The organism is Stenotrophomonas pavanii (assembly GCF_900101175.1).
Lineage (GTDB): Bacteria > Pseudomonadota > Gammaproteobacteria > Xanthomonadales > Xanthomonadaceae > Stenotrophomonas > Stenotrophomonas pavanii.
In genome coordinates, this window is the sequence record NZ_FNFQ01000003.1 from 165846 (window position 1) to 223516 (window position 57671).

General features: G+C 65.7%; 46 protein-coding genes and 1 pseudogene (2 of these 47 cut by a window edge). 21 read left to right on the forward strand and 26 right to left on the reverse strand.

Features of this window, described 5'->3' with window-relative positions; genetic code table 11:
• The 4 genes from BLS66_RS07005 to msrB all read right to left on the reverse strand — a co-directional run.
• Window positions 1–1110, reverse strand: partial view of an aminotransferase-like domain-containing protein gene (locus BLS66_RS07005; RefSeq protein WP_049465057.1) — the 5' portion only. It extends 339 nt beyond the left edge of the window; 1110 of the gene's 1449 nt are visible here — the first part of the coding sequence; the start codon lies at window positions 1108–1110; its stop codon lies beyond the left edge, outside the window.
• Between the two features lie 210 nt (window positions 1111–1320).
• Window positions 1321–2058, reverse strand: coding sequence for a peptide-methionine (S)-S-oxide reductase MsrA (gene msrA / locus BLS66_RS07010; protein WP_049465073.1), 738 nt, complete (start codon window positions 2056–2058; stop codon window positions 1321–1323).
• A gap of 14 nt (window positions 2059–2072) precedes the next feature.
• On the reverse strand, window positions 2073–3842 hold the full coding sequence (locus BLS66_RS07015) for a cytochrome c biogenesis protein DipZ (protein ID WP_074725510.1): 1770 nt from the start codon (window positions 3840–3842) through the stop codon (window positions 2073–2075).
• Between the two features lie 2 nt (window positions 3843–3844).
• A complete protein-coding gene (gene msrB, locus BLS66_RS07020) occupies window positions 3845–4417 on the reverse strand; it encodes a peptide-methionine (R)-S-oxide reductase MsrB (protein WP_074725511.1) in 573 nt (190 codons plus the stop codon).
• A 144-nt stretch (window positions 4418–4561) separates the two neighbouring features.
• Between msrB and BLS66_RS07025 the strand changes: the two genes are divergently transcribed.
• A complete protein-coding gene (locus BLS66_RS07025) occupies window positions 4562–5281 on the forward strand; it encodes a response regulator transcription factor (protein ID WP_053462082.1) in 720 nt (239 codons plus the stop codon).
• The gene (locus BLS66_RS07030; protein ID WP_074725512.1) at window positions 5278–6747 is read left to right on the forward strand and encodes a sensor histidine kinase; all 1470 of its coding nucleotides are present in this window, start codon (window positions 5278–5280) and stop codon (window positions 6745–6747) included. Before BLS66_RS07025 ends, BLS66_RS07030 begins: the two co-directional genes overlap by 4 nt.
• Here the strand turns inward: BLS66_RS07030 and BLS66_RS07035 are convergent.
• Window positions 6744–8090, reverse strand: a complete 1347-nt coding sequence (locus BLS66_RS07035) for an ATP-binding protein (protein WP_074725513.1) — start codon at window positions 8088–8090, stop codon at window positions 6744–6746. The two genes, BLS66_RS07030 and BLS66_RS07035, sit on opposite strands and share 4 nt — an antisense overlap.
• Window positions 8087–8776, reverse strand: a complete 690-nt coding sequence (locus BLS66_RS07040) for a winged helix-turn-helix domain-containing protein (protein WP_010484092.1) — start codon at window positions 8774–8776, stop codon at window positions 8087–8089. The genes BLS66_RS07035 and BLS66_RS07040 overlap by 4 nt, the downstream gene beginning before the upstream one ends.
• 349 nt (window positions 8777–9125) lie before the next feature.
• On the opposite strand from BLS66_RS07040, the gene asnB reads away from it, so the two are divergent.
• Window positions 9126–11027: an asparagine synthase (glutamine-hydrolyzing) gene (asnB, locus tag BLS66_RS07045; RefSeq protein ID WP_074725514.1), complete on the forward strand. Its 1902-nt coding sequence runs from the start codon at window positions 9126–9128 to the stop codon at window positions 11025–11027.
• Between the two features lie 434 nt (window positions 11028–11461).
• On the opposite strand, the gene BLS66_RS07050 is transcribed toward asnB, so the two are convergent.
• Together BLS66_RS07050 and queD are read right to left on the reverse strand one after the other, a co-directional pair.
• Window positions 11462–11809: a phasin family protein gene (locus BLS66_RS07050; protein ID WP_049466358.1), complete on the reverse strand. Its 348-nt coding sequence runs from the start codon at window positions 11807–11809 to the stop codon at window positions 11462–11464.
• A 117-nt stretch (window positions 11810–11926) separates the two neighbouring features.
• Complete coding sequence (gene queD, locus BLS66_RS07055) at window positions 11927–12289, reverse strand: 6-carboxytetrahydropterin synthase QueD (protein WP_057494087.1); 363 nt, start codon at window positions 12287–12289, stop codon at window positions 11927–11929.
• Between the two features lie 191 nt (window positions 12290–12480).
• Here queD and BLS66_RS07060 point away from each other — a divergent pair, with 191 nt between their 5' ends.
• Both BLS66_RS07060 and BLS66_RS07065 read left to right on the forward strand, forming a co-directional pair.
• Window positions 12481–15120, forward strand: coding sequence for a TonB-dependent receptor plug domain-containing protein (locus tag BLS66_RS07060; protein WP_057494088.1), 2640 nt, complete (start codon window positions 12481–12483; stop codon window positions 15118–15120).
• A gap of 72 nt (window positions 15121–15192) precedes the next feature.
• The gene (locus BLS66_RS07065; RefSeq protein WP_074725515.1) at window positions 15193–17787 is read left to right on the forward strand and encodes a M14 family zinc carboxypeptidase; all 2595 of its coding nucleotides are present in this window, start codon (window positions 15193–15195) and stop codon (window positions 17785–17787) included.
• A 197-nt stretch (window positions 17788–17984) separates the two neighbouring features.
• Here BLS66_RS07065 and BLS66_RS07070 read toward each other — a convergent pair whose 3' ends face one another.
• Complete coding sequence (locus tag BLS66_RS07070; protein ID WP_057494090.1) at window positions 17985–19403, reverse strand: DEAD/DEAH box helicase; 1419 nt, start codon at window positions 19401–19403, stop codon at window positions 17985–17987.
• 901 nt (window positions 19404–20304) lie between these two features.
• Between BLS66_RS07070 and BLS66_RS07075 the strand changes: the two genes are divergently transcribed.
• Together BLS66_RS07075 and maiA are read left to right on the forward strand one after the other, a co-directional pair.
• Window positions 20305–21294 carry a fumarylacetoacetate hydrolase family protein gene (locus BLS66_RS07075; RefSeq protein ID WP_057494091.1) on the forward strand — a complete coding sequence of 330 codons (990 nt, stop codon included), beginning with the start codon at window positions 20305–20307 and terminating at the stop codon, window positions 21292–21294.
• Between the two features lie 14 nt (window positions 21295–21308).
• The gene (maiA, locus tag BLS66_RS07080) at window positions 21309–21977 is read left to right on the forward strand and encodes a maleylacetoacetate isomerase (protein ID WP_074725516.1); all 669 of its coding nucleotides are present in this window, start codon (window positions 21309–21311) and stop codon (window positions 21975–21977) included.
• Window positions 21978–22021: 44 nt separating this feature from the next.
• Here the strand turns inward: maiA and BLS66_RS07085 are convergent, their stop codons facing one another.
• The 3 genes from BLS66_RS07085 to BLS66_RS07095 all read right to left on the reverse strand — a co-directional run bounded on the left by BLS66_RS07085 (window position 22022) and on the right by BLS66_RS07095 (window position 26004).
• Complete coding sequence (locus BLS66_RS07085) at window positions 22022–23482, reverse strand: UdgX family uracil-DNA binding protein (protein ID WP_074725517.1); 1461 nt, start codon at window positions 23480–23482, stop codon at window positions 22022–22024.
• Window positions 23463–24746: a putative DNA modification/repair radical SAM protein gene (locus tag BLS66_RS07090; RefSeq protein ID WP_074725518.1), complete on the reverse strand. Its 1284-nt coding sequence runs from the start codon at window positions 24744–24746 to the stop codon at window positions 23463–23465. The genes BLS66_RS07085 and BLS66_RS07090 overlap by 20 nt, the downstream gene beginning before the upstream one ends.
• A 130-nt stretch (window positions 24747–24876) precedes the next feature.
• A complete protein-coding gene (locus BLS66_RS07095; RefSeq protein WP_049416904.1) occupies window positions 24877–26004 on the reverse strand; it encodes a PilT/PilU family type 4a pilus ATPase in 1128 nt (375 codons plus the stop codon).
• Window positions 26005–26125: 121 nt separating this feature from the next.
• On the opposite strand from BLS66_RS07095, the gene BLS66_RS07100 reads away from it, so the two are divergent.
• The 13 genes and pseudogenes from BLS66_RS07100 to BLS66_RS07155 all read left to right on the forward strand — a co-directional run bounded on the left by BLS66_RS07100 (window position 26126) and on the right by BLS66_RS07155 (window position 40712).
• Window positions 26126–26491: a DUF4398 domain-containing protein gene (locus BLS66_RS07100; protein ID WP_074725519.1), complete on the forward strand. Its 366-nt coding sequence runs from the start codon at window positions 26126–26128 to the stop codon at window positions 26489–26491.
• A complete protein-coding gene (locus BLS66_RS07105) occupies window positions 26488–27372 on the forward strand; it encodes an OmpA family protein (RefSeq protein WP_083348140.1) in 885 nt (294 codons plus the stop codon). The genes BLS66_RS07100 and BLS66_RS07105 overlap by 4 nt, the downstream gene beginning before the upstream one ends.
• 324 nt (window positions 27373–27696) lie before the next feature.
• Window positions 27697–27933 (forward strand): HP1242/YdcH family protein, encoded by a 237-nt coding sequence (locus BLS66_RS07110; protein WP_005407964.1) that lies wholly within the window; start codon window positions 27697–27699, stop codon window positions 27931–27933.
• 300 nt (window positions 27934–28233) lie between these two features.
• Window positions 28234–29604, forward strand: coding sequence for a pyridoxal-phosphate dependent enzyme (locus BLS66_RS07115; RefSeq protein ID WP_049416902.1), 1371 nt, complete (start codon window positions 28234–28236; stop codon window positions 29602–29604).
• 123 nt (window positions 29605–29727) lie between these two features.
• Window positions 29728–30912: a cystathionine gamma-synthase gene (locus BLS66_RS07120; RefSeq protein WP_074725520.1), complete on the forward strand. Its 1185-nt coding sequence runs from the start codon at window positions 29728–29730 to the stop codon at window positions 30910–30912.
• 3 nt (window positions 30913–30915) lie between these two features.
• The gene (locus tag BLS66_RS07125) at window positions 30916–31698 is read left to right on the forward strand and encodes an ABC transporter permease (protein WP_074725521.1); all 783 of its coding nucleotides are present in this window, start codon (window positions 30916–30918) and stop codon (window positions 31696–31698) included.
• Complete coding sequence (locus BLS66_RS07130) at window positions 31695–32927, forward strand: ABC transporter ATP-binding protein (protein WP_074725522.1); 1233 nt, start codon at window positions 31695–31697, stop codon at window positions 32925–32927. The genes BLS66_RS07125 and BLS66_RS07130 overlap by 4 nt, the downstream gene beginning before the upstream one ends.
• Window positions 32908–33177, forward strand: a pseudogene (locus tag BLS66_RS21055) (class I SAM-dependent methyltransferase); the annotation flags it as partial. The gene BLS66_RS07130 and the pseudogene BLS66_RS21055, both read left to right, overlap by 20 nt.
• A gap of 45 nt (window positions 33178–33222) precedes the next feature.
• Window positions 33223–34218: a wsae gene (locus BLS66_RS07135; RefSeq protein ID WP_244152971.1), complete on the forward strand. Its 996-nt coding sequence runs from the start codon at window positions 33223–33225 to the stop codon at window positions 34216–34218.
• A 319-nt stretch (window positions 34219–34537) separates the two neighbouring features.
• Window positions 34538–36106, forward strand: coding sequence for a glycosyltransferase family 2 protein (locus tag BLS66_RS07140; RefSeq protein WP_341860462.1), 1569 nt, complete (start codon window positions 34538–34540; stop codon window positions 36104–36106).
• On the forward strand, window positions 36103–37356 hold the full coding sequence (locus tag BLS66_RS07145) for a rhamnosyltransferase WsaF family glycosyltransferase (RefSeq protein WP_143025134.1): 1254 nt from the start codon (window positions 36103–36105) through the stop codon (window positions 37354–37356). Before BLS66_RS07140 ends, BLS66_RS07145 begins: the two co-directional genes overlap by 4 nt.
• Complete coding sequence (locus BLS66_RS07150) at window positions 37346–39676, forward strand: hypothetical protein (protein ID WP_208596516.1); 2331 nt, start codon at window positions 37346–37348, stop codon at window positions 39674–39676. Before BLS66_RS07145 ends, BLS66_RS07150 begins: the two co-directional genes overlap by 11 nt.
• A 34-nt stretch (window positions 39677–39710) precedes the next feature.
• Window positions 39711–40712 carry a glycosyltransferase family 2 protein gene (locus BLS66_RS07155; protein ID WP_074725524.1) on the forward strand — a complete coding sequence of 334 codons (1002 nt, stop codon included), beginning with the start codon at window positions 39711–39713 and terminating at the stop codon, window positions 40710–40712.
• Window positions 40713–40756: 44 nt separating this feature from the next.
• On the opposite strand, the gene BLS66_RS07160 is transcribed toward BLS66_RS07155, so the two are convergent.
• The 10 genes from BLS66_RS07160 to BLS66_RS07205 all read right to left on the reverse strand — a co-directional run bounded on the left by BLS66_RS07160 (window position 40757) and on the right by BLS66_RS07205 (window position 52260).
• Window positions 40757–42412, reverse strand: a complete 1656-nt coding sequence (locus tag BLS66_RS07160) for a hypothetical protein (RefSeq protein WP_074725525.1) — start codon at window positions 42410–42412, stop codon at window positions 40757–40759.
• 77 nt (window positions 42413–42489) lie between these two features.
• A complete protein-coding gene (locus tag BLS66_RS07165; RefSeq protein ID WP_074725526.1) occupies window positions 42490–42885 on the reverse strand; it encodes a GtrA family protein in 396 nt (131 codons plus the stop codon).
• Between the two features lie 46 nt (window positions 42886–42931).
• The gene (locus BLS66_RS07170; RefSeq protein WP_074725527.1) at window positions 42932–44647 is read right to left on the reverse strand and encodes a hypothetical protein; all 1716 of its coding nucleotides are present in this window, start codon (window positions 44645–44647) and stop codon (window positions 42932–42934) included.
• A gap of 185 nt (window positions 44648–44832) precedes the next feature.
• Window positions 44833–46125 (reverse strand): NAD(P)/FAD-dependent oxidoreductase, encoded by a 1293-nt coding sequence (locus BLS66_RS07175; RefSeq protein ID WP_074725528.1) that lies wholly within the window; start codon window positions 46123–46125, stop codon window positions 44833–44835.
• Window positions 46126–46154: 29 nt separating this feature from the next.
• Window positions 46155–47099 carry an NAD-dependent epimerase/dehydratase family protein gene (locus tag BLS66_RS07180; RefSeq protein ID WP_074725529.1) on the reverse strand — a complete coding sequence of 315 codons (945 nt, stop codon included), beginning with the start codon at window positions 47097–47099 and terminating at the stop codon, window positions 46155–46157.
• Window positions 47100–47128: 29 nt separating this feature from the next.
• Entirely contained in the window at window positions 47129–47800 is a 672-nt protein-coding gene (locus tag BLS66_RS07185) for a class I SAM-dependent methyltransferase (RefSeq protein ID WP_074725530.1), read from the reverse strand.
• A gap of 27 nt (window positions 47801–47827) precedes the next feature.
• A complete protein-coding gene (locus BLS66_RS07190) occupies window positions 47828–48559 on the reverse strand; it encodes an SDR family oxidoreductase (protein WP_074725531.1) in 732 nt (243 codons plus the stop codon).
• A gap of 2 nt (window positions 48560–48561) precedes the next feature.
• A complete protein-coding gene (locus BLS66_RS07195; RefSeq protein WP_074725532.1) occupies window positions 48562–49875 on the reverse strand; it encodes an FAD-binding oxidoreductase in 1314 nt (437 codons plus the stop codon).
• Complete coding sequence (locus BLS66_RS07200; RefSeq protein WP_074725639.1) at window positions 49872–51269, reverse strand: UbiA family prenyltransferase; 1398 nt, start codon at window positions 51267–51269, stop codon at window positions 49872–49874. Before BLS66_RS07200 ends, BLS66_RS07195 begins: the two co-directional genes overlap by 4 nt.
• Window positions 51270–51327: 58 nt before the next feature.
• Window positions 51328–52260 carry a lysylphosphatidylglycerol synthase transmembrane domain-containing protein gene (locus tag BLS66_RS07205; protein WP_244152963.1) on the reverse strand — a complete coding sequence of 311 codons (933 nt, stop codon included), beginning with the start codon at window positions 52258–52260 and terminating at the stop codon, window positions 51328–51330.
• Window positions 52261–52600: 340 nt separating this feature from the next.
• Between BLS66_RS07205 and BLS66_RS07210 the strand changes: the two genes are divergently transcribed.
• Entirely contained in the window at window positions 52601–53464 is an 864-nt protein-coding gene (locus BLS66_RS07210) for a phytanoyl-CoA dioxygenase family protein (protein ID WP_244152964.1), read from the forward strand.
• Between the two features lie 41 nt (window positions 53465–53505).
• Here BLS66_RS07210 and BLS66_RS07215 read toward each other — a convergent pair whose 3' ends face one another.
• From BLS66_RS07215 to BLS66_RS07230, 4 genes are all read right to left on the reverse strand, one after another.
• Window positions 53506–55077: an LTA synthase family protein gene (locus BLS66_RS07215; protein WP_244152965.1), complete on the reverse strand. Its 1572-nt coding sequence runs from the start codon at window positions 55075–55077 to the stop codon at window positions 53506–53508.
• Window positions 55078–55656: 579 nt separating this feature from the next.
• On the reverse strand, window positions 55657–56046 hold the full coding sequence (locus BLS66_RS07220) for a GtrA family protein (protein WP_074725533.1): 390 nt from the start codon (window positions 56044–56046) through the stop codon (window positions 55657–55659).
• A 58-nt stretch (window positions 56047–56104) separates the two neighbouring features.
• Window positions 56105–57043, reverse strand: a complete 939-nt coding sequence (locus BLS66_RS07225) for an electron transfer flavoprotein subunit alpha/FixB family protein (protein ID WP_074725534.1) — start codon at window positions 57041–57043, stop codon at window positions 56105–56107.
• Window positions 57043–57671 carry the 3' portion of an electron transfer flavoprotein subunit beta/FixA family protein gene (locus BLS66_RS07230; protein ID WP_014035896.1) on the reverse strand. 118 nt of this gene lie beyond the right edge of the window, so 629 of the gene's 747 nt are visible here — the last part of the coding sequence; the start codon falls outside the window, past its right edge — the gene reads right to left on this strand; it ends in the stop codon at window positions 57043–57045. The genes BLS66_RS07225 and BLS66_RS07230 overlap by 1 nt, the downstream gene beginning before the upstream one ends.

The following is a 57671-nucleotide window of genomic DNA, read 5'->3' on the forward strand; positions in this document are numbered from 1 at the left end:
GCTGCCCGCCTCCAGATACGCCGCGACCGCATCGCCGAGCAGTTGTGGCTCGCCGCCGGTGGACTGGAATTTCAGCAGCGCGATGCGTTCGGCGAAGCGGCCGCCATCCAGCCAGCCGATGCGGTAATCCGGCGCCAGCGTCTTGGAAAAGCCTCCCACGACCATCACCCAGCCGTCGCGATCGAAGGCTTTCAGCAACGGGGCCGGTGGCTCGCAGAACTGCAGCTCGGCATACACCGCATCCTCTATCAGCGGCAGCTGGCGTGCATTGACCAGCTCGGCCAGGCGCTGCTTGGCGGCGGTCGGCATGGTACAGCCCAGCGGATTGTGCACGGTGGGCATCACCACCAGTGCGGCCAGCGGCGTGTGCTCCAGCATCGCCTCCAGCGCATCGACCTCCAGGCCGTGCTGCGGATGGGTGGGCAGCTCGATGGCCTGCAGGCCGAGGTTGGCCAGCAACGGGTACAGGTTGAAGTAGGAGGGCGCCTCGATGCCCACCGCGTCGCCCGGTTCGGTCACCGCGCGCAGGGCCAGCTGCAGGGCCTCCATCGCACCATGGGTCAACAGCAGGCGCTCGCTGTGGGTATGCAGCCCCATGCGCGGGCCACGCCGCACGATCTGCGCCAGCAGGCGTGGCGAGCCGTTCGGGCGTGCGTAGGTCTCCACCGTCTGCTGGCCATGGCGCAGCACCTGCGCGGTGTGACGGGCCAGCTGCGCGCCCGGGTAGAACTGCCGACCGCGCGGGCCGGCGAAGGCCAGGTCGACCACGCCCGGGCGGCGCTGTGCCTCCAGCACCCGCGCCATGAGTACCTGCTGCAGCGGTGCGGTCGGGGCCGAGGGCACATCGCGCAGTGACCGTTCCGGTACCGACAACCGCGGCGCCACCTCGAAGCCGGCCTTGGGCCGCGGAATCACCAGGCCGGCATCTTCCAGCTGGCGGTAGGCGGCAATCACGGTGTTCAGGCTGAGCCTGCGCTGCGAGGCCATCTGCCGCAGCGAGGGCAGGCGGCTGCCGACCGGAAGACGCCCGCCATGGATGGCCTCGGCCAGTTCATCGGACAGCCGCTGGTAGCGGGGAGGAATCATCGTGGCCTGGTCATCTGTATCCATCGAAGTTCCCGCCATCTGGTGCTGTACCCGTGATGATGGCGAGCCTAGCATGTCGTCGTCGGCCGGGCCTGATCGGGGCGTGGCCGGTATTTTCCAAGCGCACGGCTGGATGGCCGTGCGTCTTTTTTTGGATAGTGCCGGCCGCTGGCCGGCAATCCCTGGATCCGGAAAAGTGCGGTTGGCGGCCAGCGGCCGGCGCTACCCAGGTCGCTACCGCATCGGCACCAGCACCGCCTCGCGCCGGTACAGCGCCGGGAACTGCTTGGCCAGGGCCGCCAGCTTCGGTGCGTCGTAGTAGCGGATGTAGGCCGCCTGCGGGTAGTTGGTCATGTAGTTCTGGTGGTAACTCTCGGCCGGGTAGAAGCGCTGGCCGCTGACCAGCTGGGTGACGATCGGTGCGCGGTAGCTGCCGGCCTGGCCGAGCTGGGTGATGTAGGCGCGGCTGGCGGCCTGCTGGCGGGCGTCATCGCTGAAGATCGCCGAGCGGTACTGGCTGCCGTGGTCGGGCCCTTGGCGGTTGAGCTGGGTCGGGTCGTGCGCGACCGAGAAGAACACCTGCATCAGCTGCCCGTAGCTGACCTGGCGCGGGTCGTAGTCGATCTTCACTGCTTCGGCATGGCCGGTCTGGCCACCGCTGACGTGCTCATAACGCGCATTGGCCGCACTGCCACCGATATAGCCGGAGACCGCGTTGCTCACGCCCTTGACGTGCTGGAACACGCCCTGCACGCCCCAGAAGCAACCGCCGGCGAACACCACGCTGGCGTGGGTCGCGTCATCGCGGAACGCCGCATCACCGGTGGGGGCCGGCAGTGCCTGGATCTGCGCGCTGGCTTCGACCGGTGCCGCAGCCGCGCCGTGGTCGACCAGCAGCACGCCGGCAATCAAGGCCGTGGCCACCAGGCCGGCCACACCGGCGGCGATGCCCTGTTCAAAGGAGAGTTTCATCATGTCCTCCCGGTTCAACCGAAGGTGAAGGCATAGGCCTGCACGCCCGCATCGAGGAACTCGATCTCGAAGCGGTGCGGGCCGACCGTGCCGCGCTGGCGCACCAGCTGGTACAGGCGGTGCTCGTCGACCACGCCACTGCCATCGGCACCGACATCACTGCCGGCGTCGGCGGCGGGCAGCGGCTTGCCATCCAGCCAGACGCGGAAGCGCACCGGCGTTCCTTCCTGGCCCGGTGCCAGCACCAGGTGCAGGTCGCGGGCATGGAACTGGAAGGCGATGCGGCCGCCGGCCTGCTGCAGTTGTGCGGCCTCGTCGGTGATGGTCCAGCGCCCGGACAGTCCCCACTGGTTCAACGCCAGGCTGGCCGGCAGCGTGTAGTCGAACGCGGCGTCGCTGCGCTGCCCGCCGGGCGAGGCGAACTGCTCGGCACGGGCGTGGCCCAGGTAGGTTTCCGGCGAACGCAGGTTGCTCATGTCGGCCTGCGCGGCCACGCCCTTCAGCTCGGCGGCAGCGGGATCGGCGGGCGGCGGCAGGTTCGTCTGCCCGGCGTCGGCCAGCAGGCGACGGATCATCTGTTCCGAGCGCGCGTAGTTGCCTTCACCGAACTGGTGGCCGCGGATGTTGCCCTGTGCGTCGACGAAGTACTGCGCCGGCCAGTAGCGGTTGTTGAACGCGCGCCAGATCGTGTACTGGTTGTCCAGCGCCACCGGGTACTCGACCTTCAGCTGCTGCACCGCCTTCATCACGTTGCGCGGGTCACGCTCGAAGGCGAACTCCGGCGTGTGCACGCCGATCACCACCAGGCCGTGGTCGCGGTAGCGGCGCTCCCATTCGTGCACGAACGGCATCGCGCGCAGGCAGTTGATGCAGGAGTAGGTCCAGAAATCGATCAGCACGACCTTGCCGCGCAGCTGCTGGGCTGCCAGCGGGGGGCTGTTGAGCCAGCCGGTGGCACCGTCCAGCGCGGGCAAGGTGCCTTCCAACGGCAGCGGTGCATCGGCCGCGGCGTTGGCACCGGCCATCATCATCATCGGCGGTGCCGACGGCTGCGCGCCGGGTACCGCATCCAGCAGGCCCTGCTCGATGCGGGCGGTGCTGACCGTGGAAAGACGGGTCAGCAGGCCGGTATCCCAGCCCAGGCCGATCGCCACCACCGCCAGCAGGGCGGCCACGCCCAGCCCCTTGCGCAGCACATCGCCGAGGCCAAGCCGCGCCTGCAGCGCACGGAACACGCGGCCGCCGACCCACACCGCCAGCGCCAGCGCAGTGATCGCGCCCAGCGCATACGCCAGCAGCAGGGTGCTGGTCCCCACGCTGGCGCCATGCAGGGCGGCACCGGTCAGCACCAGGCCAAGGATCGGCCCCGCGCAGGGCGCCCACAGCAGGCCGGTGGCGATGCCGATCAGCAGCGATGTCCACGCACCGCTCCGTCCCGCCGCGTCGGCGGCATCGGCACGCGCGCTCAGGCGGGCGCCCACGCGCTGGAACGGTGCCAGCAGGTGGTCGGCCAGTCGCGGCCACAGCAGCGCCAGCGCGAACAGCGCCATCAGCAGCAGGGCGATCCAGCGTCCGACCTGGTTGGCCTGCGCCACCCACTGGCTGCCCACCGCGGCCAGGCTGGCAACCACGGTGAAGGTGAGCGCCATGCCCAGCAGCAGCGGCAGCGTGCTGCGCAGGAACGGTCGGTCGGCACGCGCGAACACGAACGGCAGCACCGGCAGGATGCACGGGCTGAGCAGGGTCAGCGCGCCCCCCAGGTAGGCAAGCAGCAACAGCAGCATGGTCAGGCTCCGGAAACAGGAGAAGAACCGACCGGCACCCGCCAGCCGTCGGCGGTGCCATCCGTGGCGCCGGGAACGAACACCATCGCCGCACCGTTCATGCAGTAGCGCAGCCCGGTCGGGCGCGGGCCGTCGTTGAACACGTGGCCGAGGTGGCCACCGCAGCGGCGGCAGTGCACCTCCACCCTCAGCATCCCGAAGGTCACGTCGCGGTCTTCGCCGATGGCGTTGTGCAGCGGTGCCCAGAAGCTGGGCCAGCCGGTGCCGCTCTCGAATTTGGTGGACGAGGAGAACAGCGGCAGCGCGCAGCCGGCGCAGGCGAAGGTGCCCTGCCGGTGCTCCTTGTTGAGCGGGCTGCTGTAGGGGCGCTCGGTCGCCTGCTGGCGCAGCACCGCGTACTGCGCCGGGGTCAGGCGCTGGCGCCACTCGGCATCGCTGTGCATGACCTCGAACTGTCGCGACGGGCGCGCTTCGGCGGCGGCCGGGGCGGCGCGGCTGCAGGCCCCCAGGCCGAGCAGGCCGGCGGCGGTGGCAACACCGCCCAGGCCCAGCAGATGGCGGCGGGACAGGGACATGGCGGACTCCGGGAAGGGGCGACGGGGCCATGCTGCGCCCGCCCGGGTCAACGAATCCTCACGCAGGATTCAATTTTTCGTGAGGTATCGGCGGCCGTCCCGCGCCACAATGCAGCCAGCCTCCCCGCTGGCCCCGAGTTGCCGATGTCGACCAAACGCGTGCTGATTGTTGAAGACGATGCCCACATCGCCGACCTGCTGCGCATGCACCTGGGCGATGAAGGCTACGAGGTCGCCCATGCCGCCAGCGGCGACGCCGGCCTGCGCCTGCTGGAGCAGGACGGCCCATGGGACGCACTGGTGCTGGACGTGATGCTGCCCGGCGTGGATGGCCTGCAGGTCTGCCAGCGTGCACGCGCGATGGCGCGTTACGTGCCGATCATCATCATCAGCGCGCGGGGCAGCGAAACGCAGCGCATCGTCGGCCTGGAGCTGGGCGCGGATGATTATCTGGCCAAGCCGTTCTCGATGCCGGAGCTGGTGGCGCGGGTGCGTGCGCTGTTGCGCCGCGCCGAGGCGATGGCACAGAGCGCGCGCATCGATGCCGGTGCGATCGAGCTGGGCGGGTTGCAGCTGGATCCGGTCGCGCGCACCGCCTCGGTGGATGGCAACACGCTGGAGCTGACCCCGCGCGAATTCGACCTGCTGCTGTTCTTCGCCCGTCACCCGGACCAGGTGTTCGCGCGCATGGAGCTGCTCAACCAGGTCTGGGGCTACCAGCACGACGGCTACGAGCACACGGTCAACACCCATATCAATCGCCTGCGCAGCAAGATCGAGCCCGACCCGGCCAACCCGCGGCGGTTGCTGACGGTGTGGGGTCGTGGCTACAAGCTGGTCGACCCGGCCGGGGCGGCCGCATGATCAAGCCGAACCTGTGGCAGAAGCTGGCGGTGGTGACCGCTGCGCTGATGCTGGCGTGCTGCATGGCGCTGCTGGCGCTGCAGATGCGGGCCAACACCCGCCACGAGCAGGAAGTCGTGCAGCGGCTGTCGCTGGGCCTGGCCGAACATATCGCGCAGCGCAGCGAGCTGATGGATACCAGCGGCATGCGCGATGCCGCGGTGCGCGCGCTGTTCGGCCAGCTGATGGCGGTCAACCCCAGCGTCGAGGTCTACCTGCTGGACGACCAGGGCCGCATCCTTGGCCACGATGCGCCCAGTGGGCACCTGGTGCGCACCCGGGTGGACGTGGCGCCGCTGCGCCGCTTGCTGGCGGGAGCACCGTTGCCGATCCTCGGCGATGACCCGCGCAGCGCCGATGGCCGCAAGGTGTTCAGTGCTGCACCGTTGATCGTTCAGGGCCGCCAGGCCGGTTATGTGTACGTGGTGCTGGTGGGCGAGCACCGGCAGATGCTGGCCGACGACCTCGCCGCCGGCAGCCAGTGGAACACCACGCTGTGGTCGGTGGCACTGGTTGGTGGCCTTGGCCTGCTGGCCGGGCTGGTGGCGTTCTACTGGGTGACACGCCCGCTGCGGCGGCTGACCCGGCGCATCCAGGCCTTCGACATCGATGCACCCACGCCACTGCCGCCCGCGGAGCCGCTGCGCCCGGGTGAGAGCGATGAACTGGTGATCCTCGAACATGCGCATGCGCAGATGGCGCAGCGGCTGGGCGAGCAGTGGCAGCAGCTGCGCCAGCAGGACCTGCAGCGCCGCGAGCTGGTGGCCAACATCTCGCACGACCTGCGCACGCCGTTGTCATCGCTGCACGGCTACCTGGAAACGCTGGCATTGAAGGATGCCACGCTGTCGCCGGACGAGCGGCGCCGTTATCTCGGCATCGCCCTGGCACAGAGTGCCAAGGTCGGCCGGCTGGCGCGTGCGCTGTTCGAGCTGGCGCGGCTGGAGCATGGCGAAGTGCGGCTGGAGTGGGAGGTGTTCGCACTGCCGGAGCTGCTGCAGGACGTGCTGCAGAAGTTCGAACTGGCGGCGCAGGCGCGTGGCCAGCAACTGCACGCGGCATTCCCGCCCGGCCTGCCGCCGGTGCGCGCCGACCTTGGCCTGGTCGAGCGGGTGCTGACCAACCTGCTCGACAACGCGCTGCGGCATGCACCCGAGGGCGGGCAGATCGAGGTGCGCCTGCGCGCAACCGATGACAGCGTGGAGGTGAGCGTGGCCGATGACGGTCCCGGGGTGGCCCCGGCACTGCGCACGCAGCTGTTCCAGGCACCGGCCGCGCTGGGTGCCCGGCGCGGCGAGAACGGCGGATTGGGCCTGTTGATCGTGCAGCGCATCGTGCAGCTGCATGGCCGGCGCATCGAACTGCGTGACAGTGCGCGCGGCGCGCTGTTCGTGTTTGCCTTGCCGCGGGCGGAACCGGCGGCCTAGCAGGCCGCTTCGCCCTCTGCGCTGCCGCCGCTCTCCAATGGCAGGTGCAGGCGGATGCAGGCCCCACCCAGCTCCGAATCGGTCACCTCGACGTGGCCACCGTGCTTGTCGGCCACCACCTGCACCAGTGCCAGGCCCAGGCCGAACCCGGGACTGCCCGGGTCCAGCCGCACGTAGGGTTGCAGCACCTGGCCGCGGAGCTCCGGTGCGATGCCGGGGCCGTCGTCCTCCACCTGTACGCACAGCCAGCCGTCGTTGACGGTGCTGGCAATGCGGATCTGCCGCCGCGCGTACCGCAGGGCATTGCCGAGCAGGTTGCGCAGCGCCAGTTCCAGCATGTGCCGGTTGACGTTGACCAGACCCACCGGCGACAGCGCCTGCTGCACCGGCATCGGCAACGGTGCGAACTGGGCGACCACGCCACGCACCAGTGCCGCCAGCTGCAGGCGCTGCCGGGTCAGCTGATGGCAGCGGCCCAGTGCGGCGTACTCGACGCCTGCATCGGTCAGGTGCTGCAGCCGGTCAACGTCGGTGCGCAGGCCGCCCAGCGCATCGCGCTGCACGTCGTCAAGTGCGCTGTCTTCCAGCTCGGCCAGGCCGAAACGCATCCGTGCCAGCGGCGTGCGCACTTCGTGCGCCACCGCCTGGGCCAGCACCCGCTGGCTTTCCAGCAGTTGCTGCAGCTGCTCGGCCATGTGGTTGAAGGCATTGGCCAGCGGCCGCACCAGTGCGGTGCCGGCGCGCGGCGCACGCGTGTCCAGCTGGCCGTCGCGCATGCGCCGCGCCGCCTGGGCCAGCTGCGAGACGTCGCGCCACAGCCGGTAGACCATCACGTACATCGGCAGCGCCACCGCCACCATCAGGATCAGCAGCAGGATCGCCACGCCGGACACTTCGCTGTCCTGCCACCCCTCATCGGGCAGTGCTTCGTCCAGCGGCCCCAGCATCACCGCGTAGTCGCTGTCACCGATGCGCTGCAGGCTGCGCATGTGCTCCAGGTCGATCTGCACGCGGCCGTTGTTGAACGGAGGGCGCTGGCTGGCCGGCAGCGCCTTCGCCGCCTCGGCCAGCGGCACCAGGCGCAGGGCATAGGCGAAATCAGCGTCGAGTTCGCGGGCCAGCGCCGGCCATTGCTCACGCGGGGTTTCGGCGAAGCGATGCTGCAGCAGCGCGTGCGTGCCGCGCATCTCGGCCTGCAGGCCCGCTTCGGTGCGATCTTCCAGCAGGGCATCCCAGGCCCACAGGCCCAGCACGATCAGCAACAGGTGGGCGAGCAGGAAGCCGATGCCGTAGCGCAGGAAGTGGAAGGCGTGGCCGCGCATCGCCGACGGCGTGCGCGTCATCCCCATGCCGAGCGGCTGAACAGATAGCCGCGGCCGCGGACGGTCTTGATCCGTTCCGGTTGCTCGGGGTTGTCGCCCAGCTTGCGGCGCAGGCGCGAGATGCGGGCATCGATCGAGCGGTCCAGGCCGTCGAAGGCGATCCCGCGCAGGCCGCGCAGCAGCGCATCGCGGTCGAGGATCTGGCCGGCGTTGCTGGCCAGCAGGAACAGCAGGTCGAACTCGGCCGTGGTCAGCTCCAGCAGGCCGCCCTGCAGGTGCACGTTGCGGGTGGAAGGGTCGATGTTCAGCTCGCCGAAGCGCAGGCTGCCGTCACGCGGCTCGACCCGGCGGTGCCGGCGCAGGTGGGCACGCAACCGGGCCAGCAGCACCCGTGGCTCGATCGGTTTGCCGATGTAATCGTCGGCCCCCAGTTCCAGGCCCAGCACCTGGTCGATGTTGTCGGTGCGGGCGGTCAGCACGCAGATGATGCCGTCATAGTGAGGCCGGATCTGCCGACACACTTCGAAACCATCCTGGTCGGGCAGGCCGACATCGAGCAGCACCAGCGCCGGCTTTTCGGCCAGGATCCGGGCCACTGCGCGCTCGCCGCTGCGTTCATGGGCGACCTGGTAGCCATGCCGCTGCAGGTAGTCACTGACCATCGTTCCCAGGCGGGCATCGTCTTCGACCAGTACGATATCCAGCATTTCCAAGGCCTCCGTGGACGCAAACGTACCGCCACGGCACGAGCGCGGCGATGCTATCCCAGCCGTCGGGCCGCCCGGGTCCCGGGGGCGGGCGCCATTCAGCCGGGGTTGCTGGCGCTCCGGCCGGTTCTCAGTCCCGGCAACGACTTGCCGCCCAGCATAGCCTGCCGCTGTTACAAAACGTTACCTTCGTGATACGGCTGGTGACGATCGCTGACAGCAAAGCGACTGACGCAGCGGGGCCTGCGGCCGAGCATGGAGTCTCCTCCGCTCCGCGTGCCGTCCTCATGTCGCCCGCCGCCCGCTGCCTGTTCAACCCACCCCGCCGCTGCCACTGCCGAGGCGCCCGATGAGCGGCGTGGTCGGGGCCTGGCTGCCGCCCGCCGAGGACGAGCAGCTGCTGCAGCAGCTGGCACCGATGCTGCGTGCCCTGCAGCAGCGTGGCCGTGGCCGCATCGGCTACTGGACCGACGCCGAGGCAGGCCTCGCGCTGGGCCACTGCCGGGCGCCGGCCGATACGCCGTTGCAGCCGCTCAGCTCGGACTGCGGTCGCTACGTGCTGTGCCTGGACGGCCGCCTGTACAACCGCGGTGACCTGCAGGCGCAGTTGCGCGACCTGCCACGTAGTTGCAGCGATGCGCGGCTGCTGCTGCAGGCGATCGTCGAATGGGGTGTGCAGCGGGCGCTGTCGCGCATCGAGGGTGCCTTCGGCTTCAGCGTCTGGGACCGGGAGGCGCGCGTGCTGTGGCTGGCCCGTGATCCGGTGGGCGAGCGGCCGCTGTATTACGGCTGGTACCAGGGCCAGTTCCTGTTCGCCTCGGAGTTGAAGGCGCTGCAGGCCTTCGCCGGTTTCGCGCCGAGCATCGATCAGGACGCGCTGAGCCTGTTGCTGCGCCATGACTACGTGCCGGCACCGCATACCATCTACCGCGGCATCCACAAGCTGGTGGCCGGCGCGATGCTGCGCATCGATCTCAGTGACCACGCCGCAGGTCACTCCAGCCATGCCGCGCAGGGTGGCGCGCGTTACTGGTGCGCGCGCGACGCGATGCAGAGCGCGCTGCAGCAACCGCTGCAGCCGGCGCCGAGCCTGGAACAGGCCACCGACCAGCTGGAAGCAGCACTGCAGAAGGCGATCGCGGCGCGCATGCACTCGCCACTGGCCTGCGGCGCGTTCCTGTCCGGCGGCACCGATTCCTCGCTGGTGACGGCAATGATGCAGGCCCAGTCGACCCTGCCGATCGAGGCGTGGACCGTCGGCTTCGACGATCCGGGGCATGACGAGAGCGACTGGGCGTCGCAGGTCGCGCGTCACCTGGGGGTGCAGCACCACCTGCACCGCATGGATGCGCGCCAGGGCCTGGACCTGCTGCAGCGCCTGCCGCAGGTCTGGTGCGAACCCTTCGCCGACGCTTCACAGCTGCCGACGTTGCTGGCCAGTGAACTGCTGGGGGCGCGCAAGCCGGTCGCGCTGACCGGTGACGGTGGCGATGAGCTGTTCTTCGGCCACCCCAGCTATGGCCGCGCGCTGCGCAATGCGCGCCTGTGCGGCGGCCTGCCGGACTGGGTACGCGACCTGGCGCGGCGCAGCGGCAATCGCTTGAACGCCGAGCGCGGTCGCCTCGGTGGCTGGCGTGCGCTGGTGGCCGAGGTCGCTGCCAACGATGTGGAGGGGCATTACCTGCAGCGGGTGACCCGCTGGCGACAGCCGGCCCAGGTCGTGCTGGGTGCGCGTGAGCCGCTGACGATCTTCCAGCAGCAGGACACGGCGCTGCCGGCCGAGGCGCGCATCCAGCTGCTGGATTTCCGCATGGACCTGGCCGAGGGCATCCTGGCCAAGGTCGACCGTGCGGGCATGGCGGCGGGTGTCGAGACCCGTGCGCCACTACTGGACATGGAGGTGGTGCGCCTGGCGTGGCGCCTGCCGCAGCACCTGAAGTACCACGATGGGGAACACAAGCGGATCCTCAAGCACCTGCTGGCGCGCTATCTGCCGGAACCGCTGGTGTACCGCCCCAAGCGCGGCTTCGGCCCACCGATGGCGCGCTGGCTGGCGGGGCCGTTGCGTGACTGGGCGGAGGCACTGCTGGACCCGCAGCTGCTGCGCAACCAGGGCTGCTTCGATGCGGTGCGCGTGCGGGGCATCTGGGAGGCGTTCCTGCGCGGCGAGCGCAAGTGGCACACGCACCTGTGGAACGTGTTGATGTTCCAGGCGTGGCACCAGCATTGGCATGGTGGCCGCGGGCGCTGAGGCTCCTTCGCGGATTGTTCTGCGTGGCGCAGGGCGGATGCCCTTGCGTACGAATGTCCTCCGGCGCCGGCCGTTGGCCGTCACCTCCCCCTTTACTTCGTACGCAAGGGCATCCGCCCGGCGTTCGGAGTTCGTCGGCGCTTCCTTGAAAGGCGGCCGCGCGTGCTGCGCTCTCCTCACCGCACGCCGAGCCTCGTCGGGGCGGGCAGGGGTCTGGGCAAAGTAAAGGAGGAGGTGACGGCCAACGGCCGGCGCCGGGGGACATTTGCCCAAACCCCTGCCTGCTCCGGCGGGGCCCTTCAGCCGCAGAGACGTCGGGCGAAGACGCACTTCGATACCCAAACGCCAGGCAAAAAAAGACCCGGCAGAGGGAGGGATCTGCCGGGTCCGGATTGCGTGGGGGGAGGGACCCACGCAATGAGCGTTGCGTCGCGTCAGTGGTTGTTCGCGTCCGCCGTTGATTCGTTGTAGCCCTGCACCAGTTCGGACCAGGCCTTGCTGGCCTGCAGGCCGAGACCGACCACGTCCTGCTGTGCCTGTCCCAGTCGCTGCAGGTTGTCCTGCCACAGCTGTGCACCCCTGGAGAGCGTCCCGGCCGCATCCTCGCCGCGGGCCAGTTCGCCGAGCCAGCCGCCGGTCGCGGTCAGGTTGCGCTCCATCACCTTCAGCTGCACGCCGAACACGCTTTCTGCGTTCTCCAACGCCAACCGGTTCGCCCGCGTTGCGGCGGCGGCGAGCTGGCGGGTGGCATCACTGAAGCGATCGCTGAAGGCGGCGGCCATGGGGGCATCAGGGAGTGGCTTGATGCAATGCAGCATACGCCGTTGATGCGGCAATGCAACAAAAATTACAAAGGCGCCCGAGGCGCCTTTGAAAACCCTTTCAGATCAGTGGGTTGATCAGGGGGTGGGCCCGCGGTAGCGACAGCCGGACGTGCAGGTTTCGTGCACGGTGATCTCGCTCAGCGCCGGCAGGCTGGGTTTGAGTTCGTTCCAGATCCACACCGCCAGGTTCTCGCTGGTCGGGTTCTCCAGGCCGGGGATGTCGTTGAGGTAGTGGTGGTCCAGGCGGTCGTAGATCGGCTGGAAAGCCGCCTTCACGTCGCCGAAGTCCATGATCCAGCCGGTCTGCGCACCGGGTTCGCCCTCGACCTTCAGTTCCACCCGGAACGAGTGGCCGTGCAGGCGCGCGCACTTGTGCCCCGGCGGCACGTTGGGGAGGCGGTGCGCCGCCTCGAGCATGAAGACTTTGAAGATTTCCATGACGCGATTGTACGCCGCGGGCTGCCGGGCAGCCCGGGTGTGCCCCGGTCTTTCGTGAATAAATTCTTTTCATCCGGATGAAGAGATGATAGTTTCTCTTATATCCGTATGAAGAGATGTTATTGGCCGGACCCGGCCAGGCATGGACTACTGCGGAACTTCGTCGCCCTTACCACCTCCCCCACATCGTCATGCCCAAGCACACCCTGCTCGTGGCGGCCCTGGCCGTCGCTCTGGCCGCGCCTTTGTCCGCCGCCGCCGAAACCTCCGCCGACGCCGTTGGCGACGCCAATACCCTGGCCGCCGTGCGCGTCACCGGTTCCAACATCAAGCGCACCGACACCGAGGCCTCCAACCCGGTCCAGGTGATCGGCCGCCAGCAGCTGGAACAGACCGGCAAGGCCACCGTGGCCGACGTGCTGCGCTCGATCTCGGCCAACACCGGCAACGCTGCCAACGAAACCACCAACAACGGCTGGGCGTCCGGCTCGGCCGGCATCGGCCTGCGTGGCCTGTCGCAGAAGAACACGCTGGTGCTGCTCAACGGCCGTCGCCTGGCCAACTACGGTTTCCCGGCCGGCGGCCTGTCCGACACCTTCGTCGATCTCAACGCGCTGCCGCTGGTCGCGGTCGAGCGCATCGAAGTGCTCAAGGACGGCGCCTCCGCGGTGTACGGTTCCGACGCCGTGGCCGGCGTGGTCAACATCATCACCCGGCAGAACTTCGAAGGTGCCGAGATCGGCGGCAGCTTCGGCGGTGCCGACCAGGGCGGCCTGCACGAGCAGAACCTGAAGTTCGTCGGTGGCCTCGGTGATCTGGACACCGACGGCTACAACATCCTCTTCAGCCTGCAGGGCTACAACCGCGAGCGCCTGGACCAGGACGAACGCAATCTGACCAAGAGCGGCATCTACACCGACAAGCCCGGTGGCCGCTGGAACGGCTGGTCGGCCAAGGGCGCGCGCTACCTGGTCAACGGCGTGTCGGTGCCGATGCTCGATGCCAACGGCAACTGCCCGGCCGGCACCACCCGCGTTGCCAGCGCGCCGATCGATGGCCTGTCCGGTGATACCTGCGGCTTCAACCAGGCGCCGTTCACCACGCTGATTCCCTCGACCAAGCGCTACCAGGCCTATGCCAACGGCACCTTCCGCCTGAACGACAACGTCGAGGCCTTTGGCGAAGTGCTGTACAGCCAGATCAAGAGCGCCGCCTGGTTCGGTAGCAGCCCGTTCTTTACCCTGGAAAGCGGCCGCTTCGCGTTGAACGCCAACAGCGGCCTGGCCGAGCCGGTGTCGTCGCTGCTGCCGGCCAACAACCCGTACAACCCGTACGGCCGCGCGATTCCGATCGAATACACCTTCTTCGACCTCGGTGGCACCATCAAGACCAACCGCTCCACGGCCTACCGCGGTGTGTTCGGCCTGCGCGGCACCGCCGCGAACTGGGACTGGGAAGTGGCCGCGTTCGGTGCACGCAGCAGCGAGCGAGAGAGCGTGTCCGGCGGCTTCGCCAATCGCTGGGCGCTGGCCGATGCGCTGGCCACGGGCAGCTACAACCTGTTGAACCCGGCGGCCACGCCGCAGTCGGTGCGTGATTCGATCAACATCGCCACACTGCGCCCGGCCGAATCCAAACTGCAGGGCGTCGACGCGAAGATCTCCGGCAGCCTGGGCCACACCTGGGCGGGTGAGATCGGCTTCGCGGCCGGTGCCGAATGGCGCCGCGAGAAGCTCGATTCCAACAACCCGTGGCAGATCGATGCCGGCCTGCAGGTGCGCCCGGCCATCGCCGAGGTGCATGGCCAGCGCCAGGTCACTGCCGCCTACGCCGAAGTGAATGTGCCGCTGGCCTCGACGCTGGAGCTGTCGGCCGCCGCGCGCGCCGACCACTACGACGATTTCGGCGATGCGTTCTCGCCGAAGATCGGCCTGCGCTGGCAGCCGCTGGATGTCCTGCTGGTGCGCGCCTCGGCGTCGAAGGGCTTCCGCGCGCCGTCGCTGTCGGAAAACTCCAACAGCACCAGCATCGCCTATGGCAGCGTGGTCGATCCGCGTGATCCGGACGTGCCGGGCTCGCGCCAGAGCCCGACCTTCTTCACCGTCGGCAACAACGCACTGAAGCCGGAGCGAACCAAGAGCGTGAACTTCGGCGTGGTGCTGTCGCCGTGGGCCAACACCAACCTCAGCGTGGACTACTACCGGATCCAGCTGGACAACCTGGTCGGCACCAACAACACCCAGACCCTGGTCAACGACAACGTGGCCGGCGCCGTGCAGCGCGACGAGCGCGGCAAGCTGCAGGCGGTCTACAACCGCTACCAGAACCTGAGCGAACTGAAGACCTCGGGCATCGACGTCGAGCTGCGCCAGCGCATCCCGACCGCTGCACTCGGCGACTTCACCGTGTCCTCGGCCTACACCCACGTGCGCGACTACCGTCGCCCGACCGTGGTCGGCGGCCCGCTGGTCGACTACGCCGGCAGCAACCTCGGCGCAACGCTGCCCAAGGACAAGGCCACCACCACGCTGGACTGGAAGTACGGCGACTTCAACGCCGCGGTGACCTGGTACTACACCAGCAGCTACCGGCAGGAGGCCAGCACCGCCGCCAAGGCCGTGCAGCAGCGCGTCGGCAGCTACAGCCAGTACGACCTGTACCTGGGCTACACCGGCATCGACAAGCTGACGCTGTACGCCAAGGTGCAGAACCTGGCCGACAAGACGCCGCCGTACGACGCCTCGTTCCCGGGCATCCGCGCGCCCTACGACTTCAGCCAGTACGACCTGCGCGGCCGCTACTTCACGCTGGGCTTCGATTACCGCTTCTGATCCATCCGCCGCGGCCGGTCTCTTCAGGGAGCCGGCCGCGCGACCGTCTGCCGTTGTGTCCTGGGAGTCACCGTGTCCTTGCATCGTCGTGCCGTTCTTCCGTTGCTGATCGCCGCCGCCACCGCACTGTCCTCGCCACCGCCGGCGCAGGCACAGAGCGCCTACTTCTTCCCGCAGGCCACCGAGGCAGCGGCATTTGATACGGCCATTCCCACGCCGGAACAGTTCCTCGGTTACCCGATCGGCAGCCGTTACACCCGGCACGACCAGCTGGTGGCGTACTTCCAGGAACTGGCCAAGCGCTCGGACAAGATCAGCGTGCGCGAGATCGGCCGCAGCTATGAAGGTCGCCCGCTGTTGATCGCCACGGTGACCGCCGCCAGCAACCACGCACGCCTGGAACAGCTGCGCCAGCAGCACGCGACCCTGGCCGACCCGGCGCAGCCGCGCAGCGCTGCAGGGGACAGCCCGGTGGTGGTGTGGCTGGGTTACAGCGTGCATGGCAACGAGACCTCCAGTGCCGAGGCGGCGATGCTGACGGCGTACTACCTGGTGGCCAACCGCAGTGCCGAGACCCAGCAGTGGCTGCAGCAGGCGGTGGTGCTGTTCGACCCGGCACAGAATCCGGATGGCCGCGATCGCGCCGCCAACTGGCACAACGCCTGGGCCTCCGATCCAGCCTCTGCCGACCCGGCTGACAAGGAGCACGTCGAGCCGTTCCCGCAGGGCCGCACCAACCACTACTTCACCGATCTCAACCGCGACTGGCTGGCGCTGACCCAGCAGGACTCGCGGCCGAAGGTGGAGGTATTCCACCAGTGGTACCCGAACGTGCAGATCGACTTTCACGAGATGGGCAAGGACAGCACCTACTATTTCGAGCCCTCGCCGAAGAGCATGCACAGCCCGCTGATCCCGGCGGCCTCGTATGAATTCAACAAGACCCTGGCCAGGTACCACGCGCAGGCATTGGATGCGCTGGGTTCGCTGTACTACACCGGCGAGAACTTCGACAACTTCTCGCCGGTGTACGGCTCTACCTATCCGGACTTCCATGGCGCCGTCGGCGTGACCGTCGAACAGGCCAGCTCGCGTGGCCGCGTGCAGGAATCGGTGAACGGCCTGCTGACCTTCCCGTTCACCATCCGCAACCAGGTCGCCACCGGGCTGGGCACCGTGCGCGGCGCGGTGGCCGAGCGCAGCGGCCTGTTCGACCTGCAGAAGCAGTTCTTCCAGAGCGCGCTGAAGCAGGCCGCACAGCAGCCGGTGAAGAGCTTCGTGTTCGGTGATGCGCATGATCCGGCCCTGACCCGCCGCCTGCTGGAACTGTTGTTGCTGCATCGCATCGACGTGCGCGCTCTGGATCGTGCCGTCACTGTCGATGGGCAGCGCTTCGAGGCCGGCAGCGCCTACGTGGTGCCGGTCCAACAGGCGCAGTTCCGCCTGGTGCATTCGATCTTTGCCGAGACGCCGCCGATCAAGGGGGATGTGTTCTACGGCAGCACCAGCTATGCAATCGCACCGGCCTACGGCGTGGCCTTCGCCGGCAGCCGCAGCCGTATCGAAGGCGGTGCACGCGTGACCGCGCTGCCGGCGGAGCAGGGCGCGGTGCTGGGCGGCCAGGCCGGATTCGCCTATGCGATCGACTGGCGCGACTACAACGCCGGGCGCGTGCTGGCCGCATTGCAGGACAAGGGGGTGAACGCACGCGCCGCGTTCCAGCCGTTCACCACCGCGACCGCGCAGGGAGACGTCAGCTTCGCCGCCGGCAGCCTGGTGATTCCGGTGGCCGGACAGGCACTGCAGGGCGCGGCGTTGCTTGAGGCGGTGACCTCCGCCGCGCGCGCTGCCGGCGTGCAGGTGCATGCATTGTCCAGCGGGCGCAGCCGCGAGGGCATCGACCTCGGCAGTGACGGCGTGAAAGCGTTGCGCAAGCCTGCGGTCGCGCTGGTGATGGGCGAGGGCGTGGCCGCCACCGAGATCGGATCGGCGTGGTTCCTGCTCGACCAGCAGCTGCGTCTGCCGGCCAGCAAGCTGGACCCCCAGCAGCTGGGCAAGATGCCGCTGGATCGCTACACCACGATCGTGCTGTCCGGTGGCACCTACACAGGCATCGATGCCACGGCGGTGGCTGCCCTGAAGCGCTGGGTCCGGGCCGGTGGTTCACTGGTGACCTACGGCAGTGCCTCGAAGTGGGCGATCGAGCAGAAGCTGGCCGATGGCGAGACGCTTGGCAAGGAAGAAGACGCGGCTGATGCAAGCCGCCGCGCGTTCGGTGACCAGCGTGACATCGCCGCGATCGAACGGGTCAGCGGCAACATCCTCAGCGCCGACGTGGATACCAGCCATCCGCTGGCGTTCGGCGTGCCGCGCCGGCAACTGGCGGTCAACAAGGAAAACACGGTGACGTTGCAGCCGAGTACGAATCCGTTCTCGACGGTGGTGCGCATCGACGCGCCTCCACGGGTGAACGGCTATCTGTCCGAGCGCAACCGCACGCGTGTGGCAGGCAGTGCGTGGTTGCTGGTATCGGCGCAGGGGCAGGGCAACGTGGTGCTGTTTGCCGATGACCCGGCGCATCGCAAGTACTGGCATGGCACGGATCGCCTGCTGATCAACGCGATCTTCTTCGGGAATCTGGTGAATCCGAGCAAGGCGCGGGGTTGAGGGGCTGCGCGCCTTGTTGACACGTGTGGGGAGGCCGGGCGGGCTGCGCGTGTTTTGCACCCACTGCCTTGCGCCGCCCCAAGCCAAACCATCCGCGTGCTTTCGCCCACGGTAGCCGGCAAAAAAAAGGACGGCGCGTCAGCGCCGTCCCTTGATAGCCCCCGCGCAGCGGGAAGCACCCTCCCTGCCAGCCGAGATCAGCCGGCGCGACCGCCGCCGCCGCCCTGGCCGCGGCCGCGGCCGCCACCGTTACCACCACCGCCGCGGCGCTGGCCCTGGCCGGCGCCTGCGCCTGCACGCTGCTGGCCGTTGCCACCGCCTTCGCGACGGCCGCCACCGGCCTTCTTCGGCCCGGCATGTGCATGGCGCGGCGCATCGCCGTGCGGACGGCGCGCGTGGCTCTTGCGCGGTGCACGCTCGCCGGTATCGTGCTCGGCCTTGCCCGGTGCACTGTTGCCCCAGCGGATCGGCGTCTGCAGCTCGAAGCCCGGCACATCGCGGATATCCATGTCGCGGCCCAGCAGGCGCACGATCGCGCGCAGCAGCTTCACCTCATCCTGCGCCACCAGCGAGATCGCCTGGCCGGTCGCGCCATTGCGGCCGGTACGGCCGATGCGGTGCACGTAGTCCTCGGCCACCATCGGCAGGTCGAAGTTGATCACCTTCGGCAGCTCGTTGATGTCGATGCCACGCGCGGCGATGTCGGTCGCCACCAGCACCGTCACGCGGCCGGCCTTGAAGTCGCCCAGCGCACGCAGGCGCTGGCCCTGGCTCTTGTTGCCGTGGATGGCCGCCGTCTTGATGCCCGACTTTTCCAGGAAGGTGGCCAGCTTGTCACTGCCGTGCTTGGTGCGGGCGAACACCAGGGTCTGCTCGCGGCTGTCCTGCGCCAGCAGGTGCAGCAGCAGGTCGCGCTTGCGGCCGGCATCGACCGGATGCACGCGGTGGGTGATGGTTTCGGCCACGGTGTTCTTCGGCGTTACCTGGATCTGCTCCGGGTTGCGCATGAACTCCAGCGCCAGCTGGCGGATGTTGTCCTCGAAGGTGGCCGAGAACAGCAGGGTCTGGCGGTTCTGCTTCGGCAGCTTGGCCAGGATGCGCTTGATCGACGGCAGGAAGCCCATGTCGAGCATGCGGTCGGCTTCGTCCAGCACCAGCAGTTCGATGCCGGACAGGTCGACGCTGCGACGCTCCAGGTGATCGATCAGGCGGCCCGGGCAGGCCACCAGCAGGTCCACGCCACGGCGCAGGATATCCAGCTGGTTGCCCATGCCGACGCCGCCATAGATGCAGGCGCTGGGGATGCGCAGGTACTTGCTGTAGCCGCGCAGGCTGTCATGCACCTGGGTGGCCAGTTCGCGGGTCGGGGCCAGGATCAGCGCGCGCGGCTTGCGCGGGCCGCTGCGCACTTCCTGCGAGGCGGTGCCCAGGTGCTGCAGCAGCGGCAGGCCGAAAGCGGCGGTCTTGCCGGTGCCGGTCTGTGCGCCGGCCAGCAGGTCGCGACCGGCCAGCGCCAGCGGGATCGCCTGCTGCTGGATCGGGGTCGGGTTTTCGTAACCCTGCTCGGCAAGCGCACGCAGCAGGAAGGGCGCCAGGCCCAGCGATTCAAAAGACATTGAGATTGCTCCAGGTACAAGAAACGCCTGACCGAACGGACAGGCGGGGGCAGATCAAACTGATCGGCTGACTCGGAGCGTTCCCGTGAACCGCGCTGCGAGAATTGGGTGCAGCCGGCACGAAGCGCAGGCTGGAATGCGTGACGAACGGCGTCGGAGTGGGGGCGGGCGAAGAGGGCGGACCCTGGTCGCCGGCGGTCCCGGAGGGAAACGGACGGCCGCTGCAGACCCTGCAAGTCTAAACGATGTTTGAGACTTCACGCAAAAAGGCCTGTTCAGGTAGGTGGGGTCTCTGCAGGGCTGCGCCCTGCACCTGCAGAGGCCAGGGCAACGGCAACGGCAAAAGCTGATTTCCTGTGGGATGGCGGGGTGGGTCCGGTGGCAGGGGACGCTGCAAGTACGTCCATGTAAGCTCGGTCGCCGCATCCATGCGGCTCACGCCCCTGCCACCGGACCCACCCCGCCTTCGACAGTTTCCTGCGATCTGTCGGAATGGCATGGGGTCAGATCCGTTTTCCGCAGGAAAACGGATCTGACCCCGGAATTTCATTCGATATCTGACAGGTTTCATCCACGCATGGCGTGCATCTACTGGCCACCGGCCCACTGTCGAAGGCGGGGTACTGTGGGTTTGCGGGGTGTGAGCGGCATGGATGCCGCGACCAAGCCCCCACGGATGGGTTTACGGCGTCCCCGCAAACCCACAGTGCCTCGCCATTCCACGGAATGTCCGCTGTTGCTGTTGCATCGGCCGTCGCCTTGGCTTGAAGCAGGTGCAGGGCTGCAAGCCCTGCCGACCCCCCCACTACGGTAGGGTGGGCCGATGCCGCGCTGCAGCTTGGCGTCGCCGCAGATTTGATTACACTTGAAACTTGTTTGCCCACGACTCCGGACACCCACCATGAAGCTTGGTTCCTTGAAGGAAGGCGGCCGCGACGGCACCCTGATCGTTGTCTCGCGCGACCTGCGCCACGGCGTGCGCGCCACCGGCATTGCCGCCACCCTGCAGCAGGCTTTGGAGGACTGGAGCCACATCGCGCCGCGCCTGAACGCCCTGTACGAATCGCTCAACGCCGGTGACGCCGATGGCGTGTTCGACCTTGATCCGCAGGCGCTGGCTGCGCCGATGCCGCGCGCTTATGAATTCGTCGACGGCAGCGCCTACCTGCCGCACGTCGAGCGTGTGCGCCGTGCCCGTGGCGCCGAGGTGCCGGAGAGCTTCTACACCGATCCGCTGATGTACCAGGCCACCAGCGCCGGCTTCTACGGCCCGCGTGACGCGGTCAAGGTGGTCAGCGAGGACTACGGTATCGACCTGGAAGCGGAGATCGTGGTGATCACCGACGACGTGCCGATGGCGGCGACCCCGGAACAGGCCGCCGGCCACATCCAGTTGATCGGCCTGGTCAACGATGTCTCGCTGCGCAACCTGATCCCGGGCGAGCTGGCCAAGGGCTTCGGCTTCCTGCAGTCCAAGCCGCGCTCGGCGCTGTCGCCGGTGTTCGTCACCCCTGACGAGCTGGGCGCTGCGTGGCAGGACAGCAAGGTGCACCTGCCGCTGCTGACCCACATCAACGGCCAGTGGTTCGGTGCGCCGGAAGCGGGCGTGGACATGCAGTTCAATTTCGCCCAGCTGGTTTCGCATGCGGCCAAGACCCGTCCGCTGGGCGCTGGCACCATCGTCGGCTCCGGCACCATCGCCAACGAGGACACCAGCAAGGGCGCCTCGTGCTTCGCCGAGCAGCGCGTGGTGGAGACCCTGCGCGATGGCAAGCCGAGCACGCCGTTCATGTCCTTCGGCGACGTGGTCCGCATCGAGATGCTCGATGGCGCGGGCGACAGCATCTTCGGTGCGATCGAGCAGCGCATCGAACAGGCGGCCAGGCCCTGAGCATGGAGGCGGCGATGGAGATCCCGGTCGACGACGGCATCGTGCTGTACACCTACTGGCGATCCAGCGCCGCCTACCGCGTGCGCATCGGCCTGGAGCTGAAGGGCCTGGCCTGGGAGGCCCGGCCGGTGCATCTGGTGCGCGACGGTGGCGAGCAGCACCGGGATGCCTATCGGGCGCTCAACCCGCAGCAGCAGATACCGACCCTGCTGCATGAGGGACATGTGCTGACCCAGTCGCTGGCGATCCTCGAATACCTGGACGAGCGCTTTCCGCAGGTACCGCTGCTGCCGGCCGACGCCGCCGGCCGCGCGCGGGTGCGGGCGCTGGCCCAGCTGGTGGCCTGCGACATCCACCCGATCAACAACCTGCGGGTGATGCAGTACCTGGAACGCAGTCTGCAGCTGCCGGCCGATGCACGCACGCAGTGGACGCTGCACTGGATCGCCGAGGGCTTTGCAGCGATGGAAGCGCTGTTGGCCAACAGCCGTGACACCGGCGCCTTCTGTCATGGCGACCGCCCCGGCCTGGCCGACATCTGCCTGTTGCCGCAGCTGTACAACGCCCACCGCTTCGGCCTGGACCTGGCACCGTACCCGACCCTGCGCCGCATCGAAGCGGCCTGCCAAGCGCTGGACGCATTCGACCGCGCGCGCCCGGAACACCAGCTCGACGCCGCCTGAAAAAAAGGGGACGGAGGGGATTAAGTCGTATATGCACTTACGACTTAATCCCCTCCGTCCCCTTTCCGCCGCAAACGGGCCAGGTCATCGCGGAACACCCGGTAGGCGTCCTCGCGGCGCGCATCGTCGGCCTGCCGTAACACCCACGCCGGGTGCACGGTGGCGTAGCCGCGCGTGCCGTCTTCGAGGGTGTGCCAGCGTCCGCGGTCACGCGAGAGGTCGAAGTCACGACCGAATACCGAGGCTGCCGCTGTCGCGCCCAGGCACACGATCACCCGGGGCCGCACACGCGCGATCTCCCCCATCAGCCAGGGGCGGCAGGCCTGGATGTGGCGGCTTTCCGGTCGCTTGTGCAGCCGCACCTTGCCGCGCCGCTCATGGTGGAAGTGCTTCACCGCGTTGGTGAGGTACAGCTGGGCGCGATCGATTCCCAGCTCCGCCAGTGCGCGGTCCAGCACCTGGCCGGCGGGTCCTGCGAACGGCTGCCCGCGCAGATCTTCGGTGTCTCCAGGTTGTTCTCCGACCAGCATCACCTCGGCCCCTGCCGGCCCCTGCCCGAACACGGTCTGCGTGGCCTGCTCCCACAACGGGCACTGGCGGCAGGCGCTGGCCTGTCCGCGCAGATTGTCCAGACTGCTGGCATCGGTTGCCTGCGCCGCAGCGTTCGCACGTGGGCGAATCCTGCGTTGCGGCGCCTGCGCCGGCCGGTCATGCATCTCCTGCACGCGGTCGGCCGCATCGCGCACCAGGCGCGGCAGCAACTGTGCTTCAGGCAGATGGCGCCAGTACTTGGCCGGCATCTCCTGCATCATCATCCGAGTGTTGAGTCGCGCCGGATTGAAGATGCTGGCGTAGTAGGTCTGCCACAGCGACTCGCGTGCATCCTCGGCCGGGGCATCCTCGCGCCGTGCACCGGGGCCGAAGGCAAGCGCCTGCCCATCCCAGGCGACGCTGCGCGAAGGAGTGAGGATGGCCCAGCGCATGCCGGTGAAACGACGCGCGAAGAACGGCGCGACCCGGTCGACGATGTGGTGCTGTGGCTCGAACCAGGCGATGAACGCATCAGGCTGGCCAGGCACCTCGCGGAAGCGCACGAATGCCTTCATCTTGTGCGTGTCACGGCGGACGGCCTGGGCAAGGGCCGTCGCGCGCAGGACATCGGCGTCGGCGGGGTTGCTCAGCACTGATCGCTCGCCATGGGCGATGCGCCACAGCAGGCGATACAGCAAGGCCAGGCGCTGGGGATCGCGATGGCACAGGCAGGTGGCCGCCAGTTCCAGGAAGTCACGTGGAACGTTGGGTGCTCCGGCATCGGCAAGTATCGGCGCCTGCTGTACGGCCGGCGCATCCAGCAGCGAGGTGTCGCTCCCTTCCAGCCAGTCCAGTTGAGGCGGGGCCACGCCGCGCAGCAACGCTTCGCGCGCAGCATCGCGCCAGGCCTGCAGCGACCACGGCGGATCCACCCGCAGCGACCAGCGCTGCGCGTCAGGATGCAGACGGGGCATCGAACAGCGAACCCTGGCGCGGAGGCGGGGCCAGCTGCGCGCGCAGCGCCGCCGGATCGTCCAGTGCTTTGCGCGGGTGATGGTCGGCCAGCAGCACGAACGGCAGCAGCTTGCTCATCGGTGCTTTCAGGCGCGCGATGTCGGCCACGCGCAGCCGCCCGTGGCGGCGTGCCATCAGCACGCGCTTGACGTTGCGCACGCCAAGGCCGGGCACGCGCAGCAGCATTTCCTTCGGTGCCCGGTTCAGATCGACCGGAAAGCGCTCGGGATGGCGGATCGCCCAGGCCATCTTGGGGTCGATATCCAGGTCGAGCATGCCGTCCCGGGTGGTATCGGTAATCTCATCCACGCCGTAGCCGTAGAAGCGCAGCAGCCAGTCAGCCTGGTAGAGGCGATGTTCGCGCTGCAGCGGTGGCGGCTGCAGTGGCAGCTGCCGGCTGGCGTCCGGAATCGGGCTGAACGCGGAGTAGTAGACCCGGCGCATGCGGTAGTTGCCGTACAGGCTGTCGGCGCTGGCCAGGATCTGCTGGTCGTTTGCCCCGTCCGCGCCGACGATCATCTGGGTGCTCTGCCCGGCCGGTGCGAAACGGGGAGGGCGCGGGCGAGCGCTGCGGCTGGCCGTCGGTGCCACCGCTGCGGGGGCCTTGCGAGCTTCCTTGGCTTCCTCGATGCGCCAGCGCAGTTCGCCCATCGCGCCACGGATCGAATGCACCGTCTTCTCCGGCGCCAAGGCGCTCAGGCCGGCTTCGGTGGGCAGTTCCACGTTGATGGACAGGCGGTCGGCATAGCGCCCGGCACTGGCCAGCAGTTCCGGCGAGGCCTCGGGAATGGTCTTGAGGTGGATGTAGCCGGCGTAGCGGTGTTCTTCGCGCAGCTGCCGGGCCACTTCCACCATCTGTTCCATGGTGTAGTCCGCATTGCGGATGATGCCGCTGGACAGGAACAGGCCCTCGATGTAGTTGCGCTTGTAGAAGTCCAGGGTGAGCGTGACCACCTCGTCCACGCTGAAGCGCGCGCGGGCCACGTTGCTGGAGACCCGGTTCACGCAATAGGCGCAGTCGTAAATGCAGAAGTTGGTCAGCAGGATCTTCAGCAACGACACGCAGCGGCCATCGGGCGTGTAGCTGTGGCAGATGCCCATGCCCTCGGTGCTGCCGATACCGCCACTGGCGCGCGAATCGCGCTTGCCCGAGCCGCTGGAGGCGCAGGAGGCATCGTACTTGGCGGCATCGGCCAGAATGGCCAGCTTGCGGATGGTTTCCATTGAAGAAACCTACGGATGACGGGTCTCATTGGATGAGACCGCCCCTGAATCCTTCAGAAAAAGGGGACGGAGGGGATTAAGTCGCAAGTGCACAAACGACTTAATCCCCTCCGTCCCCTTTTTCGTGGGATCAGAAGCCGTGGGTGATGCTGGGTGCGCCTGCCGAGAAATCCGCGTACGGGTCGTGCTCGCCGCTGCTGCCTTCGGACAGGCGGAACTTCAGGGCCAGGCCATCGCGCGAGTCCGCCGCGCGCAGCGCTTCCTCCTGCTCGATGGTGCCGGCCTTGGCCAGCCGGAACAGGCACTGGTCGAAGCTCTCCATGCCTTCTTCCAGCGAGGCTTCCATCGCGGCCTTGATTTCGTGCACCTGGCCGCGGCGCAGCAGGTCGCGGATCATCGGCGTGTTGATCAGCACCTCGGTGGCCGGCAGGCGTCGGCCCTCCTTGTTCTTCACCAGGCGCTGGCTGATCACTGCGCGCAGGTTCAGCGCCAGGTTCATCAGCACGTTCTTGTGCGCGCTTTCCGGGAAGAAGTTGAGGATGCGCTCGATGGTCTGGTCGGCGTTGTTGGAGTGCAGGGTCGCCAGGCACAGGTGGCCGGTCTCGGCGAAGGCGATCGCCGCCTCCATCGTTTCCGCATCCAGGATCTCGCCGATCAGGATCACGTCCGGCGCTTCGCGCATCGCGTTCTTCAGCGCGTTGTGGAAGGCATGGGTGTCCAGGCCGACCTCGCGCTGGTTGACGATCGACATCTTGTGCTTGTGCAGGTACTCGATCGGGTCCTCGATGGTGAGGATGTGGCCGGTGGTGGTGCTGTTGCGGTGGTCGATCATCGACGCCAGCGAGGTGGACTTGCCGGAGCCGGTGGACCCCACCACCAGCACCAGCCCGCGCGGGGTCATGATGACGTCCTTCAGCACCTGCGGAAGGTTCAGCTCCTCGATGCTCGGGATCCGGCTGCGGATGGCGCGGATGACCATGCCGACCTCGCCCCGCTGCTTGAACACGTTGACGCGGAAGCGCCCGGCGTCGGGCAGGGCGATGGCCATGTTGAGCTCGAGCTCGCGCTCGAACTGCGGCACCTGGCCCTCGTCCATCAGCGAGTAGGCAATCTTCTTCACCATGCCTGGCGGCAGGCCGGTGTTGCCCAGCGGATAGAGCTTCCCCTCGATCTTGATGTAGACCGGTGCCCCGGTGGTCAAAAACATGTCCGAAGCGTTCTTTTCGGTCATCAGCTTCAGGAAGTAGCCGATATCCATTGCGAATTTTCCCCAACGAAACGGCCGACGCCCGTTGCCAGCACGGTGTCGGCTTGACGACAATGGCCGCGAACCGACAACCGGTACGGCCTCCCCAATGAAACGACTTAGCTTCGCACGAATGCGCCATGGCCTGTATGTGATGGCGTTTGCATTCGCACTGTCTTCTCCCGCCTGGGCGCAGGACGCCGCCCTGGAACTGGCGCAGGCCCGGCAGGCGGTCGACAAGGCCACCCAGGCCGATGCCGACCAGTACGCCCCGGACCTGATCGGGCTGGCCCGGCAGGGGCTGGAGCAGGCCCAGCGCGCCGCGGGCGACCGCCGCGAGCGCAAGAATGCGCCGGCAATGGCCCTGCGCGCCGCCGCCGATGCCGACCTGGCCCGCGTCCGCAGCGAGGAAGCCACCGTCAGCGCGCAGCTTCAGCTGCGCCGCAACGAGGTCAACCAGCTGCAACGCCAGCTGTCGACCGGGGAGGATCGCCGGTGAAGCCGATGACCGCCGCAACCCTGGCCGCGCTGCTGGCGCTGCCGACCCTGGCCGTGGCCGCCGACAACCCGATGGTGGCGCAGCTGAGCCAGCGCCTGATGGCCATCCAGGCCAATCCGGATACCGCTGAGCTGGGCGCCTTCGAGCGCATGCAGGCGCAGCAGGCCATCGCGACCCTGGACAAGGCCAAGCGCCGTGACCAGGAGCTGGCCACCTACCTGGCCGAGCGCCGGGTGGAGATTGCCGAGACCGCAGTGCGCACTGCGCTGGCCGCGCGCGAGGTCGACCGCCTGGAGCGCACCCGCAGCGACCTGCTGATCGAGGCCAGCCGCCGCGACGCCGCCCGTGCCCGCCAGGAGGCCGAACAGCTGCGCATGCAGGCACAGATGCAGGCCGAGGAAGCCGAACGCCTGCGCCAGGCCGCCGAGGCCGAAACCCTGGCCCGACAGGACGCCGAAAACGCCCTGACCAGCGTGGCCGGCAAGCAGCAGCAGCGCCTCAGCGCCGCCCAGCAGAACGCCGCCAGGCTGGCCCGCGAGGAGGCCGAGCTGGTGTCGGGCCAGAAGCTGCCGGGTTCGAAGTTCGATGCGCGCGGTGAGGTCTTCACCTTCGGCGGCGACGCGTTCGCTGCAGGTGCGTCCAGCCTGTCTGGCGGCGCCCGCAACCAGGCCAAGGCGCTCGCCGAGTACCTGAACATCGGCAAGAAGGGCCGCCTGCGCATCGAGGCCTACGACAGTGCCAACGGCGTGGGCCAGAAGCGTGCCGAAGCGTTGCGCGACGCCCTGGTCGCGGCCGGTGTCGCCAGTAACCGCATCCAGGTCAGCGGCAAGAAGGCTGCCTCCACCCGGGCGCGCTCGGCCGAGGTCATCATCGCGCCGTAATGCATTGATATTGTTTGTTTTTCGTTGCAATGAGCATTCAGCCTGAACCCCGCCCCGGCGGGGTTCGGTCTTTTTGTCGCAGGGGTCTTGTACCCCGCCCTGAGCAGGCGTAGGGTCAATCGTCCGGGACGCAATGCCGCGGACCGGACGATGGGAGGGCCGGGCCGATGCAAGCAGGGCGCGAACCGCAGCAGATCGACGTGCGCAGGCCAGTGCCGCAGGTCGTTGCAGGCGTCCAGGTGGCCATCGACCGGCACTCCTCCATGAACAACGCCCCGTGCCTTGCGGCCGGGGCGTTCGTGTATCTGTCGAAGGAGGTCCATCATGTTTGAAGATCAGCCCCAGAGCGAGATCGACGCCCGTCGCGCGCGTGATCCGGAGTTCAGGGCACTCCATGACCAGCACCGCAAGTTGAACAAGAAGTGCATGGACGCGGAGTTGGGTGTACTCCCGATCGATGATGTCACCCTGGGTCGCATGAAGCGTGAGAAGCTGCTGGCCAAGCAACGTCTTCTGCGAATGTACGAAACACCGCTCCCAACGACGTCCCCCACGCTTTGACGCACTCCGTCGCGCCCGGAACGGCGTGACCCGGCCATCGATGGCCCGCCGGGCGCTTCTGCCCCGGCATCGCGGCACCGCCGATGAGGCGGCCGCGCCAAGGCACCACAGGCGGTGGTGCCTTGGTCTCCAGGCACCACTCACCGATGCGGGCGGTACCGGTCTCCTCGTCGATCCGGGGCCGCCCGCATCCCTTTACGGGGCCGGCGGGCGGCATCTCCGCGCCGACCTGACATTCAGCGCCATCCGTCGGATAATCATCGGTCCGGCCCTGCGTGGCGCGAATCGAAAGTCCTCCGAATGCCCATCCATTCTTCCGTCCTCGAACTCATCGGCCAGACCCCGATCGTCAAGGCCCAGCGCCTGGACACCGGTGTCTGCGAGCTCTACCTGAAGCTGGAGAGCGCCAATCCGGGCGGATCGATCAAGGATCGCATCGGCCTGTCGATGATCGAGGCGGCGGAGCAGCGGGGTGACCTGAAGCCGGGCGCGACCCTGGTCGAGGGTACCGCCGGCAACACCGGCCTGGGCCTGGCACTGGTGGCCCAGCAGAAGGGGTACAAGCTCATCCTGGTTGTTCCCGACAAGATGAGCCGGGAAAAGATCTTCAACCTGAAGGCGATGGGCGCCGAAGTGCGCCTGACCCGTTCGGACGTCGCCAAGGGCCACCCGGAGTACTACCAGGACCTGGCCAAGACCATCGCCGAGCAGACCCCGGGTGCCTACTTCATCAACCAGTTCGGCAACCCGGACAACCCGGCCGCGCATGAGTTCGGCACCGGCCCGGAGATCCTCGAGCAGATGGGCGGCGACCTCGACGCCATCGTGTTCGGCTGCGGCAGCTCCGGCACCATGACCGGCCTGTCGCGCGCGTTCGCCAGGCTGTCGCCGAAGACCGAGCTGGTGCTGGCCGATCCGGTCGGCTCGATCCTTGCCGAATACATCAACGATGGCGTGCTCAACGACAAGTCGGGCAGCTGGCTGGTGGAAGGCATCGGCGAGGACTTCCTGCCGTCGATTTCCGACTTCAGCCGCGTCAAGAAGGCTTATGCGATCAGCGATGCCGAGAGCTTCCATACCGCGCGCGAGCTGCTGGGCAAGGAAGGCATCCTCGGCGGTTCGTCCACCGGCACCCTGCTGGCCGCGGCACTGAAGTACTGCAAGGAGCAGACCACCCCGAAGAAGGTGCTGGTGCTGGTCTGCGATACCGGCAACAAGTACCTGTCGAAGATGTACAACGACTACTGGATGCTGGACAACGGCTTCCTGCAGCGCCCGCAGCACGGCGACCTGCGCGACCTGATCCTGCGCCCGTACGGCCAGCGCGACACCGTGGTGATCGGCCCGAACGACCTGCTGACCACCGCCTACCAGCGCATGAAGCTGTACGACGTGTCGCAGCTGCCGGTGATGGACGGTGACCAGCTGGTCGGCATCGTCGACGAAAGCGACGTGCTGCTGCATGTCTATGGCGATGAAGCGCGCTTCCGAGACACCGTGGCCACCGCGATGGTCAGCAAGCTGGACCGGCTGGACGTGAAGTCGCCGATCGAGGCCCTGCTGCCGGTGTTCGACCGCGGCCAGGTGGCGATCGTGATGGACGGTGACGCCTTCCTCGGCCTGATCACCCGCATCGACCTGCTGAACTATCTGCGCCGTCGCGTGCAGTAAGCCGCGGATCGCTGCAGATCGCCACTGAATTCCGGTTTATTTGCGTCAAAGCTTGTTAAGGCTGCGCTGATAGACTCCCGATCCTTTGACGGCGCCGCACGTCGGCGCCATTCAGGAAACGACATGTCCAATTCCTCTTCGCCCGACCGCGCGCTGGCCCTGGCCACGCTGGCCATCCACGGTGGCCAGTCGCCCGATCCCAGCACCGGTGCGGTGATGCCGCCGATCTACGCCACCTCGACCTATGCCCAGTCCAGCCCGGGCGAGCACCAGGGCTTCGAGTACTCGCGTACCCACAACCCGACCCGCTTCGCCTATGAGCGCTGCGTGGCCTCGCTGGAAGGCGGTACCCGCGGCTTCGCCTTTGCTTCCGGCATGGCGGCCAGCTCGACCGTGATCGAGCTGCTGGACGCCGGCAGCCACGTGGTGGCGATGGACGATATCTACGGCGGCAGTTTCCGCCTGTTCGAGCGCGTGCGCCGCCGCACCGCCGGGCTGGACTTCAGCTTCGTCGACCTGACCGATCTGGCGGCATTTGAAGCTGCCATCACGTCGAAGACGAAGATGGTGTGGATCGAGACCCCGACCAACCCGATGCTGAAGATCGTCGACATCGCTGCGGTGGCCGCCATCGCCAAGCGCCACGGCCTGATCGTGGTGGTCGACAACACCTTTGCCTCGCCGATGCTGCAGCGCCCGCTGGAGCTGGGCGCGGACCTGGTCCTGCATTCGGCCACCAAGTACCTCAACGGTCACTCGGACATGGTCGGCGGCATGGTCGTGGTCGGTGATGATGCCGACCTGGCCGAGCAGATGGCGTTCCTGCAGAACTCGGTGGGTGGTGTGCAGGGGCCGTTCGACAGCTTCCTCGCCCTGCGCGGCCTGAAGACCCTCCCGCTGCGGATGAAGGCACACTGCGCCAACGCGCTGGCGCTGGCACAGTGGCTGGAAAAGCACCCGGCGGTGGAAAAAGTGATCTACCCGGGCCTGCCCTCGCACCCGCAGCATGAGCTGGCCGGCAAGCAGATGGCCGGCTTCGGTGGCATCGTCTCGATCGTGCTGAAGGGCGGGTTCGAGGCGGCCAAGCGCTTCTGCGAGAAGACCGAGCTGTTCACCCTGGCCGAGTCGCTGGGCGGCGTGGAAAGCCTGGTGAACCATCCGGCGGTGATGACGCATGCCTCGATCCCGGTCGCGCGCCGGGAGCAGCTGGGGATCAGCGATGCGCTGGTGCGGCTGAGCGTGGGTGTGGAGGAGCTGGGGGATCTGCAGGTGGATCTGGAACGCGCACTGTCGGCAGGGAACCGCTGATCCATGCAGAAGCATGCCAATCTCCTGTTCCTGTTCCGCCAGTTGCTTGGGCGTGAGTTGGCAGCACGGTACCGCACCACCACGTTGGGTGTCCTCTGGCTGGTCCTGCAACCGTTGCTGATGCTATGCGTGTACACGCTGGTGTTCAGTGGCGTGTTCAAAGCGCGATGGGCGGGTGCCGAATCCACCGGCGACTTCGCGCTGATGCTGTTTGCAGGACTGGTACCGTTTACGCTGCTGTCGGAAGTGCTGATCACCGCACCGGGTATCATCGCCGGGCAGCCCAACTTCGTGAAGAAGGTGGTCTTCCCGTTGCCGGTGCTGTCGATGGTAAAGGTGGCCGCAGCGCTGACCACCGCCGGCATCGGCCTGACCATCCTGCTGGTCGCGCAGACCTGGCAGTCGGGGCTGCCGTCGGTATGGGCGCTGGCCTCGCCGCTGATCCTGCTGGAAATGACCCCGATGCTGCTTGCAATTGCCTGGTCGCTGTCGGCGCTGGGCGTCTACCTGCGCGACATCGGCCAGTTTGTCGGCATCCTCAGCAGCGTCCTGTTGTTCCTCAGCCCGATCTTCTTCCCGGCCCATGCGATGCCCGAGGCGGCAAGAGGCTTGGTGTACTTCAACCCCCTGGTCACGCCTATCGAACAGCTGCGCGCGGTGACGGTCCAGAACTCGGCCCCTGATCTGGCAGTACTGCTGCCGCACTTCCTGCTTTCCGTGGTGGCGGCGATGCTGGCCTACGCACTCTTCCGTCGCCTCTCGCGCGGCTTCTCGGACGTCCTATGAACAACCCGCAGACCACCACGTTGCAGGCCACGCCCGACGCGGCCATCGAAGTGCTGGGCGTGACCAAGGACTATCCGGTCTACGCCAACCCGCGCGACCGCCTGCTGTCGCTGCTCAAGCCTTCGGGTGACCGTGCCAGCCGCACTTTCAGAGCGTTGGATGGCATCAACCTGGTCGTGCCGAAGGGCGAGACGGTCGGCATCATCGGTCGCAACGGCGCCGGCAAATCGACCCTTCTGCAGATCCTGTGTGGCACGGTACGCCCGACGTCCGGCACGGTCAGCATCCGCGGGCGCTTTGCGGCGCTGCTCGAACTGGGGGCCGGTTTCAATCCGGATTTCTCTGGCCGCGACAACGTGTACCTGAGTGCGTCATTGCTGGGCCTGAGCCGCAAGGAAGTGGACGACAAGCTGCAGTCCATCATTGACTTCGCCGATATCGGTGATTTCTTCGACCGGCCGGTCAAGACCTATTCCAGCGGCATGTACGTGCGCTTGGCGTTCTCGGTGGCCATCCACACCGAACCGGATGTGCTGATCATCGACGAAGCACTGTCGGTGGGTGACATCCGCTTCCAGATGAAATGCCTTTCGCGCATCGAACAGATTCGTGCACGCGGCGCCACCATTCTGTTCGTGTCGCATTCGCTCGAGCAGGTCAAGCGCTTCTGCCAGACCGCGCTGTGGCTGGAAGGTGGCAAGGTCAAGCTGCACGGCGAAGCCAGCTTCGTGGCTGACCGTTTCCGCGACTACGAACTGGGCAAGGACCTGGCTGTTACGCAGGATGCCGAAGTGCGCCAGGCACCCGCCCCGGGCAGCATCCCCGCGCATCTTGAAACGGTTGCGCTGAGCACCGATATGCTGGCCCCGTTCGAGCCGCTGACAGTGGACATCAGTTACACCGTCGGCGATGAGGTGGTCGATGGCCTGCTGCTCGGCGTAGCGATCAAGGGCATGGACGGCCTGCATATCTTTGGCCCCAACACCTATCTTGAGCGGGTGGTGATTCCCACCTCACGAGGGTCGCACCGCGTCAGCTACTGCATCCCGTCGATGACCCTGCTGACCGGCAGCTACCGCGTTGATGTGGGACTGTTCACCGACAAGGGCCTGGTCTGCCTGGATTATCTGTCCGAAGCCAGTGTCTTCACCGTGGCTGCGCCCTACTTCAGTGAGGGCGTGGTCTATATCCCGCATGAGTGGAAGGTCCATGACCCCGACGCTGCTTGAAATTCCCTTTGACCATTACCAGCGCTACGGTGCGGCGACGCATCTGCTGCAGGCGCTGGATCTGCCCGCGCCGCGGGTGCTGGAAGTAGGGGCCAACCGTCAGCGTCTGCTCGGGCAGTTCCTGCCCCAGGCAACGTTCCTGTACACCGACCTGCATGCGGAAGGGGACGAGAAGGACTTCGTGGTGGCTGACGCCACCGCGCTGCCGTTCCCCGAGCAGGGCTTCGACGCCGTCGTATCGCTGGATGTGCTCGAGCATATTCCCGCGCCCCTGCGTGCCAAGGCCGCGGCCGAGATGGCGCGTGTCGCCAGCCGTGCGGTCATCGTCGGCTTCCCGCCGGACCAGCCGTGGGTGCGCGACGCTGAAGTCGATGCGAATGGTCGTTGGCACGAGCTGTTCGGCGAGGACTACGTCTGGCTGCAGGAGCACAAGGAATTCGGCCTGGTCGACACCGCCGAGATCGTGGCCGCGTTTGAAGGCGCCGGCATGACGGTGCTGCGCTTCGGTCAGGGCAATGCAACGTTGTGGTCGAGCCTGATGGGTGCGCATTTCATCAAGGTGAAATTCCCCGAGCTGGAGCCGCTGGTCAGCGCCGCTGACCGGCTCTACAACAGCCGGGTGTTCGCCGGCGATCACAGCGACCAGCCTTATCGCGAATACTGCGTGGCGGTGCGCCTGCCCAGCGATGCAGCGCGCTTGCAGGCAAACCCGCCGTTCCGTGCCGACCTCGATGCGGAAGCGACTGCACTGCTGAGCGGTCTCGCCGGCGGCCTGCGCGAGCTGGCGACGCGTACCGCCAATTCCGAAAAGGAATGGGAATCCACGGCACGGCTGCTGGATGCCTACATCGCCGATCTTGCTGTGGCCAAGCGCGAGTGGGGTGCCACCGCAGCCTATGCGCAGCGGTTGCAGCAGGGCAAGGACGAGGCCGATGCTGATTGGCTGCAGCAACGCGACCAGTGGCAGCGGGCGCAGCTGGACTGGCAGCAGGCCGAGCGGGACTGGCAGCAGCGCCAGGCTGTGTGGCAGGCGCAGGAGCAGGCGCTTGAAGCGAGTGTGGCCGATGCGCAGCAGTCGCTGCAGAAGGCCCAGGAACGCATTGATGGGCTCATAGACGCATCTGAAGCCGCCCGTGCCCAGGCGCTCGACGTCGAGCGGCAGCTGGAGCAGAGGCTGCAACAGCGTGCGGCCGACTACATGCGTTCGCGCCAGAAGTGGAAGATCGCCATGATCGGACTGGGTGTAGGCGGTTTTGTGGCGGGAGTGCTGTTGGGTTGGGGTGTCCTGTGAAACGACGGGCCGACAAGGACGTGACCGTGCTGAATCAACGAGGTAATGCCTGATGTCCAAACTGGGTAATCTGATTCGCGGAATCTACTGGAGCATTCGTCGCGCAAAGGGGCAGGGCATTCCTGCCGGTACCATCATTTCCGCGCTCACGCGTGCCGCCCGCAAGGGGCCCAGGCATCTGGTCCGATCGATCCTTGCCTATGCCAATGGCTCACATGCTGTCGCAGCGGCGGTTACGCCGCCGGACATCTACGCCGAGTGGCTACGCCAGCAGGCGCAAGCGCCAGCACCGGCCGATGTCGGCCTGATCAGCGTCGTGATGCCTGTCTGCAACACGCCCGAGGTGTTCCTCCGTGAGGCTGTGGCCAGCGTCGAAGCGCAAACCTATCGCAACTGGGAGCTGTGCATCCACGACGACGCGTCTGATCAACCTCACGTTGCGCGCGTGCTGGACGAGCTGGCGCTGCGATTGCCGAACCTGCGTGTATCGCGCTCAAGTGAACGGCAGGGCATCGCTGCCACGACCAACGCTGCGGTGGCGCTGGCCAAGGGGCGCTGGATCACGTTCCTCGACCATGATGACCTTCTGGAGCCGGATGCACTGGCTGCGGTGGTTGCCTGCCACCAGGCCACTTCGGCCGGTGTCGTGTACACCGACCACGACGTGCTCGGCGAAGACGGTCGCCTCCGGCATCCGTATTTCAAGCCTGACTGGAATCTGGACCTGTTCCTGTCGCAGATGTATCTGGGGCATCTGGTGAGCTTTGACGCCGCGCTGATTCACCAGCTCGGTGGGCTGCGCAGCGACTGCGATGGCTCTCAGGATTACGACCTGGTGCTTCGCTGTGCGGCGGCTGGCGCCGCCATCGCGCACGTGCCCAAGGTGCTTTATCACTGGCGCGCACACGCCGGTTCCACCGCAGCCAATGCCGGCTCCAAGCCCTACGCACACCATGCAGGTCGCCGCGCGCTGCAGCAGCATGTGCAGACCACCCACCCGGGAGCGCAGGTGGACGATGGCGAGCAGTTGTTCTGCTACGACGTGCGCTACCCATACGCGGACAAGGGGCCCTTGGCCAGCATCATCATTCCCACCCGTGACGGCCTGGACCTGTTGCGTACCTGTGTGGAATCGCTGTACGCGAAGACGGACTACCGCGCCTTCGAGATCATCGTTGTCGACAATGGTTCAACCCAGGCTGAGACCCTGCAATGGCTGGAAGCGATGTCCCGCCGTGACAGCTTCCGGGTGATCCGCGCAGACGTACCGTTCAATTGGTCGGCACTGAACAACCTGGCTGCCCGCGAAGCGCGTGGCGAGGTGCTGGTCTTCCTCAACAACGATACCGAGATCATTGATGGACAGTGGCTGCAGCGGCTCGCCGAGAACGCGCTGCGGCCAGACGTTGGCGTGTGCGGTCCATTGCTTTTGTACGGCGATCGCACCATCCAGCATGCCGGCGTGGTGATCGGCATGGGTGGCTGGGCCGACCACGTCTTCAAGGGCGAGGCGCCCGTGCACAACCAGAATCTGTTCGTGTCACCGGTGTTGCAGCGCCAGGTGCTGGCCGTGACGGGCGCGTGCATGGTGGTGGCGCGTGACACGTTCGAGTCGCTGGGCGGGTTCGATGAGACCTTCATTGTGTGCGGCAGCGATGTGGAGCTGTGCCTGCGCGCGCATGCGCGTGGCTTGGCCACTGTGTACGTCGCACGTTCGGTGATGATCCACCACGAATCCAAGACGCGCGATCCGCGTGCGATTCCGGAAAGTGACTTCGTGCGCTCGGCCGAAGCGTACTCGCCGTATCGCGAAGAAGGCGATCCGTTCTTCAGCCCGAATCTGGATTACATGGCGTCTTCACCGCGCCTGCGCGGGAGCATGCAATGAGCCGCCTGGGTCACCTGTTGCGGCGCATTGCCGCACGCCTGGACGCAAGCGCTCCCGGTGTGCCCACGCCCAACACCCACGTTGCCGAGATCACCCCGTGCACGCCCCGGCATGATGACTGGCAGGACAAGCGGCTGAATCTGGTGCTGCCGTCGATCAACAAGCAGCATTACTTCGGCGGCATCCATACGGCCGTGCTGATCTACCGTGAGCTGTGCCGGCATTTCCCCGCATCTCGGATCGTGCTGGTCGACAGCTCACCGGATGAGGAAGCGCTTTCGCGCTTCTCCGACCACGTACTGGTGCCTGCGGACCAGATCTCCACGGCCATGCGGCAGATCGTGCCGTTCAGCGATCGCTACCAGAAGACCCTGCCGGTGGCCGGTGAGGACATCTGGGTGGCCACCGCCTGGTGGACAGCGTATGCAGCACAACGGATGTCGCATTGGCAGGGCGAAAACGGGGGCATTGATCGCCCGATGATCTATCTCATCCAGGACTTCGAGCCAGGGTTCTATGCATGGTCCAGCCAGTACGCATTGGCTTTGAGTACCTACCGCTGCGATCGTGACATCGGAATTTTCAATACGGGCCTGCTTGCCGACTTCTTTGAACAGCACGATCTGCGCTACGCGCAGCGCTCGGTGTTCGAGCCGGTGCTGCATGACGGCCTTCGCCCGGCCCTGCAACAGGTCCGCAATGCGCCGGCTGCGCGCGATCGCCGCATCGTGGTCTATGCGCGCCCTGGTACGCCGCGAAATGCGTTCGAGTTGATCTGTGAAGGATTGCGCCTGTGGGGATGGAAGGACGCACGTGCAGCACAGTGGGAGGTCGCCGCGCCCGGTGAACTGCAGTCCGACCTGGATCTGGGACCGTTCAGTCTGAAGGCCCTGGGCAAGTTGAACATCGATGCCTACGCTGAGCTCTTGTCCACTTCGGCCTTGGGACTGTCCTTGATGGTGTCGCCACATCCCAGCTATCCACCGCTGGAGATGGCCGCGTTCGGGATGGGCGTGGTCACCAATCGCTATGACAACAAGCGCCTGGACGAGACGACAGAGAACATCGTCTCGCTGGAATCGATGACTCCGGAGGCGATCTGTGCGGCATTGATCGCCCAGGTCGATGCATGCGAGCGGAGGCAGATGATGCCGGGTTTGATTGCAGGCCTTGAACATCCGCTCCTGCGCGCGGGAAGCTTCGACAGGATCGCCGAAGATGTAATGGACGCCTTGCGCCTTGAGGCGTGAGGTTGAAGATGGAATCTTGATTGTGAATGATGCCCCTGTGTGGCCGGTGCGCGGCCAGACCCTACGTGCCTACCTGTGGCCGGTCGTGATCCTGGTCCTGCTCGCCGTGCCGTTTGTGCACAGTGGTGCGCAGGCGCAGTTCCTGCTGCTGCTTGCCGCCGGTTTTGCCGGCATGGCGGGGCTGGGCGAGCTGGTCGCCCGGATGTTCCGGCTGGATGCAGTGTTGCAGTCGCCGGCGATCTTCGTGCGGGTGTTGCTCGGCCAGACAGGCTTGGTGGTGCTCTGGCTGCTGCTGGCACCGTTGACCTGGGTTTGGGGGCGGGTATTGGGCCTGCCTCTTGGTCTTTCCCTGATGTGCCTGGCCGTGGTCGCAGCTTCCGTCACCGTCATACGGCGGAAGCCGTGCGCGCCGGAGGCAAGCCAGGCGCACCGCCTCGGCGGCCCGGCATGGCTGCTGCTCGCTCTGTTGGCTGCGCTGGTGCTGCTCAAGGCGGCGACACACTACTCCCTGCGCGCCGGTGCCCTGGGCCTGGATACGCATCAGCACATTGCATTCGCCCTCGATCTGTTCAATGCGGGCTATCCGAAGCTGACTGCAGGTCATACAGATTGGCTGGAAAAGTACCCGAAAATGCTGCACTTGTTCGCAGCACTGTGGGCCTGGCCGGGGCTGGGTGCGCACATTGGCCCGTTCCTGAAGATCCAGCCGGTGCTGCAGGCGACACTGGCCGTGTTCGCATTCGTGGAAGTGATCTTCCTGTGGATGCGTGGGCGGGCGCTGTCCCATCCTGCGCAGGGCATGTGGTCGGCCCTGCTTACGGTGGTTCTGGGCTACGCCATCCTGCGTGGCACGATGTTCCTGTACCCGATGGACGATCTCAACAGCACCGGGCGGTTGGCGGCCTTCTCGACCCTGTTGTTGCCGGTCCTGTGCGCGATGCTCGCCTGGCTCGAGCCTGTCCGTTCGCTTCGTTCGTGGTTGCTGGCCTGGCTGAGCCTGCCGCTGGCCGGTGCCATGGCGGCCAAGCTCAACCCGTCGCTGGCGATTGCCTTTGTCAGTTTCAGTGTGCCGGCCTGGCTGGTGCTGATGACCCCGTTGTGGTGGCGTGCTCATGCGATGCGCGGCAAGGTTGCCGTGCCGCTGCTGGGCATGGTCGGCGGCGGCCTGCTCGGCGGCCTCTTGCTGGTCACCGATCCCTACTACCTGCAACTGCTGGCGGAAGCGCTGCCGCCAGTACGCCGGTTCGTGGAACAGACACTGGGCCTGCACATGCTGGCCACCCCGGCCGAACTCAGCCGCACCTCTGATGCGTTCCGCGAGCACATCGTGCAGGTACTGCGCTGGGAGCTGTGGTATGGCCCCCAACCCGGTTTCGGCATGCAGTATCTGCCCGAGTCGCAGCAGCTGATGGGGCAGCGGCTGTTGCCGATGACGCGCCTGCTGATTGCGATCACCTCCGTGCTTGCGGTGGCCATGCTGACCATCGCGCCTGAAGCGATCCGGCGCCGCCGCGCATTCTCGCTGCTGCTGGCTGCCCAGATCGCGTTGATCATTGCCGTGGCCGTGGCGCTTCGCGTGTCGAACATCACCACGCTTGCATTGGGGCACGAAACGCTTGAAGCCAGCCTGCTGAGTACGTACACGCAGCGCTACATCGGCCTGCTGAGCATGTACGCGGTGCTCCTGCACTGGTCCCTGCTGCTGGCGACGCTGGTGATGACTGCAGATGCGCTGCTGCAGTGGCGCTGCCCGGGGTTGCCAGCGCGGCGCTGGGTTCGCGTGCCGGTAAACGTGCTTGTGGGTGGTGTGGCGGTGGTGCTGGTTGCAGCCTTCGTCCTGGTGGATATCAAGGGAGTAACCCCGGCCGATCAGGGCTGGACGTTCCCGATCACCGAGGCGGACGTGCGTGCGTTCCGGCGCGCGGAGAGCCAACTGCCAGACGACGCGGTCGTGTTGGCGCCTGCCTATGCGATCGTGCTTAACGGACGCGAGGACTGGGTGCTGCCGTCGATGTATGTCACTCCCTATCTGCCGTTCGCCCAGCGTGATTACCTGTTCAACGTCAGGCTGGGTTCGGGCTACGGCTACTTCGCCAGGGACCTGCGTTCAATGTTCTGCCGTTCGCAGGCGGAGCAGACCCGTGCGATGCTCCGTCGAGCCGGAGTCACCCACCTGCTGGCACACCGCTTGCCGGGACAGAGTGATGCGCGGGTCATGGATGGGCAGTACTGTCTGACCGGTTACCGGCAATTGGGCGCCAGCGAAGAGCCGGTCGCCGTGGGCCCGGACGGGCTGGTGTTCTACCGGTTGGATCCGTGAGGCGGTGATGGACTACAACGAGTTGGAGAGGGCAATGCTCGGACAGACGGACATCACACAGCACGCTCGGTCACAGGCGATCGCAGTCGTGGTTCCCAGCTACAAGGTCATCCGGCATATCCTGGACGTGATCGCCACCATCGGCCCGGAAGTCACTGCCATCTATTGCGTGGATGATGCATGCCCGGAACAGTCCGGGCGTTACATCGAGGCGAACAATACCGACCCGCGGGTGCGCGTGCTCTACCACGAAGTCAACCAGGGGGTGGGAGGCGCCACCATGACCGGCTACCGGCAGGCCGTTGCCGATGGCATGGACGTGATCGTGAAGATCGATGGGGATGGCCAGATGGATCCGGCGCTGCTGCCCCTGTTTGTGGCGCCGATCCTCAGCGGCGAGGCTGACTACACCAAGGGAAACCGCTTCTGGGATCTTTCGCACATCAGCCGTATGCCGATGCTGAGGCGTGTCGGCAACCTGGGGCTTTCCTTCCTGGCCAAAGCATCCAGTGGATATTGGCGGTTGTTCGATCCGACCAACGGCTACACCGCCATCCACGCCGCTGTTGCACAGCGGTTGCCGATGGAGGCGATCAGTACGCGTTACTTCTTTGAAACCGATCTCCTCTTCAGGCTCAATGCCATGCAGGCTGTGGTGCAGGATGTCCCGATGGATGCACGCTATGGCGACGAAGTGAGCAATTTGAAGATCAGTCAGGTACTCGGCGAGTTCGCGCTCAAGCATGCCCGCAACTTCTGCAAGCGCATCGCCTACCGGTACTACCTGCGTGACCTCAGCATCGCTTCACTGGAATTGATCGCGGCGCTGGCGCTGCTCGGTGGCGGCGTACTGTACGGCGGCTGGAACTGGATTGTTGCCGCCAATGAGGGTGTCTCCGCGCCCGTAGGCACGGTGGTGCTGCCCTCGATTGCCATCGTCAGCGGCCTGCAGTTCCTGCTGGCATTCCTCAGCTATGACATCGCCAACCAGCCCAATACGCCGCTGCATCGCGCGCTGGCACGCCTGCGTCGTTGATGGGCGCCTCCCGCCTGGCACGCAGCCAGGCGGGACGCGTCAGTTCAGGGGCTGTAGTTGAAGTCCCCGCTGCAGATGCCGGGGACGACCACCTTCATCGGGCCCGCATGCAGGGTGTCATCGCGCACATACAGCTTGAACGGCGAGCCGACCTTGTCCGAGCCCTGCTGGCGCTCGGGGGCGGCGAGAATACCGCGGCCGATGATCGTGCCCTGTGCATCCAGCAGGTAGAGCGCACCCAGACCCTCGCCGAGATAGGTATCGACCAGCCCGCCCTGGAGGCGTGACCAGCCTCCCGATCCGGGCAATGCCCGGGTAACGGGCGGCACCACGCCACAGCCTTGGGCAGGTGCCGGCCCGTAGCGTTGGCCCATGCTCTCGCGCGCACCCTTCAACCACGTACTGGCAAAAATCGACAAGTCCTGGGTGGACGCATCACGTGCGATTTCCAGCGCACGCGGACTGTCCGGATAGGTCCACAGAATCTGTTCGTCATCGCGTGCGCCCATTTCCAGCGCCATGGCTGCCGTGGTCTTCTCGAAATCGGCCAGGGGATTGTGCTTGACCGCGTTCCACTGCAGCGGCAGGAACACCAGCGGGATGACCAGCAGTACGGCGGCCGCCTGGCCGCGGGCCCAGGAAAAACGACGGCACAGGCGGGCGACCCCCAGGATCATCACGCAGGCAATCACCAACAGCGCTGGTGTGGTGTAGCGGCTGGCCACGGCACTGTCCAGGCCGAACACAATGCGGCTGCCGGCTACCGCAAATGCCGATGTGCCCAGGTAGCCCACGAACAATGAAAGTGCCAGTTCCAGATCGACGCCGCGGTGCTTGCGAAGCAGCGTGGTGCCTGCCAGGTAGAGAGCCAGGACGGTGACAATCGCGCCGCAGCCGACGGCGACGTAGAGGTTGGGCTTGTCGTCACCGGCGAGGTGCGCAAAAGGGCTCCCCAGATAGGCAAAGAGGAACCACATCACGCCGCGCGGCGAATCGCGAAGGGTGTTGGACAGCGAACCATGGGTGCCCGGGGACACGTAACCATGGAAGTACAGGGCCGTGACCCCCAGGGCGACCACCGCCACCAGGGCAATGCGCTTGGTGCCCTGTCGGCCGAGAATACAGCCGGCCAGCAGCAGCCAGGTGGCCAGGACGCCGTTGGCCATGCTGCCGGCGGCCACTACTGCCAGCAGCAGGGCGGCACCGAACCAGGCATTGCGGCAGCGTGGGGCCACGTTGGAGCGCCATAGCAGCAACAGGCTGGCAAGCGGCAGCAGCTGAGCCAGGAAGAACTGGCTCTGGAAGCCCCAGGTCAAGTTGTTCTCCTGGGTCCACAGCAAGGCCAGGCTCAGGATCACCGCGGCGACGATGCGCATTGCGGAGGTGGCCGTGGGAAGGATGCGCAGGGCGCACCAGGCCAGCAGTCCGAAGGTGATGAGCGCCAGGGCGTAGTTGACGATCAACAGGAACACTGCATGACCGCCGAAGTACTTCAGGTCGATGAAGAACAGAAGCCTGGCCAGAATGATGCGATGTTCGTTGTGCTGGGCCCACCAGGCCGAAAGGTCGCTCTGCTGGCGCAGATAGAAGCCGAGCGTGCCGTCCCACATGTCCCAGAACGGAACCGGGCTGTAACCATGCTTGCCGGCAAGAACTGCCAGCACGGCATACAACAGTGCGAGGGCCAGGCCCAGGAGCATGGCCGGCTGTCGCAGCAGTGAACGTGGGCCTGCGGGTCCCAGAGAAGCAGGCGAGGCAGGAGGGAGGGTCGGCATGCCTAGGATTTCCTGAAGGTGAAATGCTTGTGCCCGAAGTAGCTCACCACCGCCGGCGCAATGACGCCCAACGCGTGTGCGAGCGTTTCAGGATGGAAGGTCAGGCCCATCCATGGGAAGACGTAATGACTGAACAGCAGGCTGACGACAAGGGTCTGCAGCAAGGCCAGTGCGTTCACTGCGATGAACCACATCACCTGCGCGGCCAGCGGCTTGTTCGCGTCCTTGAAGACATAGGCCCGATTGAGCAGGAAGGCGGTGGCCATGCCAATGAGATATGCCAGGACGATCGCAGGCACATATGACATGACATGGCTCAAGGCGATGCGCGAGCCGAAGTTCGCGATCGCGGCCAGACCACTGGCGACAATGAAGAGAATGAAGCGGCGCTCGATCATGACTGCCAGCGGCGGAGGTTGAAAACGATCATCTGGAGACTTCTGGTTACTGTGTGGAGGAGGCTGGGGACGACGGCAGATCCTGCGGGCCGAGACGGTTGTCGAACAGACTGCGGCTGACCAGCTGACGGCATTGCTCTGCCGTGAGCGGGGCGTGCCAGAGGTTCTCCAGCCGTCCAGTCCAATGCACGGCTGGGCCGGCAAGCGAGTGCCCGGCTGTGCAGCGCTGAACCTCTACCCGCCAGTCCAGCGTGGTGTGCGTGCGGAATCCGTACTGTAGCGTCTGATGCAGGGGGGCCAGCAGCAGCAGCACCAGCATCACCCGTGCCGGGCCGCGGGCCCCGCCAATCAGATGGATCAGGATCCAGGCAAGGAACACATAAGGATAGAAGAAGTAGCGGGGTCCGCCGCTGAAGGGGTCGAGCGGATCGACCGGCACCCGAGCTGCGGCAGCGGCGACCGACAGCAGGAAGCAGGCGATGAGCGCAGGCAGAACCCAGTTGCGTTCACGTCGCTGGGCCCACGCAGCAGCCAGGATGACGATCGAAAGCGCCACGCCGATGCCCGCAACGAGTGCGGGCTGGGCCAGGTCGGGGCGCCAGAACAGGAAATGACCGACGAAGCGCTCCAGCAGCGCCGAGATGCCGGGGAGTGAGCGGTGCTCCTGGGAAGCGACCGGGTTCAGCACCACGAGCAGTGCCTGCATCGCGCCGAACAGGGCGGCGACGGCCAGCAGGTACCACTCACCGCGCCGGCGCAGCAGAAGTGCACGCACGCCGTACAGCGGCACCATCATCACGATGAGCGGCGAAGACAGCGCACCGAGCAGCAGCATGGGCAGCCGCCAGCGAAGTCCGGGAGAGCGCTGCTCATCCCAGAACAGCGGAATCAGCACCAGGAAACCGCCCCACCACAATGCATAGGCCGATGTGGAGAAGACCTCCGCATCGGTGGGAACCGCAAGGACCGCCAGCGCGCATGCCCAGGGAGCGCGCAGGCGCGTCGGGGCCAGGGCCAGCGTGACCATGACCGCCATCGTCATCGCTGCCGCCAGTGCCAGGCTGATTTCCGGCAACCAGCGGAACGACAACGTGACCGAGATCGCGTTGATCAGTTTGTTGGGCAGCAGGATGTAACCGGCCACCGGATGGACCAGCGTGCTCCATCCATAATGCAGGAAATCCGGCAGCAGGTCCTTGCCATCTTCCACCCAGACGTAGGGGTTGCGCCATTGCGACGGACGGCGCAGCACGAGTGCCAGCAATGTTGCCGCTGCAACGAATGCACCAACCCAGAGGCGTTGACGTCGGTGGCGCGGGGGGCCGGAGAGCGTGTTGCCGTGATCGATGCGGCCCAGCCAGGGATACAGCACCGCAACCAGCAGCAGCGCGATGCTGACCGGCACCCATCCACCGTAGCCGGAGACGATGCCCACGCCAATCCAGCCGAAGCCTTCCTGGGTCTGGTCGCGCACGATCAGGCGACTCTCCTGCGCCTGCAAGGCAGGTGGCACTTCGATGATCCAGCGGACCCAGCGGTCCCCCGCGCGCGGCAGCGGAACCGGTACCTCCACTCCGTCAGGCCCGGAGAGGACCGCGCTGATGCCTGGCGTATCACCATAGCCGGCGATTTCGATCGACACTGACGGGGTGCCGGCGGGGATGGGTTCGACGACCAGTTCTGCCGTATCGGCGTTCTGCAGGTCGCAGAAGGAAATCGCACGTGAGCTGGACGACGTTGCCTGCTTCAGGAAAGGCGACATCGCCTGCGAGCATCCACCGCTGACGCGGCCTTGATACTCGCGGTCGCTGAGGCCCAATATCGCCACGACCACCGCACCCAGCAGCAGGACCAGGCGGAGGAACGAACTGTTCCCAGGGTGCAGGTGCCTGAGGATTGATGAGTTTGGCATCGTTGAGAGCTGCCTGGCGGACAAGGGGGAGTGGTTCAGCGGCTGGCGAGGTCTGCCAGCGCCGCCCCCACTGCGATGCTCTCGTTGATCGAACGATCTTCCGGATAGTAGTACGCCGTATCGGCCATGAAGAAGCCTTGCAGTGGCGTCTTCATTGGGGGCAGCATGTCCTGGAACCCGGGCGGGCAGATGGTTTGCGCGTACTCGTAGCGGTGGCAATGGGTGGCTTTGATCCAGTCCGGCTCGAAGGCCGGGTTGATCATGGGCAGATAGCTGATCACTTCGTCGATCAACTGCTGATTGCTCCATTGCCACTTCGGATGGGTCTTGGGCATGTAGTAGGGCGCGTAGACAATGTGCTCGCCGGGGCCCTCGCCAGGATTGAGGTTGCTGTACTCGATCAGGCCGGGAATGGCGATGCGATCATCGCTGATGTTCATCCAGAAATTCTCGCTGACCGGCTGCGACAGCTTCAGGATCACGCAGGCTACCGGAATGTTCTCAATGGCGCCGACCTGGTCGGCGAATGCCTTCGGAAGGCCGGGAACCATATCGGGCACGTACTGGATGGGGGCGGTGGAAACCACGGTTTCATAGGGCTGATGACCGTCGGGCGTGCGGATGCCGGTGACCTTCCCCCCGGCAGAGGTGACTTCCTGGATCGGCTGGGAAAGCAGGATGCGCCCGCCGAGGCGAACGACTTCCTTGGCCATCCTGTCGAGCAGCACGGCCGAGCCGCCTTGCAGGTAACCCATGCTCTCGTTGAACAGATTGCGACGCGACAGCGCCACGCGCTTGATGCGCGTGCCGATCCAGGAGGCTGAAAGATCGTTCTGGTACTCGAAGAACTTCAGTGCGAATGCCCTTTCCCACATCACCTTGTAGGCATTCGGGCCGATCCAGCGGGTGATCCAGTCGCGTGCGTTCTCCTTGTCCAGAGCTGTCCAATCCTGGATGCCCTTGGTGTACATCACGTGCAGGGCGTAGCGCACCTTGTCGATCAGACCCAGATGCGGGAAGCCTAGCAGGGCGAACGGCGTGCCCCACTTGTGCAGCTTGCCCTGGTAGTAATAACCCATCTTGGTATCCGTCCAACGCAGACGATCAGACAGCTGCATCTCGTCCAACAGCTTGAACAGCGGATAGTCGGTCTTGCAAATGAAATGGTAGTAGCGCTCGATGCGCAGGCCGTCGAAATCGAAGTCGGCCGACATCCCGCCGATACGGTCATCACGCTCGTACACATCAACCTGGTGACCTTTCTTCAGCAGCTCAAGGGCTGCCATCAAGCCCATCGGGCCACTACCAATGATGGCGAAAGTGCTCATTCGAATTGGGTTCCGTCTGTTCTGTTTGTTCAGCGCTGCAGCACGATGTGGCTGTAGCGCGGGTCGGTATAGCTTTCGCGGATCGCCTCCTCAAACGGCGTCTGCTTTACCCCAAAGACTGCTTCGGTATCGACGCCCTTGAAGTCGTCGCCGGCGCTCAGCGCCTTCAGCTGGTCCGCAGTAAATGGTGGTTTGCTGCTGAACAGGCTGTAGATCCTCAGCAGGAACCCAAAGAAGCCGATCGGGATGTGCACGATCATAGTGTGAAGCTTCTTCACTCGCTTGATGGTGCGGATGATGTCCACGTAGTCCACGCGGGTGTCGCCCACAATGTCGAACACCTCACCTTCGGGTTCGGTCTCGATGCACCTGGCGATGCAGCGGCAGAAGTCGCGTTCGTAAAGCGGCTGACGCATGAACCTGCCGTCGCCCGGGATGGGGAACACGGGGGTGCGCGCCATGAAGCGCGACAGCCAGCCCAGGTGTTTGGGATCAAACCAGCCGAACATCAGGGTGGGGCGCAGCACACAATGGCGCTGTCCGCTGCCCACGACCATTTGTTCCTGCTCGCGCTTGGTGTCGGTGTAGTCATCCTTGGCCACCGAATTCACCACTGAAGAGCTGATGTGCACCATGAAGGGTACAGAGGCCGCCTTGCACGCGGCCAGCACATGGCCTGTCGCGGTCAGGTTGTTGCGTACGAACAGGTCGGTGGTCTTTCCCGTGATCTGTGCGTGCAACTGCACAACCAGGCGAGCGCCGGAGAACCGTTCGGCCCAGGCGCCGGGTTCGGCCAGATCGGCCAGTACCGTCTCGACCTCCGGGTGCAGTTGGCGCAGGATGTCCAGATTGTGCGCATGCTTGTCGATCGCCACCAGTCGGGTGTAGCCCTGCTGCTTCATCTCCACGATGAGGTTCTGCCCCACCAGGCCGGCTGCGCCGGTAATGACGATCTTGTCGTTCTTGTTTGCCATGGACCAGCTCGACTGCGAATGGAATAAGGTCAGCGCGGCTTGTAAGCCACAACCAGCGCCTGTTTGCCCAGGATGTACCACGCCAGGGGGATTTTCAGATACAGCGACACCAGCCATGGCGCCTGCGGCAGGCGGCTCTTGGTGGTGTAGGGCAGGAATCTGGGAATGACAACGCGAGGCTCGAGTTTGGCCATCAGAACGCCCTCAACCAGGCTGCGGTCGCTTAGGGCAGTGTGGTGGTCGAAGTAGTCCCAGTATTCGTCGTACAGGTAGCGGATGTTCGGCTGCAGGATGATCGCACGGCCACCCGGCTTCAGCATGCGCGCGCTTTCGCGCAGCGTTTGCAGCACCAGATCCTTGCTGGGCAGATGCTCCAGGAAGTTGCTCATGAACACTGCATCGACACTGGCATCGGGTATCGAGGCTACCGCCGTGCAGGACTCGTTGATGATGCGCACGCCGTCTGCCGCGAAGCGCCGAACATCAGGATTCAGGTCGACCGCAATCTTGCCGGCTGCAGGAATGTTGTTGATGAACTCGCAGTACCCTGCGCCGATGTCGACAACAGTGTCGCTGGCGCTGACGAACTTGCTGAAGTACTCGCTGCAAAGCACTTGCCAGATACGATTCTTGTTGGCGAGTTCTTCTGCAGGGAACCTGTGCTGATACAACACATCAAGATCGTGATCGATATCCGGCATACGAGTCGTCCTGGTTCGTGGTGCAGGTCAGAGGGAAAGGCGACGGAACACGGCTTCGGGAATGTTCTTGATGACCATCATGATCGCCCACCAGAAACCCGGCAGGTACGCCACGGCCCTACGCTTGCCGATGGCCTTGAGGATACCGGCGGCGACCTTGTCCGGTGTTGCCCACAGCGCCCCCTTCTTGAAGGCGGCGGTCATGGGTGTATCGACGAAGCCAGGCTTGATCACCAGTACGTTGACGCCGGTCGGACGCAGGCGTTGGCCAAGCCCGCTCAGGTAGGCGGTGACGGCCGCCTTGGCGCTTCCGTACAGGTAGTTGCTTGCCCGCCCGCGGTCACCGGCCACAGAGGAGATGACCGCCAGGCTGGCCCCGGACTGCAGGCGCTGCGCCAGCGCGGCGGAAAGCGCGATGGTCGAGGTGCCGTTGGTGGCGAATTCCCGCAGCGACAGCTCGACCGATGCATCGCAGGCGGCCTGGTCAGGCAGCGTGCCGTGGGCGATCAGCACTGTATCCACGCCGCCCAGAGCCGACCAGGCATTGTCCAGCAGCATGCCGTGTGCGGACAGGTCGTTCACGTCCAGTACGCCGGTATGCACGTGCTGGGCACCACGTACGCGCAGGTCGGCGGCAATGGCGTCCAGCTTGCCGGCACTGCGGCCCACCAGGTAAAGCGCGGCGGCACGTGCGGCGTACAGGCGTGCAACCGATTCGGCGATGGCCGATGTCGCGCCGATGATCAGGATCTTCTGCATGGTTACTCCATCACCCGGCGCCAGAAGCCGGATGAGAATCGAGGGTCGATGAAGCGGGAGAAGGCTTCCCAGGCCGGGTAGGCCTGGCGGAACAAGGCGCCGGACATACGTGCGTCCTTGGCCGGATACACCGCGCCGCCCGCCTCGCTCACGATGCGATCAAGCCGGTCGAGCATTTTCAGCAGTTCCGGCCCATCGTTGGGGAAATCCAGGGCCAGGGTGGTACCTGGACGCGGGAACGACAGCAGCCCCGGCGAAGGACGGTCGCCAAACTCTTTCAGCACCGCCAGGAACGAGCCGCGACCGCTGCGCGCAATCTCCGCCAGCAGGGCGGCGGTGGCATCGTGTGCGACCTCGGGTGGCAGTACGCACTGGTGCTGCAGAAAGCCGCGCGGGCCATACATGCGGTTCCAGTGGTTGATGCCGTCCAGTGGATAAAAATAGCTCTGATAGTGCGATACGTGGCGGGCCCGGCGAGCTGGCTGGCGCCAGTAGTACAAGGTGTTGAACGGACGCAGGGTGAGCGGATTGACCAGCGATACCGGAGGTACGATGGGCATGCTGCGGCGAGGGGCCGAACTGGGCGTGGCCGCCTGCGCATCCCCAGGGGCATGGTCACCACGAAGGAAATGGCCGCGGCCGAGGTTTGCGCCCTTGGCCAGGCAGTCGATCCAAGCCACCGTATATTCAAACCCTTCGGCAGAGTCACGCGAAAGCTCGAAGAACTCAGCGAGATTGCCGAAGCGGATCGATTCGGTTTCGATCCAGGGGCCAGGAACCCGCCGCAGCTGCAGTTCGGCCCAGGTGATGAAGCCGGTGAGGCCCAGCCCCCCCACGGTGGCCGCGAACAGGCCGCTGTCGTCAGCCGGGCTGAGTTGCTGGCGAAGACCATCACTGCGCAGCAGTTCCAGGCAGCGCACATGGTGGCCGAAGGTGCCGGCACGGTGGTGGTTCTTGCCGTGCACATCGTTGCCGATCGCACCGCCCACGGTTGCATAGCGGGTACCCGGCGTGACCGGCAGGAACCAGCCACGCGGCAGCGCGATATCCAGGATATCGGCCAGGGTTACCCCGGCTTCGCAGCGCACGATGCCCGTGGCAGGGTCGAAGTCGATGAAGCGGTCCAAGGCGCGGCTTGTCAGCAGCGTGGCGCCAGGATTCAGGCAGCTGTCGCCGTAGCTGCGGCCATTGCCATGGGGCAGCACCGCACCGCCTTCCGGTGGCAGCGGCAGGAGGGACCGACGGTCGAGCATCGGAGCGATCCGCTGTTCGACCCGCGGGTAACGCCCCCAGGATTGGCCGAGCGTTCCACTCATATGGCGATCAGCACGATCAGTACGCATAGGCCGATGACGATCTGGCTGCCACGATCCATGGCCGCGAATACAATCGGATCGTCATGCATGTCGCCACGGTGGGAGACGATCCACATGCGGCTGATCCAGTACAGCAGGATCGGACACAACAGCCATAGCAGCTTGGGACTGGTATACAACTCCAGGCTTTCCGGGCTGTTGATGTACAGCGCGAAGACTGCGACGCCGATGTAGCCGGCGGCGGCACCCAGCGATTGCACCAGTGGCAGGTCGGCCACCGAGTAGCCTCGGCCGATCGCCATTTCCTTGCCGTTGGCCAATGCCGAGGCCAGTTCGGTGTAGCGCTTGAGCATGGCAAGGCTGAGGAACACGAACATCGAGAACGCCAGCAGCCAGAACGATAGCTCGGAGTTGATCGCCACCGCGCCGCCGATGATGCGTACGGTGTAAAGCGCCGCCAACATCACCACGTCGATCATTACAATGCGCTTGAGCTTGAGCGAGTAGCTCAGGGTCATCACGTAGTAGCACAGCAGCACGCCTGCAAAAGCCGGGCTGCAGGTCAGTGCCAGGGCGAAGCCTGCCAGTGTGATCAGCGGTGCCACCATCAGGCCATGCAGCAGCGGCAATGTGCCCGCGGCAAATGGGCGCTTGCGCTTGCGCGGGTGCATCCGATCCGGGGTCAGGTCGAGCAGGTCATTGAGTAGGTACACGCCGGATGCGCACAGGCCGAAGGCCAGGAAGGCCACGCCCGCATCGATGATCGAAGTGAGATCGAGAAAGCGATGCGCTGTCAGCAGTGGTACCAGCACCAGCAGGTTCTTCAGCCACTGGTAGACGCGCAGCGCCTTGATCCACGTGATCAGGCCGCCGTTCTGCGACGGAAGGTGGCCGAGCACTTCGGTCTGCTTGGCCGCGGCCTTGGCCAGCCCGGCCCCGTTGTTGACCACGATCGCACCGCCGGCATGGGCCCATACCTTCAGGTCGACCGTGCCGTTTCCCATGTAATCGAAGCCTCGTTCGCCAAAGCGCGCTGCCAGTGCCTGGCCCTTGTTGCTGCCGGACAGGTTGGTCTGGCCATCGCTCGCCATCACCTCTTCAAACAGCTCAAGGTGGTCGGCAATGGGCTGTACCAGCAGCCGGTCGGAGGCCGTGCACAGCACGCGTGGGCGCTGAGAGGTGGTCCGCAGGATTTCCAGTACCCGCTCGTCATAGGGCAGGGTTTCGGCGGGCAGGTGCACGCGCGAGGCCAGCTGGCGCTTTACGTAGGCCTTTCCCCGTAGCAGCCAGAACGGCACCAGGAACAGGTACAGGGGATTATGGGCCAGCAGGGCCAGCAGCGATTCGTAGAGGACGTCTGAACGGAGCAGGGTGCCATCCAGGTCGACGCACAGGGCACGGTGTTCAATAGCCAAAATTCTGCGCTCCGGTGTGCAGTAGGTGCATGGCGGGTCAATGCGGGCGGGAGGGGGAGGAAGGGGCTTGGGTCGCTTGCAGTTCGAGATTCGTCATGGCCAGCAAGCCCACGGCCACCGCCAGCCAGAGGCTGGTCAACCGAATGCCGACCGCTACCGCCAGGGCCGCGTCCAGCGAGGCGCCGGTGGCAGCGAGCATCAGGACAATGGCTGCTTCGGTTGTGCCGACGCCACCAGGAACAAATGACACCGCGCCCGCCAGCATTGCGATCGGATAGATCCCCAGCGCTTGGTGCCACGCCAGTTGCAGGCCGACGGCAGAGCAGAGTGTGGCGAATGCCAGGGCACTGAGGAGCCAAGCGATCGTTCCCCAGGCCATGCCCGGCAGCGCGGCAGCTGGCCTCCACAATGGTCCAGCTGCGATCAGACCATCGAACAGGAAGGAGGCAAGGCGTCTGAAGGGGGTGACGGGCACCAAGCGGATCAGCCGCAACAGACGAGTCTGCAACCAGGCGCTGCAGCTGGTCAGCAGCAGGATCAACAGCGTCAGAACCAGGCCCAGCACCGCGCCCAGTGCTGGTACCAGAGCGGCTGCGCTCATGCCCAGTAGCGTGAGGATCAGCAGATCCTGGCCCCGCTCGTGGATGAACGTCGCAAGTACGGTACGCGACGGTACGCCCATAGCCGCGAAGTAGCGGATGCGCAGCAGTTCGCCTGCTTTGCCGGGGGAAGCTGTGAACGCGAAACCGGCAAGGTAGGCACGCAGGCCGCGCCAATGATCGACAGGGTGACCCTGTCGTTGAAGTGCGCCATGCCATCGCTGATAGCGCAGTGCAAAGCTGGCCAGCACCAGTGCCGAGCAGACCAGCAACGGCGCGGCCAGGGCGGTCAGTCGTTCGAGCGCATGGGCGTCCCGGTCCACATAGATCAGTACGGCCAAGTAGCCCGCCGTCACGATGGAAAGCGCCAAGGCGCCCCGCCATTTAGGCGGACCGGGCGGCGGAAGGCCCTCGTTGGGGGAAGGCAGGCGCACGTTGGATGGGCTCCGCCCAGGCTGGTAGGGGTTCGAGCCAGCATTCTAGCGGCATTGTTTGTGGCTTTTAACTTCTTCATGCCTTCATCAGCGAGGCATCTCGGCGCCTTAGCGGCTGCCGTGGTACCCTCCCCACGCAGCCGGCGGTCTAGGTCCCATGCCAGAGCATGGTGATTGCCGGACAGGGGGGGGGTTAGGTGCTGCACGCTTGGCGGCGGCTTCGGAACCCCGAGCGGGCTTCCCGGAAAGGGGGCCGTGTCATTACAAGGAATAAGCAATGGGCCTGTTGGATTTCGTCTTGGGTTCGCACAGCAAGGGCAGTAAACCGGTGCTGCACACGGCGGCTTCGGCCGCTGCCAATCTGCATGAGCAGGGGTTCGTGCACCTGCCGGGTGTACTGACCGCAGAGGAGTGCGATCGAATCTGCGATGCATTCAATGCGTACGTTGACGAGCACAGGGAGGAGGCTGACCAGTTCGTCATGCAGACCGGCAGGCATTCGCGCCTTACCAACATGCATCTTGTCAGCGAGGCGGCTCAGCTGGCCATCAGCAAGCCGCTGGTGATGGAGACACTTGATACGTTCTTCTCTGATCGCGCATTCGTGGCGACGTCGCTCTTCTTCGAGCAGTCCAGCGAGCAGGCCATCCATCGGGATACACCTTTCTTCCACACTCGACCGAACAACATGTTCGCGGGGATCTGGTTCGCTCTTGAGGATGTGCATGCAGATGCTGGTCCGCTGCAGTATTTCCCCGGGGGGCACAAGATCGAGATCGAGCCGATCCAGGCTACTGGCGCGACCCCCCCAGAGCTTGGCGATGCGTTCAATCGCTACATTGGACGGGTGGCGGAAGAAGTCAACCGCCGTGGCATTCCGCAGCACATCGCCCTGATCAAGAAGGGTGACTGCTTCATCTGGCACCCTGAGCTGCCGCATGGTGGTACGCCCATCCGTTCGCCGGGCAAGACGCGCAAGAGCATGGTGTTCCACTGCGCACCGGAGCAGGAGACCATGTATGGCATTGAAGAGTATTTCGGTGCCGTGCCCTTCGCGCCGAAGGAGATCCGCAGGGTGCCGATGACGGCGGGGCGATCGATGCTCCAGCTGGAGCGGCCGATGTTCGCCCCGAACAACTGATCCTTGCATCTGGAGCACCCAAAGGTGCTCCAGATTGCCGGTCATCGGGTATCGATGATCAGATCCATCGCTTTGTAGCGTTCGATCGTTTCTCTTGACTGCTCGTAATATGCTTTCTGTTCCGGGGGGACGTAGTACTCCGAGTACGAGCTGTTGGCATCGGTCAGGATGTACTCGACGCCAATGTTGGACACTCTGTCTAGCGCGCATTGTTCGAAGAGCGTGCAACCCAGGAACAGGTTGTGAGCGTTCTTCACGTTCAGCAGGCTGAGCAACGAAGGCGCCAGATCCAGCGAATTCTTGCCACCAGCGTCGATCGTTTGGTGCTCCACCCCCTTCCAGTAGATCAGCAGGGGAATCCTGTCGACGAAGTAGCCCGGGACACGGGGGTCCGCGGCGACGGCATTCGGCCCGGGGAAAGTGGAATGATCCGCGGTGATCACCAGCAGGGTGTTCTCGTGCAGGCGGCTGGCCATGAATCGATCGATGAAGTGACCGATGTCGCGGTCGTAGGTATGGAAGCGGTTTAGGACGATGTTGTCGCCCTTGCCGTATGTGTTGCTTCCATCCAGGAATGCATGGGTCTGGAAGTTGTACGCGGCCGCAAAGAACGGCTTGTCTGCTGGCTGCGCTTCCAGCTCGGAGAGCATGCTGTCGAACAACTGGACGTCAGAAAGATACTTCGGGCGTGCACCGTGCGTGTTCCCACGGACGTGGACGTCATACAGATAGTCGCGACCCAGTACGCGGTCGAAGCCCAGAGTGTCGATCATCTTGTTGATGTACTCCTGCTGCGACAGGAAGAACATGCTGCTGTAGCCCTGCGCACGAAGTATGTCTGCGATGCTCGCCCGGGAGACGGCGGTGATGTCGGCTGAAACGTCGCGCTGCCCGATGCCCGTGCCTTCTTCGTTGTAGCCATCGACTTCCTGGTGTCCGGAGGTCAACTGCCCGCGTAGGCCACGGAACGTAGCAGCCGTATGGTTGTAGTAGTTGGTGACCACCAGCGAGCCCCCGGCCAAGCGGTCCAGGTTGGGAGTCACGCCGGCATGTGCACTGTCATAGGTATCCATCCATCGCGCAGACATGCCCTCGGTGAAGATCACAATGACGTTCGGCTTGGCTGGCAGGCTGGAGGTCATCCTGGTCGGGAATCCCTGCTGATAGACCTTCCTTCGCGAGAACTCGGCACGCGCTTCAAGCAGCTCCGCTGCAGAGAGCTGGGCTCGACCGCTCATGCTGTTGAAGGTGGAGTAGGCACGCAGGAACGACGAGATCGGTGCCTCGCCACGCGCAATGACGATCCCGCGAGCCAGGGGCTGAGCGTGAATCATGCCGGCATAGACAGTCGCGGCTATTGCCAGCGATGCCAATGAAGTGCGCGGGCTGAAGCGGGGCGCGTCCACGCTGTGGACAACGGCGAATGCGATGAAGGCGAGCAGATAGGCGCCCAGCATGGCGTACACGCCGTTGAAGGCGATCAGTCCAACCACTTCCTGATTGGCAAAGGCAATGGGTGGAATGAGTCCCCCGGACAGCCATGCCGAATAGAGTTGGGCCACGTAGACGAAGCCCGCTGCTGCGGGATGAACAGGGCCAAGATCCGCAGCCACCGGTTGCCGACGCCAAGCGCGAAGCGAGTAACCAGATCGAGCAGTATCAGCTCCAGCAGGAAACTGATGCTCAGGTACAGGAGATCGGCATGCGCGTAATAGCGGCCCATCCGCAACAACAATAAGCCGGTCAGTAATCCAGCAACGCAGGTTCCCCAGGCCGGAAGGCGCCGCCACATGTTCAAAATACTAATGCTCATCAGCCAAATGGAAGACTCTCCAAGGACTTCTTCCTGGATGCCTTTCGGAAACGGGAGTGCGCGAGGTGCCGGACTTGAATGGTCGGCACTGCTTGGCGGCGTGGATCATAAGGCCTATTCACTGCGCTGTCACATTTATGACTGCGTGTCGAAACATCGCATTGCGTAGTGGACTGATACACGGCGGCACGCGTCCCACTCCACATGGGCAGGAAGTTTGCTGATCGTGGCGATTGGTCTAGGAAAATGCGACCGACTGCCTTCTTTGCAAAAAAAACCGACACCAATTGATGTCGGTTCATGTCTACAGAGCGAGCTGCTCTTCTGGTTCGCTACTGAAGCTATGAGGTCGCCCGCGACACTTCACTTGCTTGCGCTTTCACCGCTGCGCAGCGCTATCGCTGAATACCAGCCGGGAAAATACCAGGTAATTCCAGGCGGCGATCATTCCCATCACAAGGAACTTGGCGATGAGCGGATACATCCCTGCGCTTCCTACCATCAACAGCATCGCCAGATTGCCAGCGGCAAGATTGATGCCGGCGACGATTCCGTACTTGAGGAGCTCCTGCCCAGCCTTTCCTTCACTGTGGAACACCCAGTGACGATTCAGCAGGAAGCTGACCACAAAACCACACGCAAAACTGAGTGATTGATTGGTCAGCAGCCAGGAAGGGCCCAAGGTGGCTTGCAGCAAGAAAAACGCGGTGTACTCCACAGCGGCTGCGGAGCCGCCAGAAATCAGGAAGCGTAGGAATCTCTGTCTCATGCACTTTCCAGCGTGGGCCGGGGCGTCCGAGGACACCCGGCCGGCAGCCAATCCAATGTCAGAGCGCCTTTTCCAGCTCCGGCAGGATCGCAAACAGATCCCCCACCAGGCCGATATCGGCAATTTCAAAGATCGGCGAATCCGGATCCTTGTTGATCGCCACGATCGTACCGGCGTCCTTGATGCCGGTCAGATGCTGGATCGCACCGCTGATGCCCACCGCCACATACAGCTCCGGGGCGATGATCTTGCCGGTCTGGCCGACCTGCAGGTCGCTGGGCACGTAGCCGGCATCGACCGCGGCACGCGAGGCACCCACGGCGGCACCGAGCTTGTCGGCCAGCTGGAAGATCACCTTGAAGTTCTCTTCCGAACCGACGCCACGGCCACCGGAGACCACGCGCTTGGCGCTCTGCAGGTCCGGGCGGTCGCTGGCACCCGCGGCGAGGCCGACGAAGCGGGTGTGGGTCGGCAAGGCAGCATCGGCGCTGGCCGCTTCGATGGCGGCGCTGCCGCCCTGGGCGGCTTCCGGCCACGAGGCGGCACGCACGGTGGCGACCACGATCTGGTCGGCCGGGACTTCCACGGTGATGATCGCGTTGCCGGCGTAGATCGGGCGCTTGAAGGTATGGCTGCCTTCAACGGTCATCAGGTCGGAGACCTGGTTGACGCCCAGCAGCGCGGCCACGCACGGCATCAGGTCCTTGCCGAAAGTGGTCGATGGGCCGAACACGTGGGTGTAGCCCTTGGCCAGCTGCGCGATCTGCGGCGCCAGCACCTGGGCGATGGCCTGCGCGTTGGCGGCGTTGGCCACGGTCAGGACCTTGGCGACGCCACTGATCTTCGCGGCCTCGGCGGCGACGGCGGCCGGATCGGCGGCCAGCACCACGACATCGATGCTGGCACCGCTGATGGCGGCGGCGGCGCTGACAGTCTTGGCGGTGGCGGCGTTGAGCTTGCCGTCGTGGTGTTCGGCGATGACGAGAATCTTGCTCATTACAGCAGCCCCTTCTGCTTGAGTGCGGCCACCAGTTCGGCCGCGTCCTTGACCATCACACCCTTGCTGCGCTTGGACGGTGCGGCGTACTGGGTGGTCTTGAAGGTGTCGGCGGCTTCAACGCCGAGGTCGGCCAGCTGCAGGGTCTCCAGCGGCTTGGCCTTGGCCTTCATGATGTCCGGCAGCTTGATGAAGCGCGGCTCGTTCAGGCGCAGGTCGGTGGTGACCACGGCCGGCAGGTCCACTTCCAGCGTTTCCAGGCCGGCGTCGACTTCGCGGGTCACCGTGGCCTTGCCGTCGGCAATGTCCAGCTTGCTGGCGAAGGTCGCCTGCGGCCGGCCCCACAGCGTGGCCAGCATCTGGCCGGTCTGGTTCGCGTCGTCGTCGATGGCCTGCTTGCCGAGGATCACCAGGTCCGGCTGTTCCTTCTCGATCAGCTTGAGCAGGGTGCGGGCGGCGGTCAGCGGCTGGATGGCCTGGTCGGTGACCACATGGACCGCGCGGTTGGCACCCATGGCCAGGCCGTTGCGCAGGTGCGCCTGGGCGTCGGCCGGGGCGATGGTGGCGACCACGACCTCGCTGGCGATGCCCTTGTCGCGCAGGCGCAGGGCTTCTTCCAGGGCGATTT

What these genes read in the sequence shown, in the direction of transcription:
- asnB (WP_074725514.1), top strand. Translation starts at nt 9,126, where the DNA reads ATGAGCGGCGTGGTCGGGGCCTGGCTGCCGCCCGCCGAGGACGAGCAG.
- BLS66_RS07120 (WP_074725520.1), top strand. Translation starts at nt 29,728, where the DNA reads ATGTCCAATTCCTCTTCGCCCGACCGCGCGCTGGCCCTGGCCACGCTG.
- maiA (WP_074725516.1), top strand. Translation starts at nt 21,309, where the DNA reads ATGGAGATCCCGGTCGACGACGGCATCGTGCTGTACACCTACTGGCGA.
- BLS66_RS07225 (WP_074725534.1), bottom strand. Translation starts at nt 57,043, where the DNA reads ATGAGCAAGATTCTCGTCATCGCCGAACACCACGACGGCAAGCTCAAC.
- BLS66_RS07220 (WP_074725533.1), bottom strand. Translation starts at nt 56,046, where the DNA reads ATGAGACAGAGATTCCTACGCTTCCTGATTTCTGGCGGCTCCGCAGCC.
- BLS66_RS07170 (WP_074725527.1), bottom strand. Translation starts at nt 44,647, where the DNA reads ATGTCGCCTTTCCTGAAGCAGGCAACGTCGTCCAGCTCACGTGCGATT.
- BLS66_RS07095 (WP_049416904.1), bottom strand. Translation starts at nt 26,004, where the DNA reads ATGGATATCGGCTACTTCCTGAAGCTGATGACCGAAAAGAACGCTTCG.
- BLS66_RS07135 (WP_244152971.1), top strand. Translation starts at nt 33,223, where the DNA reads ATGGCGCGTGTCGCCAGCCGTGCGGTCATCGTCGGCTTCCCGCCGGAC.
- BLS66_RS07175 (WP_074725528.1), bottom strand. Translation starts at nt 46,125, where the DNA reads ATGAGCACTTTCGCCATCATTGGTAGTGGCCCGATGGGCTTGATGGCA.
- BLS66_RS07140 (WP_341860462.1), top strand. Translation starts at nt 34,538, where the DNA reads ATGCCTGTCTGCAACACGCCCGAGGTGTTCCTCCGTGAGGCTGTGGCC.
- BLS66_RS07130 (WP_074725522.1), top strand. Translation starts at nt 31,695, where the DNA reads ATGAACAACCCGCAGACCACCACGTTGCAGGCCACGCCCGACGCGGCC.
- BLS66_RS07060 (WP_057494088.1), top strand. Translation starts at nt 12,481, where the DNA reads ATGCCCAAGCACACCCTGCTCGTGGCGGCCCTGGCCGTCGCTCTGGCC.
- BLS66_RS07030 (WP_074725512.1), top strand. Translation starts at nt 5,278, where the DNA reads ATGATCAAGCCGAACCTGTGGCAGAAGCTGGCGGTGGTGACCGCTGCG.
- BLS66_RS07210 (WP_244152964.1), top strand. Translation starts at nt 52,601, where the DNA reads ATGGGCCTGTTGGATTTCGTCTTGGGTTCGCACAGCAAGGGCAGTAAA.
- BLS66_RS07125 (WP_074725521.1), top strand. Translation starts at nt 30,916, where the DNA reads ATGCAGAAGCATGCCAATCTCCTGTTCCTGTTCCGCCAGTTGCTTGGG.
- queD (WP_057494087.1), bottom strand. Translation starts at nt 12,289, where the DNA reads ATGGAAATCTTCAAAGTCTTCATGCTCGAGGCGGCGCACCGCCTCCCC.
- BLS66_RS07195 (WP_074725532.1), bottom strand. Translation starts at nt 49,875, where the DNA reads ATGAGTGGAACGCTCGGCCAATCCTGGGGGCGTTACCCGCGGGTCGAA.
- BLS66_RS07110 (WP_005407964.1), top strand. Translation starts at nt 27,697, where the DNA reads ATGTTTGAAGATCAGCCCCAGAGCGAGATCGACGCCCGTCGCGCGCGT.
- BLS66_RS07025 (WP_053462082.1), top strand. Translation starts at nt 4,562, where the DNA reads ATGTCGACCAAACGCGTGCTGATTGTTGAAGACGATGCCCACATCGCC.
- BLS66_RS07075 (WP_057494091.1), top strand. Translation starts at nt 20,305, where the DNA reads ATGAAGCTTGGTTCCTTGAAGGAAGGCGGCCGCGACGGCACCCTGATC.
- BLS66_RS07040 (WP_010484092.1), bottom strand. Translation starts at nt 8,776, where the DNA reads ATGCTGGATATCGTACTGGTCGAAGACGATGCCCGCCTGGGAACGATG.
- BLS66_RS07160 (WP_074725525.1), bottom strand. Translation starts at nt 42,412, where the DNA reads ATGCTCCTGGGCCTGGCCCTCGCACTGTTGTATGCCGTGCTGGCAGTT.
- BLS66_RS07145 (WP_143025134.1), top strand. Translation starts at nt 36,103, where the DNA reads ATGAGCCGCCTGGGTCACCTGTTGCGGCGCATTGCCGCACGCCTGGAC.
- BLS66_RS07035 (WP_074725513.1), bottom strand. Translation starts at nt 8,090, where the DNA reads ATGACGCGCACGCCGTCGGCGATGCGCGGCCACGCCTTCCACTTCCTG.
- msrB (WP_074725511.1), bottom strand. Translation starts at nt 4,417, where the DNA reads ATGTCCCTGTCCCGCCGCCATCTGCTGGGCCTGGGCGGTGTTGCCACC.
- BLS66_RS07155 (WP_074725524.1), top strand. Translation starts at nt 39,711, where the DNA reads ATGCTCGGACAGACGGACATCACACAGCACGCTCGGTCACAGGCGATC.
- BLS66_RS07090 (WP_074725518.1), bottom strand. Translation starts at nt 24,746, where the DNA reads ATGGAAACCATCCGCAAGCTGGCCATTCTGGCCGATGCCGCCAAGTAC.
- BLS66_RS07085 (WP_074725517.1), bottom strand. Translation starts at nt 23,482, where the DNA reads ATGCCCCGTCTGCATCCTGACGCGCAGCGCTGGTCGCTGCGGGTGGAT.
- BLS66_RS07165 (WP_074725526.1), bottom strand. Translation starts at nt 42,885, where the DNA reads ATGATCGAGCGCCGCTTCATTCTCTTCATTGTCGCCAGTGGTCTGGCC.
- BLS66_RS07180 (WP_074725529.1), bottom strand. Translation starts at nt 47,099, where the DNA reads ATGGCAAACAAGAACGACAAGATCGTCATTACCGGCGCAGCCGGCCTG.
- BLS66_RS07050 (WP_049466358.1), bottom strand. Translation starts at nt 11,809, where the DNA reads ATGGCCGCCGCCTTCAGCGATCGCTTCAGTGATGCCACCCGCCAGCTC.
- BLS66_RS07115 (WP_049416902.1), top strand. Translation starts at nt 28,234, where the DNA reads ATGCCCATCCATTCTTCCGTCCTCGAACTCATCGGCCAGACCCCGATC.
- BLS66_RS07015 (WP_074725510.1), bottom strand. Translation starts at nt 3,842, where the DNA reads ATGCTGCTGTTGCTGCTTGCCTACCTGGGGGGCGCGCTGACCCTGCTC.
- BLS66_RS07185 (WP_074725530.1), bottom strand. Translation starts at nt 47,800, where the DNA reads ATGCCGGATATCGATCACGATCTTGATGTGTTGTATCAGCACAGGTTC.
- BLS66_RS07100 (WP_074725519.1), top strand. Translation starts at nt 26,126, where the DNA reads ATGCGCCATGGCCTGTATGTGATGGCGTTTGCATTCGCACTGTCTTCT.
- msrA (WP_049465073.1), bottom strand. Translation starts at nt 2,058, where the DNA reads ATGAAACTCTCCTTTGAACAGGGCATCGCCGCCGGTGTGGCCGGCCTG.
- BLS66_RS07190 (WP_074725531.1), bottom strand. Translation starts at nt 48,559, where the DNA reads ATGCAGAAGATCCTGATCATCGGCGCGACATCGGCCATCGCCGAATCG.
- BLS66_RS07070 (WP_057494090.1), bottom strand. Translation starts at nt 19,403, where the DNA reads ATGTCTTTTGAATCGCTGGGCCTGGCGCCCTTCCTGCTGCGTGCGCTT.